This is a genomic window from Pseudomonas sp. FG35, from assembly GCF_057809295.1.
Genome location: NZ_JBMDJR010000023.1, coordinates 1 through 49,965, shown reverse-complemented (window position 1 = coordinate 49,965; position 49,965 = coordinate 1). Strand labels below are relative to the sequence as shown.

The following is a 49,965-nucleotide window of genomic DNA, read 5'->3' as shown; positions in this document are numbered from 1 at the left end:
AGCCTTCCGATGGGGCCGGCACGTCAAGAGCGGTACTCGAGCTAACGCTCATTGTGTTGAGTGGTGGGAGGCAAAGCCAAAGCCAAGCCAAAGCAGGGGGAGTTTTGTGTTTTTAACCTGAGTTCACCTCGGTGTCTCAAGTCGGCGTATCCCTCCCATACACCTCGGTCGGTCCCCTCTCCCTTCGGGAGAGGGCTAGGGTGAGGGCAGCGTCCTGACTGACCTACCACATACCGTTCTCCCGCAGAGATTTCATCAGCATTTATGCCGGATATCGACTGACCTCGACGTTATCCAGTACTCGATTCACCGCCAGTTCGGCGAGCATGATGACTTGTTGTATCCCCAGAATCCGGTGCCGTTGCGGTGAGTCGACATAGGCCGCCACATCACTGGCCATGACGCTGGCCGAGGCCAGGGATTCGCAGGCGTGGGCCAGCAGGCTTTCGTCGTCCATGTCCGGTGAGATCTGAAACATCTGGCTCGGTTTACGGCCGGGGCATTTTTTCGGGAGGGGATTGAAGTGGTGATCGAGGGCGCGTTCGGCGGCTTCGTGGAGTTTCCTGGAATCGGCGGATTCGTAGGGAGAGGTTTCGTCAGTTTCGGGTGGATTGGGCGTCGGTTTCTTCATGAAAACATTACTCGATGGCTGGTTGAGTTGAAGCTGCCATCTTTCGTTTTCCAGGCGAAAGGGTGGCAGCTGTGCACGGACTGGAAAAACCGGTCAACCATCCAACCCGGCAGGCCCAAGAGCCTCCCGCGCACAGCCGCCATAACACTGCGAGCTGAAAAGGGCCGCAGTATGCCACGAGTATGGTTGGTCGAAATCGGGTTTTCCAGACCCGGCCGCTGATGCGTCAGCGACCCCCAAAGCCTATCCACCCCGTTTCCGAGGGACAACCGACGCGACGCGTCGGAAACATCCCCCAAAATCACGCCATCTGTAGGACGACAAACACGTTTGGAAATGTGTGCTTGCGCCGCGTTTATCCTCCCGACCCACTGTCCACAGTCCCACCCTGCTTCTGATCAAAGAATTCCGGAATCTCGTGTGTGTAGCTCTTCAGCCAGCGTTGCATGCTCAGTTCGCGTTCGTTGGGGGTGCTAGTCTGGGGTTTCGTGGAGGCGGCTTTGTTGCGGCTTTGCAGGAGCAGCCAGCCTTCGGTTTCCTGTTGTTGCGCCGAGGCGGGGCCGGGGTCGATGGCGTGGGTGGTCAGGGGCAGGGCGAGGAGGGTGAGGCAGAGCGCGGTGGCTTTCATGGCGGGGCTCCTTATTTGAGCATCGCGGTGGCGGCTGCGGTGACGGGGCTTGGGGTCTTGAGTTTCTGGGCGCGGGTCTGGGCCTCGTTGAATTGCTCAGGGCTCAGGTTCAGGCGGCTGACCAGTTCGGCGGCGCGGGTCCAGTCGTCCTGGTAGAGCAGCAGCGTCACCAGATTCAGGGCGGCCAGCGAATCGCTCTGCTTGAGTTCCATGGCGGTGAGGAATTCGAAGCGGGCGTCTTCTATGCGCAGTTGGTTGAGGTACACCACGCCCAGGTCGTTGCGGATTTTTTCGTCGGTGGGGGCCAGGCGGGCGGCGCGTTGCAGGTGAGCCTGGGCCTGGCCGTAGTCGGCGCGGGCGGCGGCGAGCTGGCCGAGGCCGTGTTCGGCTTCGGCGGCCAGGCAACTGCCGAGCAGGCCGCGATACAACGGTTCGGCTTCGCTGCGTCCCAGCAGGCGATAGACCTTGGCCTTGCGCAGGCGGACGTCGGCGAGGTTGTCCGGCAAGCTTTGCAGGTTGGCCAGGCTGGCGTGCAGTTTGCCGTCCTTGGCCATGTCGTCGGCCAGGGTCATCGACAGCTGTTGTTCCTGGCTCAACGGGCCGCAACCGGCGTTCGGGTTCAGGGCGCTCCACGGCGTCTGGCCGTTGCTGGCGCAGCCGCCGAGCATCAGCAGGGTCAAACTGGCAATCATTGCTTTCATGGCGATTCCTTCTATGAGCCCAGTGCCCGCGCCAGGGCACTGAAGCCCGGGCCTGCGAGGACGATCAACAGCGCCGGGAAGAGAAACATCATCATCACGACGGACATTTTGGCGGACATTTTCGAGATGTATTCCTGCAGCCTGGTCAGGCGTCGGTCATCGAGCAGTTGCTTGAGCGCCAGCAGCGATTTCATCGCGCCCCCACCCTGTTGCAGCAGTTGCTGAAGGATCACGCAGGTGTCGGTGAATTCGTCCACCGCCAGCAGGCGCGTGGCCTTGTTCAGTTCCTCGCCCAGTTCCAGGCCCGAGTCGACCCGGGCCAGCACCAGGCGCAATTCCTGGGTCAGCACCGGCAGCAACGTCTGGCCTTCGTGGCTGAGCACGCGCAACGCCTGCTCGACGGCCATGCCGGCTTCGAACAGGATGCGCAGCAAAGGAATGAAGGTCGAGATTTCCGTGGCCAGTTGTTTTTGCCGGCGGCCGGCGGCCATCGCCAGCAGGCGTTTGGGCAACAGGTAGCCGATGCCGAGGGCAAACAGCGGGGCGATCCATTGACGCTCGATGTGAGGAAACAGCACCCCTTGCAGCAAGACCGCCACGCTCAGCAACAGCAGCGGCGTACCGATCTGGCAGGCGGCGAACAGCGAGCGCTGGCGGGCGCTGCGCCAGCCGAGGCGGTTGAGCAGGGTCTGGGTTTCGTTGTCGAGCTTGACTGCGCGCTGGCCGAGGGCGCTGCCGCCAAGTACTTGCAGCAGGTTGCCGAAACGATTGTCGCGCAGCAGCGCACCTTCCAGCCGCCGCGTGACCTGTCGCGAGCGACGGCGGCGGTCGAGCAGGCCGCTGATCAGCAACAGTGCAGCGCCCAGCATCAACAGGGCGCTGATCATCAGAGGCATGGTCATAGGCTGCGCAACATCCGCCAGAGCAGCAGGCTGCCGATCACCTGCAGGCCGAAGGCGCTGGCGAGCATCATCTGGCCGGAATGGTCGTTCCACATGGCGATCAGGTATTTGGGATTGGACAGCAGAAAGTACCCGGCCAGCCCCACCGGCAGCAGGCCGAGCACCCAGGCGGTGATGCGGGTTTCGCCGGTCATGGCGCGCAACTGGCGCGATGCCTGGTCGCGTTCGCGGATCATCCGGATCAGGTTTTCCAGCAGTTCGCTGGCGTTGCCGCCGTAGCGGTGATTGACCTTGAGGCCGACGGCGAACAGGCGCAATTCGTCCTTTTCATACAGCTCGGCCACATCGCCCACGGCCTCCGGCAGGCTCACCCCCAATTGCACGTTGCGTTGTACCCGGCCCATGGCGTGTTTCAGCGGGTCCTCGCTGGCGTCGATCGCGCCCAGTACCGCGTCGGCCAGGGTGCGTCCGGATTTCAGGCTGCGCACCGTGTGGTCGAGCAGTTGCGGCAGTTGTTCGATCATCCGTCGCAACCGTCGCTGATAGCGCCAAATGACGTAAACGCGCAGCGCCAGCGGTGGCAGCATCAGCAGCAACAAAAAGCCGATCCAGCCGCCGATGACCAGGCCGATCACGCTGCCGAAGGCCCACAGCAGCAACCACAATTCGAGACGATCCGGGTGACCGAGACCCGCCCGCAAAAAGGCGCGCTCCAGTCCCGCCCAGCGCGGTTTCTCCGCCAGCAGTCGCGGTTGTCCCTGATTCAAGCGGTCCAGTACCCGTTCGGTGCCGCTCTGGCGCCAGCCGTTGTAGAACAGGCGCAGCGACAGACCGAGCAACGCCATACAGATCAGGATCAGCAACAGCGGTTTGAGCATGTCGTGGTCCTCACGGTGACAGCGCCGGTTCGCGGCGCAACTTGTCACCGGCCGGGTTGACTGCTTCACGCAGAAAACCGAAACCGGTGCGGCGGTCGAGACGGAACAGGGTGTTGGTGACGTAGACGTCGTCGCGTACCCCGACCACTTCCACCACTTCGCTGACGCAGCGGCGGCCGTCGGGCATGCGCGTCAGTTGAATGATCACGTCGAGTGCCGCGCAGATCATCTGGCGCAGGGTGCGTTCGGCAATGGTGCGGCCGGTCAGGCCCACCAGGGTTTCCAGGCGCAGCAGCGCGTCCTGGGCATTGTTGGCGTGGACCGTGCTCATCGAACCGTCGTGGCCGGTGTTCATTGCGGTCAGCACGTCGACCACTTCGACCCCGCGAATCTCGCCGAGGATGATCCGGTCGGGGCGCATCCGCAGGGCGTTGCGGATCAGGTCGCTGGCCTTCACTTCGCCGTGGCCCTCGGCGTTCGGCGGGCGGGTTTCCAGGCGCACCACATGCGGATGGCAGAGTTGCAGTTCGGCGACATCTTCGATGGTCACCAGCCGTTCGTGGGGGTTGATCAACTGGCTGAGAATGTTCAGCAGGGTGGTCTTGCCGGTGCCGGTGCCGCCGCTGATGAGGATGTTGCAGCGCTTGCCGACGGCCTCGGCGATGAAATCGAAAATCGCTTGGTCGATGGTCTGCATCGCCAACAGGTCGGTGCTTTTGAGCATATCCTTGCGAAACTTGCGGATCGACAGGCACGGGCCGTCGAGGGCGATCGGCGGGATGATCGCGTTGACCCGGCTGCCATCGGGCAGGCGCGCATCGACCATTGGCGACGACTCGTCGAGGCGTCGGCCGAGCGGGGCGAGGATGCGCTGCATCACCCGTTCGACGTGGTGCGCATCGATGAAGCGCAGGTCGCTCAGGTGCAGCACGCCCTCTCGTTCGATGAACACCCGGTGTGGGCCGTTGACCAGAATCTCGGTCACGGCGCTGTCGCGCAGCAGCACTTCCAGCGGGCCGAAACCGGTCAGCTCGTCGACGATTTCTTCAGCCAGACGCTCCATTTCGTAGCGGGAAATCGCCAGGTGCAGGCGGGCGATGTATTCGCCGACCTTGTCGATGACGAACTGCGACAACACTTGCCGCGAGCCTTCCAGCAGGTTTTTCCCCGATTCTTCGATGGCGTCGATGATGTAGCGGTGCAGCACCAGTTTCAGGCCGTCGTGGTCGGTGTTGCCGGTGGCGTTGCGCTGCGGCCCGCCAAACAATTGCTCGCTGCTCATGAGCTGCCTCGCAAGCGATCGAACCAGGTGACTTTGGGTTTGGCCAGGCCTTCGGAGCGCTTGGCCAGTCGTTCGCCGAGGGTGCGCAGACTCTGGCTGATGGCTTCGCGCGGGGCGAGTTCGAACAGGGTCACGCCCTGGTTCTTGGCATTCAGGCGCACTTCCGGGCTGTAGGCCAGCACTGCGATGACTTCCAGGCCGAAGGTCCTGCCGAGGGTGTCGGAGTCCGGCGCGACATTGCGCAGGTAGCGATCCACCAGCAGCCGGCCGTGATCAAGCTTCATGCCTTTTTCGCGCCACAGATTGAGCACTGCGAGGTTGCGTCGGCAGTCGAGGACGTTCTGGTCGGTGTACCACAGCAGCTTGTCGCAATGGCTGACGAAGGTGCGCAGCGCTTCGCTGTCGGGCTGGCCGGTGAGGTTCACCACGATGTGCTGGAAGTGCTGGCGCAGGGCGCTGAGCAACATGTACAGCTCGGCAGCGCTGGTGCGTTCCAGCGGTTCGTCGCCGGGGGCATAGGCGAGAATGCGCAACCCGGCCTCGGCACTGGTGAAGGCGCTGTCGATCAGCGTTGCGTCGAGGCGACGCAAATGACGTAACGCATCGCCGAAATGAAACGAACTCTCCAGCCCCAGCAGGGCCAGGCTGTCGCCGCGCGGCAGGCCAAGGTCAAGCAGCAAGGTCTGCTGGCCGCTCTTCTGCACCACCAGCGCCATGTGATTGGCCAGCAGCGCACCGTCGGCGTTGTTCTGAATGCTGTACAGAACCGTCAATCCGCCGAGCTGGGCGTTCGGCGTCACCGCCGGCAGGCGTTTGCTCAGCCGTCGCACCAGCCCGGCGACTTCGCTGGAGCGCGAGCCGTAGGCCACGAAATCCCGGGCACCGGCGCGCATCGCGTTGAGCACCAATTGATTGTCCATGCCGTCACCGAGGGCGACGATCGCCAGCATCGGCTTGGCTTCGAGCACGCCTTCGATCAACGCACTCTGGGCCACCAGATGTTCACGGTCGAGGCCGACGAACACCAGGCTGGCGAAGGTCACGTCGACCAGCGCCAGCAGTTCGTCGAGGCTGCCGCCACCGGCGCTGACCACCTGGCCCAGCGGCGCCAGCGCGCCTTGCAGCCACTCGAGATCGGTGGTGTTGCGGGTGATGGCGAGAAAGGTCTGGCTCAGGCTCTGGCTCATTGCGATAACCCGCTGCGTTTATCGAAGTTGCCGTTTTCCAGGAAGTACAGGCGATACCAGTTCGGGTCGTAATTGCGCAGTTTCTCGCCGGGCAACGACGGCAATGGCGCGTTGACGGCCAGCGGCTGCACCAGGTGCGGGGTGACGATCATCAGCAGCTCGCGTTCTTCGCGGTTGATCGACGAGTTGCGGAAAAACGCGCCGAGTACCGGAATGTCGCCCAGCCCCGGAAACTTGTTCACCTCCGAGGCATTGCGGGTACTGATCAGGCCGCTGATGACGAAGCTTTCGCCGTCTGCCAGGGAGATGCTGGTGTCGGTGCGGCGAATGGTGAAGGCCGGCACTTTGGTGCCGCCGATGGTCACGCCGTTGTTGTAGTCCAGCTCACTGACTTCCGGGGCGACCTTGAGGGCGATCCGGTCGTTGCTGACCACGGTCGGGGTCAGGGTCAGGCGGATACCGAATTCCTTGTACTCGATGGAGTAGCTGTTGCTGTTGGCGCTGGGCACCGGGATCGGCACCTCGCCACCGGCGAGGAAACTCGCACTCTGTCCGCTCAAGGCAACCAGGCTTGGCCGCGCGAGGGTGTAGGCGAAACCGCTGCCTTCCAGCGCGTTGACGATGCCGAGGAACTTGCTGCTGCCACCGCCCCAGACGATGTTGAACATGTCGTTGGCCAGCGGAATGCTCGGCGCGGCGATGCGTGGGTCGATGTTGAGCAACGGAACCACACCCGGCGTGACCCCGGTGTTCGGCACGGTGCCCGGGGCGCCGAACAGAAAATTGTTGGAGCCTTTGCCATAGATCGACGTACCCGCTTCCTTGAGTTTGGTGCGGCTGACTTCGACGAAGCGGATGTCTGTCTGCACTTGCGAGGGCAGGTTCGGTTCGCTGCTGGACGGCAGCGCCGCCGCAGTCATCGCCGCACTGGCCTTGCCCTGCACGAACACCATGCTTTGACGCGGTGTGCTGGCGCAGGCGGTCCAGATCATCAACGTGGTGGCGCCGGGGCCGACGCCGGTGAGCAACACACCCTGATCGCCGGTCACGCGCACATCGGCGATCTTCGGATCGCCCACGGCCACCCGAGTGATCGCCACCGGCGATTGCACGGCCTGTTGCAGGCCTTCACCGACTTCCAGCACGGCCGGTAGCGGCGCAAGCGCAGCGCAGTTGCCGGTGGCGGCGGCCGCGCTGCCGATCGAAGCCACGCTCAGCAAGGAAAACTGCAGCCAGTGGAACAGGGGCGTAAAGCGTTTGCGCATGGAGGTGCATCCTTGCTCGATTCAGTGCGTGGGTTCGGCGGATTCGGTGCCGCGAATCACTTCCACGGCCGGTTTTCCTGGAACGGTCTGACTGGCGACCGCCATGGGTTTGGGTGGCGGTGTCAACGACAGTTGGCTGAACTCGATCAACTCGCGTCGAGGGCTGTCGAGGCCGGCGGCGACGTTGTTGTCGCCGGCCCAGTAGCGGGCCAGTTGTTGTTCGTCGGCGCTGCGCACGGCCAGCCGCAATACGCCGGCGCTGGAGGCCAGCATCAGGCGGTTGAGCAACGGCTCAGGCACCGCGAGCACCACGCTGCGGGCGGCGGCGCGCAGTTGTTCCTGCTTGAGTTTTTCTTCTTCGCTGTGGGCGGGACTGGCGGGCTGGCCGCTGTTGGTCAGGCCCATCTGACTGCCCACGCCCAGCACCCGCACGGCAGGCACCACCAGTTGGGCGGTCGGCTGCGGGTTGTTCTCATCCTTGCGCAAGAACAGCAGCACATCGACATAATCCCCCGGTGCCAGTTGGCCGCCGGCATTGATCACTTCATCCACCGCGACCGCCAGTGCGCGTTCGCCGGGACGGATCATCCGCGCCAGCGGGCTGCCGGCCTCGAAGCTTTCCTGGGTCAGCCAGGTGCCGGCGGACAGGGCGCGCCAGGGTGTGCGGCCGATCACCTGATCGACGCTGGCCAGGCTGCCGGCGGGGGCGGTGCGCAGTTTTTCCACGGCGACATCGGCGGCGGTGATGGTCACGAACGGTGCGATATCGCGCACCAGCACCACCACCGGCTGGCGAGTCGGATCTTCTACCGGTGGCGGGGGGGCGATCGGGTTGGCAGGAGCGGCAACCACGGGTTCGGCAGCCGGGGCCTGGCGACTCAAACTGAGCCCCCAGTAACCGGCGATGACGGCACCCAGCAACAAAATGCCGGCCAGACCCAGAGTGACGCGACTGTTCATGACGGCTCTCCCTTTCCCGCTGCGCTCTGTCTCTTGCAACAACCCGTGACGTCCAACGAGATAACTTCGCAATCAGGCAGCTATGAACGAGTAACTATTTCGCTATTTGACGGTAGCGCAGCCCGAACAAAATGCCATTACGCGGGCCGAAATATCCGCCGAAAGCAGGGGACTAAAGCGCCAAACATGGTTTTTTGCCGTTGTATGGGTCGCTAATACTTTGGTGTTAATCCGTTCTTACAGTTGTAGGTCCGGACATTGCCGACAATGCTGATGCTGGCACGGGGAAATCATGTTGCGAACGCATAACACCCGGTGCCTTCAAGGAGAATCAGTCATGTCCTTCGCAAAAAAAACCGTGCAGACAATCAAGTCCCAGATCACTTTTTACAAAGGCCTGGTCAAGGACACCGAAGGGGCGTCGGGTATCGAGTACGCGATCATCGCCGGTATGGTGGCGGTGGCGCTGGCCGCATTCGTGACACCGATCTCGACCGCCATTACCACGATGTTCAACACCATTCAGGCCGCACTCTGATCGGGTAGGCAGCCATGGCCGGCAACTTGCGAATGCGCCCAAGGGGTTCTAACGTCAGCGCTTAGTCCATCGCAGGAATCGCCCTATGTCTTTCTCCCATACGCCCCGCCAACAGTTGCTTCTGGTCGATGACGAGGAGGACGCACTGCTGGAACTGGCGGAGTTGCTGGAGGGGGAGGGCTTTGTCTGTCATACCGCGACCTCGGTGAAACTGGCCCTGCATCATTTGACCCGGCATCCCGATATCGCGCTGGTGATTACCGATCTGCGCATGCCGGAGGAAAGCGGCATGTCGCTGATAAAGCGATTGCGCGAACACACCTCGCGCCAGCATTTACCGGTGATTGTGACTTCCGGGCATGCGGACATGGAGGATGTGAGCGACATGCTGCGGTTGCAGGTACTGGATCTGTTTCGCAAGCCGATTTATCACGTTCGGTTGCTTGAGACGCTGGATAATCTGTTTCCCAAGCCTCGGGTGAATGTTTCTTGAGGGTTTGACTTGGCGGCCTTTGGGCCGACCATGTTGTTGGGGTTTTGGGTGAATATCCGTTTCTGCGGGTGCGCCTGCTGGCGGTTTCGCCCTTACGGCGACTCACTTTTTTGACAAACGCCCGGAGTGCCGGCCCAGTCAAAAAGTAAGCAAAAAAACGCTTGCTCCTGCGTTCGGCCCGCTCGCTGGGGCTCGGGGTTCCTTCGTTCCGGGTTTCATCCGGGGGCATCGCCTACGGTTTGCTTCGCTGCACCTCCTCTCGATGTGTTTGGCTTCGCCAAACGGTCGCTGCGCTCCCCCCCCCGGATGAATCCCTCCACTCAGCCTTCCGACGTCGCCCGTAGATCAAAAGCGGTACTCGAGCTAACGCTCATTGTGTTGAGTGGTGAGGAGCGATAAGCGATAAGCGAAAGCGGACTGCTTTTGTTTGATCGTTCCCACGCTCTGCGTGGGAATGCAGCCTGGGACGCTCTGCGTTCCGATCTGGGATTCGCCGGCGATCAAGCGGCTTACAACTGGTAACTGAAACTGATGCTGTAGCGTGGTCTGCGGTTGAACGTATCCAGCGCTTCATCGGACATCGCCTTGGCGGCTTCCAGGGCGATGTTGTAGTACTTGGCGTCACCGAATCTCAGGCCGAACGCCGCTGATGACAGGTTGTTGGCCTGCACCGGCAATTCATTGAACCAGCTGCGGGAGCGGTCGAGCACGAAGTACGGTTGCAGGATGCGCACCCAGTTGCCATCGCGGTTGAAGCTGTAGTTGATTTCGTAAGCCACGCCCCAGCCCTTGTCGCCGGACGCCTGGTCGTCGGGATAGCCGCGGCCGAAGTTCTGGCCGCCGAATACGGCGCGCTCGCTGTCGGGCAGGGTGTCGTCACTCCAATACAACGCGGCTGACAGTACGCCTTGCCAGTTATCAAAGAACTTGTCGCTCTGCACCCCCGACAGACGCACCCGGAAAAAATCCAGGTCGATGGCGCTGTTGTTGGTGTGCGCTCCAAGGCTGTCGAAGCCTTGATACACCCCGCCACTGAGAATTCGCAGTTGCCGGGCATCGGCCTTGCGCCAGTCGCTTTCGAAGGCAAGTGCGCGGATGTCGGTGCGTTCTTCGACGCTCAGCGGGTAGCCGATGACGTTGTAACGGGTCTTGTCGTTGACCGCGTACAGGCGCGATCCGGCTGTCAGCAACTCATCCGAAGCGGCAATCAACGGCAGGCTGAAGCCGAGGGAGTAACGATCATTTTCGCGATGCGGCTTGAGTTCCAGACCGTTATTCAGCAGTACGTTGGTGCCGGGATCGGCCCGGTAGCGTGAGGCCGACAGGCTCAGTTGCGCACCTTCGTCGTTGATGAACTGGTTGTAGTCCAGCCGGTAGTAACGCTCATGGTCATCCCCCGGTGGAAACAGGCCGCTGAGGCTCAGCTGTTCGCCCATCGAGGTTTTTGAATTGCTGCTGATACCGAGCAAAGCCTGGGTGCCGTTGCGGTTGTCTTCGGTGGTGCTCAGGGTGCTGGTGAACGGTTTGCGGCTGGCCTGGGCGATCAGCGTGGTTGCGCCATCGGTGGTGCCGGGCGGTGGCACCTGGGCCTGAATCGTCACGCCGGGAATGCGGGTCATCAGTGTGGTGTAGCGCTCGAACGTCTTGCGTGTGAGAGGGCGCTCGGCCTGGAGCTTGGCGGCCAGTCGGTCGAGCAGGGCTTTGACCCGCCCCACGTCGCCCGCGATCTGCACGTCCCGGACATAGCCTTCCACCAGTACGACGCGCGCCACGCCGTCATTGAAGGTCTGCTGTGGCAGGAAGGCGTAGGACAGCAGATAGCCGTCCTGTTGATAACGTCGAGTGATCGTGCGGGTGGCTTCGATCAGGTCGGCGAGGCTGCTTTCACGACCGATCAGGGGTTTGTAGATTTCTGCCAGTTCATTCAGCGGATAAAGCGTGCCGCCCTCGATCTGCACGGTATTGAGTCGGATCTTCGTGCTCGTCATCAACGGCTCGGAGGCGCCGGGCTCCGGCACTTGCAGTGGCGCAGCACCCGGTCGATAGGCATCGGCGGGCAGGTTCGGCACCGGCAGGTTGCGGATCGTTTCGTTGCTGTTGAGAAAGCTCGGCAGGGTGTCGGCAAGGGCAGAGGAACTGAGACTGAGAAACAGCAGGGATGCCATAACGCGCATAGGACACTCCATGTTCAACCCCCGGCACCGGGCGGGTGTTCTCCTAAGAAAAAAGCGGAAGACTCGTGGGAATCTTCCGCCCTCAACCAAGCGTAGGCGCTGTAGGTTCGGCCGTCGAATCGGCCAGGTGCAATTTAGCGTTTGTTACCTCCCAATGCGCCGGTGAGACCACCGAGTACGCCGCCCAGACCTGCGCCGCTGCCGCCGCTGCCGCCGTTGGTGGCGCCTGTGAGCGCTCCGCCGACGGTATTGACAGTGTTGCTGACGACGGTTGTTACAGGGTTCGTGGCCGGTGTACCCGCACCGCCGTTGAGCAGACCGCCGACGGCGGTTACCGTGCTGCCCACCGTGCCGACGGTACCACCGACTGCAGCGACTACCGGATTGGTTGTGGTGCCGGCGAGAGTGCCACCCAGATTGCTCACGGCGCCACCCACTTGCGCTGTGAGACCGGCTACAGGTCCGCCAAGCCCGGTTGTATTACCGACGTTTTGCGTCAGGCTGGTCACTGCACTGGTCACAGGGCTCAGGCCTGCGCCGACGGCGTTGCCGACACTGGCCAGTGCCGTGGTGGGTGTGGTGATGGGGGTGCCGGAGCCACCCAGTGCGGTGTTGAGCGAAGCCACGGTGTTGCCTGTCGATACCAGCACATTGCCGGGTGCGCTCAGCGTAGTGTTGCCGGCTCCCAGACCGGCACCGACATTGGCCACGGCGCCACCGACCGTTTGCAGCAGACCGGTGCCGCCGAGACTGCCACCGATACCGCCCGAATTGCCACCCGTGCCGTTGGCTACCAGCCCGCCGGCCTTGCCGACTGTGGTGCCGACGTTGCTCAGCGCACCGCCGAGGGTGTTGGTAAGGGCATTGCCCTTGCCGGCCGCTGTCACGTTGTCACCGAGACCGTCCACGGTACCGCCGACTTTCTGGAGAACGCCGTTGAGGGGGGCACCAAGACCGGTGGTGCTCCCGAGTTTGTCGGTGGTGCTTTCAACCATGGCAATCACCGGCACCAGTTTCTGACTGACCTGGGTGGTGAGTCCGCCGAGCGGTCCGGTGGTCGTGGCGGTGCTGAGCGTGTCGCCAAGCATCGTGACTTTTTCGCCAACGCCGTCGAGTACCGGTGCCACTTTGGTCACCACCCCGCCGACTACCGGAATACTGCCGGTGGCGGTCGCCAGTTTGCCACTGACATCCGAAACACCGTTGCCAACATCCTGCACCACTCCGCCGACCGCCGAGGCGGTTACACCCACGCCATTCGGGGTGCTGGCCAGTTTGCCGATGCCATTGGACACACCATCACCCAGCGTGCCGACCACATTGCCAGCGGTATTGGCAACGCTCTGCACCACCCCTCCAACGACCGGGACCGTGCTGAGAGAGTCGCCCACCTGGCCGACACCATCGCCCACACCACTGACGGTGTTGCCGACATCCTGTACCAGGGTGGTCGTCACCAGCGTAGGGGTGGTGGGGTTGGTCGGGTTCGTTGGGTCAGTCGGATCAGTTGGATTGGTCGGATCGGTACCGCCCGTGCCACCGGTTCCTCCGGTACCACCAGTGCCAGCCGTGCCACCAGTCCCGGTCCCGCCGGTTCCACCCGTACCACCGGTGTTGCCCGTTCCACCTGTTCCGCCAGTCCCGGCTGTGTCCCCCGTGCCTCCGGTTGCGCCCGTACCACCACTGCCCGCGGCGGCGCTGTCCGGGGAGGAGCTGCCGGAACTGCTGTGATGACCGCCACCGCCGCTGCTGCAGCCGGCCAGGCTCAGGGAAAGAATCAATGTCAGCGCTGTTGCCGATTTGCACCACTCTTGAGTTTTCATGTTGGGTATTCCTTGCACCTGTCACAACGTTCGTTGACTTCGATGGCCCGCCGATTCTGTTGCCGGCAATGCCTTCGTCCGTTGTGCTCATATCAGTCGCAAGGCCGGATCCACGCCATTCTCAAGTTGGTATTAACGCCTTTATGCAGGGGGCTGCGAGTGCCGCCTAACGACTAATACCGAGGATATAGGCGCGCAAAAAAAAGCCTTGAAAATCAAGGCTGGTTATTGGCGAAGAAGATGTACGCGGCGCGGGAAAACTTTAGTGATATATACACAATTGAGCAGGTTTTCCCGGCCTCGATGTCAGGCTACCGGCTGCCAGTTGCCCACCATGTGCTCCAGATCCCCGGCGCCGATCAGGCGTAACTCACCGCTGGAACCGGCCGCGCTGGCGAACAGACTCACCTCGCTCGGCAGCCGCACCGGTTTGCGAAAGTGCACGGTGACCTCAAGGTTGGCCTTGGGCAGATGATCCGCCAGTGCCGCCAGTGTGCGGGCCTTGTTCCACAAACCGTGGGCGATGGCTGTAGGGAAACCGAACAACTTGGCGCTGGCGGCACTCAGGTGGATCGGGTTGTAGTCGCCGGAGACTTTCGCGTACTGCCGGCCGATGTCCGCCGGCGCCTTCCACTGCGCCACTTGCGCGAGGGGCAGCGTCGGCTCCCAGGCCCGTTCGACCGGTTCACCTTCAAGCTTCACGCCGCGACAGAGCATTTGGCTTTCGGCTTCCCACAACGGCCCGAGTTGATCGTCGAGGGTGGTCAGCAGATCGAAGGTCGCGCCCTTCGGATGCGGTTGCAGGTTATGCACCCGGACGCTGACTTGCGCGCGACTGATCCCGCCCATTGGCCGCAATATGCGGATGCGGTTGCTCAGATGAATCAGCCCCAGCAGCGGGAACGGAAACTCTTTGGCGGTCAGCAATTGCATCTGCAGGGCGAACGCCAGGATATGCGGATAGGTCGGCGGCAGCAGACCGTCATCGGCGAAACCGCAGACCTTGCGATACGCCGCCAGACGTTTGCCCTCCACCTCGACGGCGCAACGCAAACCGCTGTCGGGCAGGGTGGTGCCGGTGATTTTGCGTCGGGTCGCCGCCCGGGCATACAGCCCCGGCAGACTCGGCTCGTGGTGCAGCGTATGCCATTCGATGGTCATGGTCAGGCTCCCAGAACGCTTTGGCCGCACACCCGCAGCGCTTGTCCGGTGAACGCGCCGGTGCCCGGTTGGGCCAGCCAGGCCACGGCTTCGGCGACGTCTTGCGGCAGGCCGCCCTGGCCCAGCGAACTCATGCGCCGCCCGGCTTCACGCAGGCCGAACGGAATGTGCGCAGTCATCTGGGTCTCGATGAACCCCGGCGCCACGGCGTTGATGCTGATGCCACGTTCCAGCAACGTCGGCGCCCAGGCCTGGGCCAGCCCGATCAGTCCGGCCTTGCTCGCCGCGTAATTGGTCTGCCCGCGATTGCCGGCGATGCCGCTGATCGACGCCAGCAGAATCACCCGGGCGTTATCGCGCAAGGTGCCGCTGTCGAGCAGGGCCTTGGTCAGTACTTGCGGGGCGTTGAGATTGACCGCCAGCACCGCGTCCCAGAATTCCGGGGTCATGTTGGCAAGGGTCTTGTCGCGGGTGATGCCGGCGTTGTGCACCAGAATGTCGAGGCCGTCCGGCAGCTGTTCGATCAGTTGCGCAGCGGCGTCTTCGGCGCAGATGTCGAGGGTAATGGCGCGACCGCCGAGGCGAGCCGCCAGGGCTTCGAGATCGGTCTTGGCTGGCGGTACGTCGAGCAGGATCACCTCGGCGCCGTCGCGAGCCAGAGTTTCGGCAATCGAGGCGCCGATGCCGCGCGCCGCACCGGTGACCAGCGCCTTGCGCCCGGCCAGTGGGCGCGTCCAGTCGGTCACTGGCGTGGCGCAAGGGTTCAGGCGAATCACTTGCCCGGAGACGAAGGCGCTTTTCGGCGAGAGGAAAAACCGCAGCGGCCCTTCGAGCTGATCCTCTGCACCTTCGCCGACGTAGATCAGTTGCAGCGTGCCGCCGCTGCGCAGCTCCTTGGCCAGCGAGCGGGAGAAACCTTCGAGTGCCCGTTGTGCGCTGGCGGCGAACGGTTCGCGCAGGTTTTCCGGGGCGCGACCGAGGATTACCAGATGCGCGCTGCTGTCGAGGTTCTTCATCAGTGGCTGGAAGAATTCGCGCAGTTGCTTGAGCTGGTCGGTGTGCTGCAGATCGCTGGCGTCGAACACCACGGCCTTGAGTTTCGGGCCATGTCCGGGAATCCATTGAGTGGCAGACGCAGGCTGATCGCCGTAGCGATAAATGGCATCGGTCAGCCGATTGGCGAATGCACTGACCCGCTCGGCCAGCGGCCCGCCGCCGATCAGCAGCGCACCCTCCACTGGCCGCAGGCGCCCGGCCTGCCAGCGTTCCAGCCGCACCGGCGACGGCAGGCCCAGAGCTCCGACCAGACGGTGGCCGATGGACGAGTTGGCGAAGTCGATATAGCGGTCAGACATGGAACGCTCTCCAGAAGATGGGGTTCAAAGTGTGGACTGCGAAGGGCAATCAATCGTTCGATCCACGCAATAAGGCCTACGCTAGAACAGCAGAGTAGTTTGCCCTCGGCGCTTTTGTGGCCCGACCGGGTTTTCAGCGCTCGATTTTCAGACCGGATATTTCACAAGGAGCATTTCATGAGTCAGCTGCGCCGCGTCGCGATCATTGGTGGCAACCGTATTCCGTTCGCCCGCTCCAACGGGCCGTATGCCACCGCGAGCAATCAGGTGATGCTCACCGCCGCCCTCGAAGGCCTGATCGAACGCTACAACCTGCACGGCCAGCGCATCGGCGAAGTGGTCGCAGGGGCGGTGCTGAAATTGTCACGGGATATGAACCTGACCCGCGAGTGCGTGCTTGGCTCACGCCTGTCACCGGCCACCCCGGCCTACGACATTCAGCAGGCCTGCGGAACCGGCCTGGAAGCGGCGTTGCTGGTGGCGAACAAGATTGCCCTCGGCCAGATTGATTGCGGTATTGCCGGCGGCGTCGACACCACGTCGGACGCGCCGATCAGCGTCAGCGAAGGCCTGCGCAAGATCCTGCTGCAAGCCAACCGCGCCAAGACCACCGGCGACAAGCTCAAGACCTTTCTGCAATTGCGCCCGAAACACCTGATCCCCGAATTCCCGCGCAACGGCGAACCGCGCACCGGCCTGTCGATGGGCGAGCACTGCGAGTTGATGGCGCAGACCTGGAACATTCCCCGCGAAGAACAGGATCAACTGGCCTTCGAAAGCCACCACAAACTGGCGGCGTCCTACAGCGAAGGCTGGCACAACGACCTGATGACCCCGTTCCTCGGCCTGACCCGCGACAACAACCTGCGCCCGGACCTGACCCTGGAAAAACTCGCGACCCTGAAGCCGGCCTTCGAGAAAAGCGCCAAGGGCACGCTGACCGCCGGCAACTCCACGCCGCTGACCGATGGCGCCTCGGTGGTGTTGCTGGGTAGTGAAGAGTGGGCGAAGGAGCGTGGTCTGCCAATCCTTGCGTATCTGCGCGACGGCGAAGCAGCGGCGGTGGATTTCGTCAACGGCGCCGAAGGGCTGCTGATGGCTCCGGTGTATGCGGTGCCGCGGTTGCTGGCACGCAATGGCCTGACCTTGCAGGACTTCGACTACTACGAAATCCACGAAGCATTTGCCGCGCAAGTGTTGTGCACGTTGAAGGCCTGGGAAGATCCGGAGTACTGCAAGACCCGGCTGGGGCTGGACGCGCCGTTGGGCTCGATTGACCGCAGCCGCTTGAACGTCAAGGGCAGCTCGCTGGCGGCGGGGCATCCGTTTGCCGCAACCGGCGGGCGGATTGTGGCGAACCTGGCGAAGTTGCTGGATGCGGCGGGGCAGGGGCGGGGGTTGATTTCGATTTGTGCGGCGGGGGGGCAGGGGGTGACTGCCATCGTCGAGCGCTAAAAGCAGCCCTCACCCTAACCCTCTCCCGGAGGGAGAGGGGACTGACCGAGTTGTCTTGCGCTAAACGTCGACCTGAAAGACCGAATCGACTATGGATTCAAAGCAAATCTTTCAGGTCGGCGTACTTCTCCAATATCCCCCAATCGGTCCCCTCTCCCTCCGGGAGAGGGTTAGGGTGAGGGGGCTTTTCAGGGCTCCCCCCAATCTCAAGTCCGGAACCTGCGCACCAACCCATCCAGCTCATTCGACAACCCCGCCAGACTCTGCGAATCCAGCCGCGCCGAATTCGCCAGTTCCGCCACCAACTGCGCATCACCATGAATCTGGCTGATGTGCCGATTGATGTCCTCAGCCACCTGATGCTGCTCTTCCGCCGCCGTAGCAATCTGCGTGTTCATATCGCGAATCACATCCACCGACTCACGAATCTGACCAAAGCTCTCCCGCGCTTCGCCGATGCGTGCCACCGATTGCTGCGACACATCGAGGCTGGCGCGCATTTGCTGGGTCACCGCGCTGGTGCGCTTGGCCAGGTTGCCCAGCAGCCCGTCGATTTCCGCCGTCGAATCCGCCGTGCGTTTGGCCAGTGCGCGAACCTCGTCGGCCACTACCGCAAAACCACGCCCCTGCTCACCGGCCCGCGCTGCTTCGATGGCCGCGTTGAGCGCCAGCAGGTTGGTCTGTTCGGCGATGGAGCGGATGGTGCCGAGGATCGACTGGATGTCGTTGCTGTCGCGCTCGAGTTGCTGCATCGACTGCGCCGATTGCTCCAGCTCCTGGCTCAGTTGATCGACGCTGTGCACCGCCGCATCGATCTGCTGCTGACCTTCGCGGGCCTGGCGCTGGCCGCTGTCGGCCGACTCCGCCGCCTGGCTGCACGAGCGGGCGACTTCGTTGGCGGTGGCGACCATTTCGTGGAACGCGGTCGAGACCATGTCCACCGCTTCGCGCTGGCGCCCGGCCGCTTCGGCCATGTCGCCGGAGACCCGGGTCGAGCTCTGCGAAGTGGCGAGGATTTTTCCCGCTGCGCCGCCGATGTGCTGGATCAGACTGCGGATCGCGGTAAGGAACTGGTTGAACCAGTTGGCCAGTTGCGCGGTTTCGTCGCTGCCACGGATGTCGAGGTTCTTGGTCAGGTCGCCTTCGCCCTGGGCGATGCCTTCCAGACCGCTGGCCACGCTGCGGATCGGCCGCACGATCAGGCTGGCGAAACTGGCGCCGACCACCGCGAAGATCACCGCCAGCACGGCAGCAATGATTGCGATCAGCCAGGTCAGTTGAGTGGCCGAGCTCATCACGTCGTTCTGTTTGATCAGGCCGATGAAGGTCCAGCCCAGTTGTTCCGACGGCCAGACGTTGGCCATGTAGCGTTCGCCGTTGAGCTCGACTTCCACCAGCCCTTTGCCGGCCTTGGCCAGTTGCGCGTAGCCGTCGCCGAGGCTGTCGAGTCGTTTGAAGTTGTGCTCCGGTTGCTTCGGATCGACCAGCACCGTGCCGGTGTTTTCCATCAGCATCAGATAACCGCTTTCGCCGAGCTTGATCTGTTTGACGATCTCGGTCAGCTGCTTGAGCGACACGTCAATGTTGACCACGCCACCTTGGGCACCCAACTGGTTGGCGACCGCGCGCACGGTGCTGACCAGTACCGCGTCATCGCCGGCCCAGTAGTAGGCTTCGGTGCGCAGGGTCTTGCCCGGGTTGGCCATGGCGGTCTTGTACCAGGGGCGGGTGCGCGGGTCGTAGTTGGCCATCTTCGGATCGCCCGGCCAGAAGGCATAGCCGCCGCTGTTCAATCCATAGGACACGTAGGAGTAGGCCGGGTGGGATTTGGCCAGCCCCTCGAACAGTGCAAACAGTTGTTTGTCGATCTCGCCATCCGAGGTGTCGGAAGCGTTGGCGCTCATGCGGCTGCGCACGCTGCCGTCGGCGTTTTTGACCAATGGTTGCGCCGCCAGGTAATCGACGTTCTGGCTGATGCCGTCGAAAAACAGCTGCATGGCATTGCTGACCTGACGGATCTCGCGCCCGCTGCTGTCGACAAAATCGTCCCGGGCATCGCTGCGCAGGTTCAGTACCACCAGCGTGGCGACCAGCACCACGGGCAAGCAGGCGATGATTGCAAACGCCCAGGTCAACTTCTGTTTGATGTTCATCCGCGCTCCAGATTTTCTTGTAGGCCCACGCAGTGCAGATGACTCGCGGTTATTGGCAGCCGAAAAACCTATTTCTCACCCGTTTCCTTGGGTGCGACATCGACATTTTTTTTGGGAACGATTGTCGGACAAATTCCTCTGTCACAGAGGAATTCGGCCGCACGAGAGGGAAATTGAGGCCGGCAGAGAAAATTCTTACGAGCTGTGTGCAGCGGGATGTCAGATTCTGTCGCAAATGCCCTCAAGTCCTGTCGCCAACAACTTCGGCAGCCTCGGCTATGATTCGCAGCGGTCGATAAAGAGGCGGATCGGCCCGGTTTATCCGGCACAGTGTGTGCATCTTCAGGTTCACAGGTCGGCAACCCCTCCCCGCGATGCGAGGATTGCCGTATAACGAGTGACATTCGCGTGTTTGGTAATAAAGGACCCACAATAAAAGCTGATGAAGACTCCAAAACGCATTGAACCCCTGATCGAGGACGGTCTGGTCGACGAAGTGCTGCGTCCACTCATGAGTGGCAAAGAAGCAGCTGTTTATGTGGTGCGCTGCGGCAATCAGTTACGTTGCGCAAAGGTCTACAAGGAGGCGAACAAACGCAGTTTCCGCCAGGCGGCCGAGTATCAGGAAGGCCGCAAGGTTCGCAACAGCCGACAGGCCCGGGCCATGGCCAAGGGTTCCAAGTTCGGGCGCAAGGAAGCCGAAGACGCCTGGCAGAACGCCGAAGTCGCGGCGCTGTTCCGCCTCGCCAACGCCGGAGTGCGTGTGCCCAAGCCGTACGACTTCCTCGAAGGCGTGCTGCTGATGGAGCTGGTGGCCGACGAATACGGCGATGCCGCGCCGCGTCTGAACGACGTGGTGCTGGAGCCGGATCAGGCCCGCGAATATCACGCGTTCCTGATTTCGCAGATCGTGCTGATGTTGTGTACCGGTCTGGTGCACGGTGACCTCTCGGAGTTCAACGTGCTGCTGACACCGACCGGCCCGGTCATCATCGACCTGCCGCAAGCGGTGGACGCCGCCGGCAACAACCACGCGTTCAGCATGCTCGAGCGTGACGTCGGCAACATGGCTTCGTACTTCGGTCGCTTCGCCCCGGAGTTGAAGAAGACCAAATACGCCAAGGAAATGTGGGCGTTGTACGAAGCGGGTACGTTGCACCCGGCCAGCGTGCTGACCGGCGAGTTCGACGATCCCGAGGACCTGGCCGATGTCGGCGGGGTGCTGCGCGAGATCGAAGCGGCGCGTCTGGATGAGGAGCGCAAGCAAGCCATTCGCGCGGCGGACGACGAGCCCAAGGGCAAGTCCGACGAACCGCCTCCGCCACCGTGGATGCAGTGAGCATCTGAAAAAGAAAACCCGGCTTCGGCCGGGTTTTACACATTCAAGGATTGATTGTGACCACCACCTCCCGCAATGCCCGGCTGATCATCACGGCCCGGCTGATTTCCGATTTCGGCGCGTTCCTGAACATGGTTGCGCTGGCCACTTATGTCTACCTGCTGAGCAACAGCGCGATGAGCGTGGGGATTTTTCTCGCCAGTCGCGTGGGCGGCGGAATCTTTGCGAGTCTGATCGGCACCGCGTTCTATCGTCGATGCAGTGGCCGTCTGCCGTTGATGGCCTTCGATCTGCTGCGCGCCGCTGTGCTCGGGCTGTTGCTCATCGTGCCGGTCAGTCAGCAGGCGTTGTTGCTGCCGCTGATCGCGTTCGGCCTGGGCTTTGGCAATTCGATGTTCGCCATCGGCCTCAACAGCCAGTTGCCGCGCTTGATCGAGCCGGCGCAGTTGCTCAAGACCAATGCCTGGATCACGTCCGCCTCGTCCATGGCGATGGTCGGCGGCAGTCTGGTGTCCGGGTTGTTGGTTGCGGGGTTTGGTTTTGAAACCGTGTTCGCGCTGAACGCGGTGACCTATCTGCTGGCGGCAGTGTTGATTGCGCCGCTGCGGTTCAGTGCACCGGAGCCGGTGGCCGAATCCAGCGCTAGACAGGGTGAATGGTCGGCATTGTTGCAAGGCCTGCGCAGCGCTCCGGTGGTGGCGGCGATGCTGGCGGTGACCATGGCCGACACCCTTGGCAGCGCTGCGCACAACGTCGGTTTTCCGATCATCTCCAAACTGCTGACGCCGGACTCGGCCAGCACCACGCTGGGCCTGATGCTCGCGGTGTGGGCCGCCGGCAAGCTGCTCGGCGCGCGGATCGCCAGTCGTTTGAACGGCTCGGAAAACGTTCATCTCGAGCGCCGCTATTTCGGTGGCGTGCTGCTGATGTCCTGCGGCTTCATCCTGATGTTCCAGCAGCACAGCGTTGTCGGTCTGTTGCTGTTTTCGCTGCCGGCCGGATTGGGTGACGGATTCTCGGAGGTCGGCCTGATGTCACGCCTGCAACGGGAGCCGGAGCCCTTGCGCCTGCCGATCTTCAGTTTCCTGACGCTGTTGCAGATGACCGGGTTCGGCGTCGGCATGCTGATCGCCGCACCGTTCTATGAGTGGTGGGCGCCGGGTGCCGTGGTGCTGCTGTTCCACGGCATTCCCCTCGCCACAGTGCTGTCGATGAAAATCCTGCTGCTCAGGCGCGCGCGGGTTGCGCGCAGCAGCCCGACGCCAGTTCCTTGAGGATCGGACAGTCCGGGCGATGGTCGCCGTGGCAGTGCTCGACCAGATCCTGCAGGGTGTCGCGCAGTTCGCCGAGTTCGCGGATCTTCTGATTCAGCTCGTCGATGTGCTGGCGGGCCAGGGCCTTCACATCGGCGCTGGCGCGCTGGCGATCCTGCCAGAGGGTCAGCAGCTTGCCGACTTCCTCCAGCGAAAAGCCCAGGTCCCGCGAACGCTTGATGAATGCCAGCGTATGCAGGTCGTCATCGCCGTAGATGCGATAGCCGCTGTCGGTGCGATGGGCAGCCTTGAGCAGACCGATCGACTCGTAATAACGGATCATCTTCGCGCTCAGGCCACTGTGGCGGGCCGCTTGGCCGATGTTCATCGGTTGTCCTCCAGATCCTCGGGTTTCCAGGTTTTCAACAGTAGCGCATTGCTCACCACGCTGACGCTCGACAAGGCCATCGCCGCACCGGCCAGCACCGGATTGAGGAAGCCGAACGCCGCCAGCGGAATGCCGATCAGGTTGTAGACGAAGGCCCAGAACAGGTTCTGGCGGATCTTCGCATAGGTCTTGCGGCTGATCTCCAGCGCGGCCGGCACCAGCCGCGGATCGCCGCGCATCAGGGTGATGCCGGCGGCGTGCATCGCCACGTCGGTGCCGCCGCCCATGGCGATGCCGATGTCGGCAGCGGCCAGTGCCGGGGCGTCGTTGATGCCGTCGCCGACCATGGCCACGACGCCGGTTTTTTTCAGCTCGGCGACGGTGGCGGCTTTCTCCGCTGGCAGCACTTCGGCATGGACGTTTTCGATGCCCAGCGCTTCGGCGACCACCCTGGCGCTGCCGCGGTTGTCGCCGGTCAGCAGGTGGCTGTGGATGTGCTGGGCGGCCAGTTGTTGCACCGCGTGCAGCGCGCCTGGCTTGAGGGTGTCGCCGAAGGCGAACAGGCCGAGTACGCGGGGCGCCGGACTTTGCTCGATCAGCCAGGACAGCGTTCGACCCTCGGTTTCCCAAGCCTTTGCGGACTCGCTCAGGTCTCCGGCATTCAGACCGCTTTCTTCCAGCAAGCGCCGGTTGCCCAGGGCCAGGCGCCGACCATCGAGGCTGCCGGCGATGCCGCGCCCGGGCAGGGACTGGCTGTCGCTGACATCGGGCACCGTCAGATTGCGCTCGCTACAGGCATCCAGTACAGCTTTGGCCAGCGGATGTTCGCTGCCGCGTTGCAGCGCGCCGGCGGCTGTCAGCAGGGCGTTTTCGTCACCGTCGACTACACTGAAATGTGCGATGCGTGGCGTGCCGGAGGTCAGGGTGCCGGTCTTGTCGAACACCACGGCGCTGACTTCATGGGCACGTTCCAGTGCTTCGGCGTCCTTGATCAGAATTCCGTGCCGCGCGGCCACGCCAGTGCCGGCCATGATCGCGGTGGGTGTCGCCAGACCGAGGGCACAAGGGCAGGCGATCACCAGCACCGCGACGGCGTTGATCAGCGCGGTTTCCAGCGGCGCGCCGTACAGCCACCAGCCGATCAGCGTGGCCAGGGCCAGCAGCAGAACCGTCGGCACGAACACCTGACTGACTTTATCCACCAGTTTCTGGATCGGTGCTTTCGCGGCCTGGGCGTCCTCCACCAGACGGATGATCCGCGCCAGCACGCTTTCCGCGCCGAGCGCCGTGGTGCTCACCAGCAAGCGGCCTTCGCCGTTGATCGCCCCGCCGGTGACCTTGTCGCCCGGTTGTTTGGGCACCGGCAGGCTTTCGCCGCTGATCAACGCTTCGTCGGCATGGCTCTGGCCTTCCAGCACTTCGCCGTCCACCGGGAAACGTTCGCCGGGTTTGACCAGTACGAGGTCACCGAGGCGCAGGGCGCTGATAGCGACGTCCTGTTCGCGGCCATCGATGACTTGAATTGCCCGCTCTGGCCGCAACGCTTCCAGAGCACGGATGGCGCTGGCGGTCTGGCGTTTGGCACGGCTTTCCAGGTATTTGCCAAGCAGCACCAGCGCGATGACCACTGCCGAGGCCTCGAAATACAGGTGCGGCATGCGCCCGGCGGCGGTGGCCCACTCATAGAGACTCAGGCCGTATCCGGCGCTGGTTCCCAGCGCTACCAGCAAGTCCATGTTGCCGGCCCCGGCGCGTACGGCTTTCCAAGCGGCGACGTAGAAGCGTGCGCCGAAGATGAATTGCACCGGGGTGGCGAGGGCGAACTGCACCCAGGCCGGGAGCATCCAGTGAATGCCGAACGGTTGCAGCAGCATCGGCAGCACCAACGGCAAGGCGAGGGCGATGGCGCAGATCAACGCCCAGCGCTCATGGTTCAGGCGTTGCTGGCGATTGTCTGTTTGCGGGTGTTCGAGTTCGAAGAGACTGGCCGAATAGCCGGCCTTGCTCACGGCGGCGATCAGGGTTTGCGGGTCGACCGCGCCGAGCAATTCGAGGTGGGCGCGTTCATTGGCGAGATTGACGCTGACGCTTTTCACCCCCGCAACCTTGTTCAGGGCGCGTTCGACGCGACCGACGCAGGAGGCGCAGGTCATGCCGTCGATGTTCAATTCCACGGTTTGCTGCGGCACGCTGTAACCGGCGCGTTCGACCGCCTCCATCAACGCCGGCAGGCTGTCGCCGGGGGCCTGCACCCGGGCCTGTTCGGTGGCGAGGTTGACGCTGACGGCACTGGCGCCGCTGACTTTGCTCAACGCCCGCTCGACACGGCCGGCGCAACTGGCGCAGGTCATGCCGCTGATGGGCAGATCGAACGTGATGGAATCGGACATCGGTCTTACTCCCTGTAGAAGAGGTCTACAGGATCAACCTTGCCATGCTGGCAAGGTCAAGCGCCAATCCGAAAGTGTCAGTAACCGAGGCCGGTCGGCTTGAGGTACATGCCTTCCTGGTTCATCGCGATGCGGAATTTCAGGATGTCACCGGCATGCAGTTTTATCTCCTGCGAGCCCGGCGCGAGCATGCCCGGGTTGCAGCCCGGCATTTGCCCCGGCAGCAGCTTCAGGCGCAGCGACACATTGCCCGGCGGCAGGTTGAACGAGGTGCTTTGCTCCTGGAACAGGCGCGCCGACAGTTGATCCTGAATGTAAACGCCGATTTCGCAGGAAGTCGCGACTTCCAGGCGCTCGCGGGAAATGATCAGCACCCCGTAATCTTCCCCGGCGGCCTGCACCGAAGGGATTGCGGCAAAAAGGCTGAGTACGCCAAACAGGCTGAAAGCTGACCAGCGCATGGCTGAATCTCCTGAATTCAAGTCATTGATGCACGCAGCTTGGCCGAGCGCGGCGCCGATTGCCAGCCCGGCAGTTTTTTGCAGAACTTGACCTTGCCATCGTGGCAAGCCCGAAACTGCCGGCAACCTCACTCAAAGGAGTCATTCCATGCAAGTGTTCACTGTTGAAGGCATGTCCTGCGGTCACTGTGTCAAAGCCGTCACTCAGGCGGTGCAGAGCAAGGATCCGGCCGCCAGCGTGCGGGTCGATCTGGCGGGGAAGGAGGTCGGCGTCGAAAGTGCGCTGAGTGCCGAGCAGGTGATCGAGGCGATCAGCGAAGAAGGCTACGCCATCAAACTCGCCTGATCTTTTTAATAGTTAGCGAGCTACCGGAATGTTCAAGGCGTCCTCGCGCGGCTAGACTGTCGGGCTGCATAGTCAGTCCGACTGCCCAACCAACCGCCGCCCGAACTGGACGCCTGATGAACTTCCGTACCCTTCTGATTCTCGGTGCCCTGACCGCTTTTGGTCCGTTGGCGATCGACTTCTATCTACCCGCCTTTCCCACCATGGCGCTGGCGTTCGGCACCGATGAGAAAGACGTTCAGCTGACGCTGTCGGCTTACTTCTTTGGTCTGTCCATTGGTCAACTGGCTTACGGGCCGGTGGCGGATCGTTTCGGACGGCGGATTCCGTTGCTGATCGGTCTGACGCTGTTCACGCTGGCGTCAGTGGCCTGCGCCTACGCGCCGAACCTGGAGTGGCTGATCGGAGCGCGGCTTGTGCAGGCGCTGGGCGGTTGCGCGGGGATGGTGATTGCCCGGGCGGTGGTCAGCGACAAGTGCGATGCGGTGGGTTCGGCAAAAGTCTTCTCGCAACTGATGCTGGTGATGGGGCTGGCACCGATTCTGGCGCCGATGCTCGGCGGTCTGCTGGTCAACACCACGGGCTGGCAGTCGATCTTCCTGGTGCTGACAGCGTTCAGTGCCCTCGCCGGGCTGGCGGTGGCCCTCGGCCTGCCGGAAAGTCTGCCGGCGCATGTTCCGCGTCAGCCGTTGTCTGGTGCCCTGCGTCAGTACGGCCGGCTGCTGGCCGATCCGGTCTACATGGGGCATGCCCTGACCGGCGGCATCGCCATTGCCGGGATGTTTGCCTACATCGCCGGCTCCCCGTTCATTTTCATCAAGCTGTATGGCGTACCGGCCGAGCATTTCGGCTGGCTGTTCGGCACCAACGCGGCCGGGTTCATTCTGGTCGCACAGGTCAATGCGCGCCTGCTGGCCAAGCGCGGTCCGGCCTTTCTGCTGTCACGGGCGGTCTGGGTTTACCTGGCCGCCGGGCTGACGCTGCTCGCGGTCAGCGCCTTGCACACCGAGGCCCTGTGGCCACTGCTGATTCCGCTGTTCATCTGCGTGGCCAGCCTTGGCTGCATCAGCCCCAATGCGGCGGCGTGTGCGATGAACGGGCAGGGCGGTCGCGCCGGCAGTGCTTCAGCGTTGCTCGGCAGCATGCAATTCAGCGTCGCCGCCGGGGCTTCGGCGCTGGTGGGCATCCTGCACGATGGCAGCGCCGTGCCGATGGCCATGGTCATCAGCCTGTGCGGTCTGTTGGTCGTCTGCGCGGCGACACTCACCCGGCGCATGCAGAATGCCCGGGCGCTGGCAAAGGCGCAGGCCGAAATCCAGTAACGAAAGCCTCAGCCGACAGCGCGTTGCTGGCCGAGGTCGGGAATCTGATGGGGCGCGCAAATACGCGCTTCGAGGGTGCGAGTGAAGGCGCGGGCCTCGGCCTCACTGCGGAAGGTCACGGCGTGCTGGTCGAGACGAACTTGCCATTGGGACTTTGCCACTTCTTTTATCAGGATCTTCATTGCTGACCTCCCGGACGTAAAAGATTGCATCGCAGAGGACTCGATTGTAGTCCTGAATACGATCGCAATTGTGACAAGGGTCAAGCATCTGACTGACGGCAAAACGCGACCGCAGCCCCCGAGCCAGCCACATCGGAGGCTGGAGAAGGCTGCGGTCTCGCGAGTTTTAGAAACCTTCTAAAACAATTTTCCCCTTGGCCTTGCCGCTTTCCAGCAATTCATGGGCACGGCGCAGGTTGCTTGCGTTGATTGTGCCGAAGTGTTCGCCGACTGTGGTTTTCAACGTTCCGCTGTCGATCAGCCCGGCCACCCGGTTGAGCAGTTTGTGCTGCTCGATCATGTCCGGCGTTTCGAACAGCGAGCGGGTGTACATGAACTCCCAGTGCAGCGACAGGCTCTTGCGCTTGAGCTTGGTCACGTCCAGCGCCTTCGGATCGTCGATCAGCGCCAGTTTGCCTTGCGGCGCCAGGGCCTCGACCAGTTGATCCAGATGTTGTTCGGTCTGGGTCAGGCTGGCGACATGGGTCACGTGAGTGACACCGGTGCGTTTCAGTTCCTCGCTCAGCGGCTGACTGTGATCGATCACCAGATCAGCGCCCAGCTCCGTCACCCAGTCACGGGTCTCCGGGCGGGAGGCGGTGCCGATCACCTTGAGTCCGGTCAACTGGCTGGCCAGTTGGGTGAGGATCGAACCGACGCCGCCGGCCGCGCCGACGATCAGCAGGCTCTGGTCTTCATCGGTGTTGCCTTCGCGAATCTGTAGCCGTTCAAACAACAGCTCCCAGGCCGTGATCGCAGTCAGCGGCAGGGCGGCGGCTTCGGCGAAGCCGAGGGTTTTCGGCATGTGGCCGACAATCCGCTCATCCACCACGTGCAATTCGCTGTTGCCACCGGCCCGGGCGATGGAGCCGGCGTAGAACACCTTGTCGCCGGCCTTGAACAGGGTCACTTCACTGCCGACCGACTTGACCACACCAGCCACGTCCCAACCCAGCACCTTGGCGGCGCCGCCTTCCGGCGCGACGTTCTGGCGAACCTTGGTGTCGACCGGGTTGACCGAAATCGCTTTGACTTCGACGAGCAAGTCGCGCGGGCCGGCAACCGGCTCCGGCAGTTCGATGTCTTGCAGGGATTTTTCGTCGCTGATCGGGAGCGAGGCGTAATAGGCGATAGCTTTCATGGAGAACTCCGAAAGTGAATAAAGGAAGGCTTCAGGCGATGACGCGCAGACGCTTGAGTTCGAAGTGTTCGAGGAACGCCTCGGCCTGGCTGCGGAAATGCTGGATATGGGCGCTGGCATCGTGGGCTTGCAGGGCTTCGTCGCTGGCCCACTGCTCAATCATGTAGAAGGCCAGCGGATTGGCCAGATCCTGGTGCAGTTCGTACTGACCGCAACCGGCTTCGGCGCGGGTCGGTTCGATCAGGGCACGCAGGTGCTGTTCGAGGGCGTCTTGCTGGCCAGGTCGGGCAATCAGGGTGGCGATGGCGGTGAAAGGCTGGGACATGTTCGACTCCGGGACGGGATGAATTCGATGGATGGCATGATTGGCTATTTCTGCCGGAGATAAAACCGGCTAAAAGAGCAGTCTCTTTCAATATTTTTTTGATAATCGGGGCTAGGAATGCTGCGTTTCGATGACTTGCAGTTGTTTGTCCGGGCGGCGGATCTGGGCAGTCTGTCGGCGGCGGCGCGGGTGATGGACATGTCCGCCGCCGTGGCCAGTGCCGCGCTCAAACGTATAGAACAGCAACTGGGCGCGCGGCTGTTGGCACGCTCCACTCGCAGTTTGCGGCTGACGGCCGAAGGCGAGGGGTTTCTCGAGTACGCCCGGGCGGCGCTGAGCAACCTTGATGAGGGTCGGCGTCTGCTGGCCAGCGGGCAGGATCAGGTCAGCGGGATTCTGCAGCTGTCGGCGCCTTCGGATTTCGGTCGCAACCTGCTGTTGCCGTGGCTCGATGATTTTCAGCACGAACACCCGAAGCTGACGGTACGTCTGCTGCTGGGTGACCGCATCGCTGATCTGTTTCGCCAGCCGGTAGACATCGCCTTGCGCTACGGCGAGCCGGAGGATTCGAGCCTGGTGGCGTTGCCGATTGCCCCGCACAACCGACGGGTACTGTGCGCATCCCCCGCCTACCTGGCCAGGCACGGCGAGCCGCTGCATCTGGAACAACTCGCGCAGCACAACTGCCTGCTGTACATGCTCGGCGGCCGGGTACATGACCATTGGAGTTTTCATGACGGCAGGCGCGAGGTCGGCCTGACCGTCAGTGGCGACCGCTTCAGTGACGACGCCGATGTGGTTCGCCTGTGGGCGGTGGCGGGAGCCGGCATCGCTTACAAGTCCTGGCTCGATGTGGCCGGTGATGTGCTGGCGGGACGGCTGAAAGTGCTGTTGCCGGAGTTGCTCTGCGAACGCGCTCCGCTGAATCTGCTGTGCGCCCATCGCGCACAATTGAGTAAGCCGGTGAACCTTCTGAGGGAAATGCTCGCCAGTCGTTGCGCCGAATTGAGTAGCCGATTTCCCGTTTTCACGGAGACTGATCATTAGTCGCAGGTAAATAGCGAAATTTCTCTCAGGAACAATCACCAGCCACGGGCGCTCCGGCAGAGGACGCAGCGAGCAACCCGCTTATACTAGCGGCCGCCTGATGCCCGTACCAAAAGGCCGATGCGAGAACGATCAGACCGCAACCGTCCGGGTAGGGACGAGGGTTGCGACATTGCTGCGGTTTTCTCGCTGCGGCGCGCTGCCTCGCTTCGGCTCAAGGTCTTTTGCGCGCCTTGGCCGACGACTGATTACTGGTCAAGATGTCTATGAGCTGTAGACGATACGATTCAACAGGGAGTGAATAGATGGAACATGCACCTTGCATCAGCCAGATCGCCACGTTGCTGGCCGATCCCAAACGCAGCGCAATGATGTGGGCGCTCATGGATGGCTCGGCGCGGCAGACCGAGGAACTGGCGTTGCTGGCGGGGCTTTCTCCGTCGTCAGCCAGTGCGCATCTGGGGCGCTTGTCCGCTGGCGGTCTGTTGAAGGTCGAGGCGCGCGGCCGCAAACGCTTCTTCCGCCTGGCGGCGCCCGAAATCGGTGCGGCCATCGAAGCCCTGGCCAGCGCCACTCTGGCCAGCGCTCCGCGAGAAATCCCTGCCGTGTTCAAGCGTGCCTCGCCGGCCGTCAGACCCCAGGCCGCCCCCTCGTCACTGCTGCGCGCCCGGTTTTGCGACGACCATCTGGGGGGAACGCTGGCCGCCGACCTGTACCAGCGACTGCTCGACGCCGGCTGGATCGAGCAGCTTGAAAACCGGGTGGTCGTGACGCACAAAGGCTCGACACAATTGGCTGGGCGCGGTGTGTACATCCAGGCGCTGGCCCATCGCAACGTCCAGGTGGCGTGTGCCTGCCCGGACTGGAGCGAGCGTCGCCCGCACATGGGCGGATCACTGGGGGCGGCATTGCTGCAGTTGTTCATGCAGTCGGGGTGGCTGGTGCTGCCCAACGATTCCCGTGCCCTGCAATTGACGGCGGCGGGCCAGCGGGAAATTCATCGATTTGCCTGTGAAACCGAGCTGGAAATGGCGTTGTAGAGCGTTCTCTTCCACTGATGTGCTACTGGCGTCGCCAACGGCTGCGAACACGTCGCATCTGGCACAGGCGCGCAACCGCTATCGCGCACACTCGATCCGGGGACTTTTCGGATTGAGGAGGTGGTATGGACACGGGAAACTTCAGCGCGGCAGATCGACTGGAGCGCCTGCCAGTCAGCGGTTATCACCGGATCATCTTCATCATCATCGCCCTGGCGTTTTTCTTCGACTCCATGGATCTGGCGATGATGACTTTCCTGCTCGGCTCGATCAAAGCCGAGTTCGGCCTGAGCAGTGCGCAGGCCGGCCTGCTGGCCAGTTCGAGTTTTTTCGGCATGGTGCTGGGGGCGTCGCTGTCCGGTCTGTTGGCTGATCGGTTCGGTCGCAAACCGGTGTTCCAGTGGAGCATCGTCCTGTGGGGGCTGGCCAGTTACCTGTGTTCCACGGCGCAGACGGTCGAGAGCCTGACGCTGTTTCGCATTCTGCTGGGAATCGGCATGGGCATGGAGTTTCCGATTGCCCAGTCGATGCTGTCGGAGTTGATCCCCGCCCAGCGTCGGGGTCGTTATATCGCGTTGATGGACGGTTTCTGGCCGCTGGGTTTTGTGGCTGCCGGGGTGCTGTCGTATTTCCTGCTGCCATTGATTGGCTGGCGCGACATCTTTCTGGTGCTGGCGGTGCCGGCGGTGTTCGTCCTGGCGATCCGCTTTTTCATTCCCGAGTCGCCGCGCTGGCTGGAACAGGCCGGCAAGCATGACGAGGCGGACAAGGTTTTACGCGGCATCGAGGCGCGGGTACAGGCCTCACTCGGTGGTGCCGCATTGCCGGAGCCGGTTCGCCTGCCGCGAAGCGTGACACCTCCGGGCCATTTCCTTTCGGCGCTCAAACAGATCTGGTCGCCGCTGTATCGCCAGCGCACGACGATGATCTGGAGCCTGTGGTTCTTCGCGTTGCTCGGTTTTTACGGCCTGACCTCGTGGCTCAGCGCGTTGCTGCAACAATCGGGTTTTGCCGTGACTCAGTCGGTGTATTACACCGTGCTGATTTCCCTCGGCGGGATTCCCGGCTTCCTGATGGCGGCCTGGCTGGTGGAGCGTTGGGGCCGCAAGCCGGTGTGCATCGTCACGTTGCTTGGCGGCGGGGTGATGGCGTTTCTGTACGGACAAAGCGCTGTGTTTGGCGGCAACGTGGCGCTGCTGATCGGTACTGGGCTGTTGATGCAGTTTTTCCTGTTCGGCATGTGGGCGGTGCTCTACACCTATACGCCGGAGCTGTATCCGACCTCGGCGCGAGCGACGGGCTCGGGGTTCGCCTCGGCCATTGGACGCGTAGGTTCTCTGCTCGGGCCATTGGTCACCGGGCTGGTGTTCCCGATCACCGGGCAGGGCGGGGTTTTTGCGCTGGGGGCATTGTGCTTTGCGATTGCGGCGGGGGTGGTGTGGCTGTTCGGGATGGAGACCCGGGGCAAGACGCTGGAAGAGTTGACTGAAGCGGTTGTGCGCTGAGAACTGAAAAGCCGTTCGAACACGGGTGTGTTCGAACGGCCTTGTGCTGTTACGGTTTCACCAACTGCGCATCCAGGCTGTTCTGCGCCAGGCGTTTGGCCTGATCCTGGGTCATGCCCAGATGTTCGTGCAGCGCATGGAAGTTCTCGGTGACATAACCGCCGAAGTACGCCGGGTCATCGGAGTTCACCGTGACCTTCACGCCACGCTCGAGCATGTCGAGGATATTGTGCTGGGACATGTGATCGAACACGCAGAGCTTGGTATTCGACAGCGGGCACACGGTCAGCGGGATCTGCTCGTCGATGATCCGCTGCATCAGACGCTCGTCTTCGATGGCGCGTACGCCATGGTCGATGCGCTGGATTTTCAGCAGGTCGATGGCTTCCCAGATGTACTCCGGCGGACCTTCTTCGCCAGCGTGAGCCACGGTCAGGAAACCTTCATGACGGGCACGGTCGAACACGCGCTGGAACTTGCTCGGCGGGTGGCCCATTTCGGAACTGTCCAGACCTACCGCAACAAACGCATCACGGAACGGCAGCGCCTGGTCGAGGGTTTTCTGTGCTTCTTCCTCGCTCAGATGGCGCAGGAAGCTCAGGATCAAACCGCTGGTGATGCCCAGTTGCTGCTCGCCATCCTTCAGCGCGGCGGCGATGCCGTTGAGCACCACTTCAAACGGGATGCCACGGTCGGTGTGGGTCTGCGGATCGAAGAACGGCTCGGTGTGAATCACGTTCTGTTCTTTGCAGCGCAGCAGATAGGCCCAGGTCAGGTCGTAGAAATCCTGGGAGGTGCGCAGCACGTCGGCGCCCTGGTAATACAGGTCGAGGAATTCCTGCAGGTTGTTGAAGGCGTAAGCCTTGCGCAGGGTTTCGACGTCGCTCCACGGCAGGGCGATCTTGTTGCGTTCGGCCAGGGCGAACAGCAGCTCGGGCTCCAGCGAGCCTTCGAGGTGCAGGTGCAGTTCGGCCTTGGGCAGGGCGTTGAGCCAGTCGTACATATTCTTTTCTCATCAGGTGCAATGGCGAGCATTCTACAGATGCCCGCCGAAACAATTGGCAAAACCTGACCAACCGATCCATCACACCGCTTCCTGCTCCCGTCGATAGGCGTAGGTATCGGCGAAGCGCGACAGCAGGAATTCGGCGCAGGTGGTGGTCGGATATTTCGCCGGATGCTGTGCGTCCTGGCAACCGGGCAGGCACTCGATACGGGTGTCCGGGTGCGGTTCGGCGAAGAACGGCATCGAGTAGCGATCCACCCCGAGCGGGCTGATCACCCGGTGCGGGGTCGAGCGATAACGGTCGTTGCTCCAGCGCGCCATCATGTCGCCGAGGTTGACCACGAAGGTGCCGTCGATGGGCGGTGCGTCGATCCACTGGCCTTTGACGTTTTTCACCTGCAAGCCGCCGGCCGCGTCCTGATACAGCAGCGTGATGCAGCCGTAATCGGTGTGCGCGCCCGCACCTTGCTGTTCGGCGGAACTGGCGGTGTGGCGCGGCGGGTAGTGGATCATCCGCAGCACGCTGACCGGCTCGTTGAAGCGCGTGTCGAAGAAGTCGCGTTCGATGCCCAGCGCTAACGTCATGGCGCGCAGCAGGGTTTGCGCGAGCGCTTGCATGTCGAGGTAGTGCTGTTCCATCAACGTTTCCCAGCCGGGAATGGCAGGATGACGGTTGGGGCCACGCAAGGGTTTTGCTGCCAGCACCTCGGGATGATCGGCCGGCAGATGCAGGCCCATGTCGAAGGTTTCCTTGAGGTCGCTGGGTTTGTCCGGGTCGAGCTGTTCGGTGGCGATGGCCCCGTAGCCGCGGTGATGACGGGTCTGGGTGATGTCGATCCTGAGCTTTTCTGCTTCCGGCAGCGCGAAGAAGCGTTGCGCGTGATCGAGCAGGGATGCAATGCGCTGCGCAGAAATCGGATGCCCCTTGATGTAGAAGAAGCCCCATTCGCGGCAGGCGTGGTCGATCTGTTCGGCGACGGCCGGCCAGGCGTTCTGGTCGTCGGAGTAGAGCGGCGAGATGTCGATGATCGGAAGTTGGTTCATTTCGAATGCTCGTTAGCGACCGCTCCGATGCAGAGGGAGCGGTCAGGGGCAGGTGGATTACTTCGGCATCTCGGCCTTCATGCCTTCGACGTAGTAATTCATCGACGCCAGTTCGGCGTTGGTGGCGCTGACCCCCGCCGGGATTTTCTCGGCCCCGGCCTGATCCTTGATCGGCCCGGTGAACGGTTGCAGGGTGCCGCTCTTGATGTCAGCGATGATCTGCTCGGCTTCGGCCTTCACCGGTGCCGGCACCAGATCGCTGATCGGCAGTTCGACTGTGCCTTCCTTCAACCCGCCCCAGTAGTCCTGGGATTTCCAGTTGTGGTCGATCACGCTCTGGGTCGCCTGAATGTAGTGCGGCGCCCAGTCGTTGACGATCGAAGTCAGCACCGCTTTCGGGCCGAAGTGCGCCATGTCCGAAGCGTAGCCCACGGCATACACACCGCGTCGCTCGGCAGCCTGGATCGGCGCCGGGCTGTCGGTGTGCTGGAACACCACGTCCACGCCCTGATCAATCAGCGCGTTGGCCGCGTCGGCCTCTTTGCCCGGGTCGAACCACGAGTTGACCCACACCACTTTGATTTCGGTGCCGGGGTTGTACTTGTTCAAGGCCAGTTGAATGGCGTTGATGTCACGGATCACTTCCGGGATCGGGAACGAGGCGACGTAGCCGATTTTTTTGCTCTTGGTCATCTTCGCCGCGAGGAAACCACCGACGTAACGGCCCTCGTAGGTACGCGCGAGATAGGTGCCGAGGTTCTTGTCCTGCTTGTAGCCGGTGGCGTGTTCGAAGGTCACCTTGGGAAACTGTTTGGCGACTTTCACCGTCGGGTTCATGTAGCCGAACGAGGTGGTGAAGATCAGGTCGTAATTGTCCTTGGCCATGTTGCGGATCACCCGCTCGGCGTCGGCGCCTTCGGCGACGTTTTCCACGTAGTTGGTGGTGATCTGCGTGCCGAGTTTTTCCGCCAGCGCCTTGCGCCCCTGTTCATGCTGATACGTCCAGCCGTGGTCGCCGATGGGGCCGATGTAGACGAAGCCGACTTTCAGTGGATCGGCGGCACTGGCGCTCAGGCTGAGGCCAAGGCCCATGGCGATGCACAGCAGTGTTTGCAGTGGACGGTTTTGCATGAACGCGAACTCCCTTTTGTTGTGTGTGGGGAGGGCAATGCAAAAGGCTGACCAAGCGGACAACAATCTGGCTTGAAACCGAGGCGCGCCCATCGCGGGCAAGCCCGCTCCCACAAAAGCACCGCGATCCCTGTGGGAGCGGGCTTGCTCGCGAAGAGGCCGTAAAGTCCAATAAAAGTGCAGGCGTAGATAAAGCTGCCATCCACTGGTGCGCTAAGGTGTAACGAAACGTTAGCGCCACCCCGCAGTCAGTAGCTCATTCGCACTCTTCGGCAAAAAGGCCCGTCATGTTCACCATCCTCAAGCAAGAAAGCTTTCTGCTGTTGGCCGTCATCGCCACCTGTGTTGCGTATCCGCTGGAGCACTGGCTGCTGCACAGTGGCCAGTTTGTCGCGCTGACGGCCGGGCTGGTGCTGATCGCCTTCATCGTCGCCGCCTCGATGCGCGTTGCCCATCAGGCTGAACTGCTCGCGGAAAAAGTCGGCGATCCGTACGGCACGATGATCCTGACCCTCGCCGCCGTGCTGGTGGAAGTGGTGATCCTGGCGATCATGATGAGCAACGAAGCTTCGGCCACACTGGTGCGCGACACGATCTATTCGGCGGTGATGCTCGACATCAATGGCATCCTCGGCCTCGCCGCGCTGATGGGCGGGATCAAGCATGGCGAGCAGTCCTACAACGACGATTCGGCCCGCAGTTACAGCGTGATGATTCTCACCGCCATGGGCGTGTCGATGGTGGTGCCGGAGTTCATTCCCGAGGCCAACTGGAAAATCTATTCGGCCTTCACCATCGGCGCGATGGTGGTGCTTTATGCGTTGTTCCTGCGCATGCAGGTCGGGCCGCACAGCTACTTTTTCAGCTACAGCTACCCGGACAAACGCCGCAAGAAAGAGCCGGTGGAACAAGAGCCGAAACCGGTCAGCCTGGCGCTGTCGATCGGCATTCTGGTGTTCGGTGTGGTGGTGATCGGCGCACTGGCCGAGGTGATGTCCAAGACCCTCGATCTGGGCCTGGAAGGGACGGGCGCACCACCGGTGATCACGGCGATTCTGGTGGCAGCGATTTCCGCGGCGCCGGAGATTCTGACCGCGTTGCGCGCGGCGTTGGCCAACCGTATGCAGTCGGTGGTCAACATTGCGATGGGGGCTTCGTTGTCGACGGTGATCCTGACGGTGCCGGTGATGGAGGCGATGGCGCTCTACACCGGGCAGCCGTTTCAGATGGCGATGACGCCGGTGCAGACGGTGATGATCTTCATCACGCTGATCGTCAGCGCGATCAACCTCAATGACGGGGAGACCAATGCCATCGAGGGCATGACCCACTTTGTGCTGTTTGCGACGTTCATCATGTTGTCGCTGCTTGGGTTGTAATTGATCGTTGACCGATCGTTCCCACGCTCCGCGTGGGAATGCATACCGGGACGCTCTGCGTCCCAACGTCGGACGCAGAGCGTCCATGGCTGCATTCCCACGCAGAGCGTGGGAACGATCAGAGACTTCCGCTTGGATCAGGTACCGGCAATCAACTGCCGAGCCGCCTGGCTGTGATCGGCAATCAGGCCTTTGAGATCCAGACCTTCAACCTGCCCGTCAACCACACGCCACTTGCCGCCGACCATCACCCGATCCGCCCGGTCCGCGCCGCACAACAGCAGCGCCGAAATCGGGTCATGGCTGCCGGAGAAGCGCAGTTCATCGAGCTTGAACAACGCCAGATCCGCCTGCTTGCCGACCGCCAGTTCACCGATGTCGGTGCGACCCAGCAGGCTCGCCGAACCCTTGGTCGCCCAGCCCAGCACACGTTCCGGAGTGATCTTCTCGGCGCCGTAACGCAAGCGCTGGATGTACAGGGCCTGACGCGCTTCGAGGATCATGTTCGACGCATCGTTGGACGCCGAGCCATCCACACCGAGACCGAACAACGCGCCGGCATCGGTCAGTTCGATGCTCGGGCAGATGCCGGACGCCAGACGCATGTTCGAGCTCGGGCAATGACAGATACCGGTGCCCGCCGCGCCGAGACGGGCGATTTCGTCGGGGTTGAAATGGATGCCGTGGGCCAGCCACGTGCGCGGGCCGAGCCAGCCGACGCTGTCCAGATAATCCACCGTGCGCAGGCCGAAGCGTTGCAGGCAGAAGTCTTCTTCGTCGAGGGTTTCGGCGAGGTGAGTGTGCAGGCGCACATCGAGTTTGTTCGCCAGTTCGGCGCTGGCGGACATGATTTCCGGGGTCACCGAGAACGGCGAGCACGGCGCCAGAGCGATCTGGATCTGCGCGCCGTCGCCACGTTCGTGGTACTCGTGAATCAGACGCTGACTGTCGTCGAGAATTACTTGGCCTTCCTGCACGGTCTGTTGTGGCGGCAGACCGCCGTCCTTCTCGCCGAGGCTCATCGAACCACGGGTGAGCATGGCGCGCATGCCCAGTTCACGCACGGTTTCGACTTGCACGTCGATGGCGTTTTCCAGGCCATCCGGGAACAGGTAATGGTGATCGGCAGCGGTGGTGCACCCCGACAACAGCAACTCGGCCAGTGCGACTTTGCTGGCGAGGGCAAGTTTTTCAGGCGTCAGGCGCGCCCAAACCGGATACAGGGTTTTCAGCCACGGGAACAACGGCTGATTGACCACCGGCGCCCAGGCGCGGGTCAGGGTCTGATAGAAGTGGTGATGGGTATTGATCAGGCCCGGAAGGATCACGTGCTCACGGGCATCGAACACTTGATTGCATGGGGTCGATGGCTGCTGACCGGCGCCGAGCACTTCGGTGATCACACCGTCTTGCAGCACCAGACCGCCACGGGCATCGAGACCGTTGGCCGTGAAAATGGCGAGGGGATTTTTTAACCAGGTACGGGTCGCAGGCATTGTGGCCGGCTCCTCTGAAAGTGGGGTTCAGGGTTGCCAGCTCAGTGTTGCCCTGTCTGCTGATCCAGGGTCGCCGCGAGGGGCGAGGTGCGGAGTTTCGAACAAAATGTTGCGACGGGCAAGCCCAACCCGACCAGACACCGGCATAACCCTGCGGAGGCAAGCCCCCCACAGGGTCCAGTGATTACCAGGGAATGGTTTCACCCTTGTAGTTCACGAAGTGATGGCCGCCCTTGCCGGCGAACGCATCCACCTGATCCACCAGGCCACGGGTGCTGGTCTCCACGTCGATGTCGGCACCTTCACCGCCCATGTCGGTTTTCACCCAGCCCGGATGCAGCGACAGCACCGTAAGTTTCTGCTCGCCCAACTGCGTGACGAAGCTGTTGGTCATCGAGTTCAGCGCCGCTTTGCTTGCCTTGTACAGCGCCAGTTCCGGCGCGTCGGGCATGGTCACGCTGCCGAGCACCGAACTCATGAACGCCAGCACGCCACTGCCGTCGCGGATCTGCCCGACAAAGCGCTGGGCCAGATTGATCGGTGCCACCGCGTTGGTGAAGAACAACTGACCGACTTCCGCCAGCGTCGCGCCGCCCGGGGTCTGCACTTCGGGGCCTTTGACCCCGGCGTTGACGAACAGCAGGTCGAAGGTCTGGCCCTTGAGCTTCTGGCTCAGGGCGATCACCGCTTGCTGGTCGTCCATGTCGAGTTTTTCGATCTGCACGTTGCCCAGAGCTTCGAGAGCCTCGGCATTGGAAGGATTGCGAACCGTGGCGGTGACTTGCCAGCCGTCGGCCAGCAGGGTTTTCACCAGTCCCAGGCCCAGGCCCCGGGAGGCGCCGATGATCAGTGCGTGCTTGGCAGGATTAAGTGCGGACATGACGGGCTTTCCTTGAAAGTTGAAAGATCACGGGTTCAATGGACAGCGTTGACCGAGCCGATGCTGCAATTCGAGGCGCAGCTCGCCGAGTTCGGCCATGCGGGTTTCGACCAGCTTGAGTTTGTCTTGCAGCAGTTGCGTGACGGTGGTGTCAGGATTTGGCGATTGCCACAGCGCGCCAACGCTGCTGCCGATCTCGCCGAGAGTAAAGCCCAGACGCTGCGCCGTTTTGATGTAGAGCACCAATTGCACCATCTCCGGCGGATAGTCGCGATAACCGTTGGCGCTGCGTTGCGCCGCGATCAATCCGCGCTCCTCGTAAAAACGCAGCGTGTCACGGCTGACATCGCAGGCCTGGGCCAACTCACCGATGCGCATCTTGCAGGTCTCGAAAGTGTTTGACCCTGGAGCATACTCCAGGCTTTACCGTGGTTGCTCCCTGAATTTTCGGAGCAAGGATGATGTGGACTTCAACGCAGTATCGGCAGGTGGTGCGCGGCAGCGCCTGGTATGACTTGATCGTGACGGCGGCGTTTGTCACACCGTGGAGTTTTGCTGTGTTGCACGGGTTGCTGACGGCGCTGAGTCAGGCGCTGGAGCTGCCCGGCGAGCTGCCGCCGTTCGAACCTGCGCATCTGTTGATCGCCAATTTGTTCGGTTCGGTGGTGTGCATGTGGGCGGTGCTGCGGATTCGTGATCCGCAGCCGGTTTATGGGCGCTATGACGCGGTGACGCGATTTCTGTTCGCCGCGTGGATGACGTATGCCGTGGCCCACGGCGCCAGTTTGTTGGTGGTGGGATTCCTGGTTCTCGAAGTGGCATGGGGCATTGCTCAGGCGTTGCCGGTTCGGTCGCTGTCGCGAGCCGTAACGGCTTAGTGCCCGGCCTGCCACGGCTGCCCCAGTGATACCGGCGCATACAGCCGTGTACGCACTGCATCGCGCGACAACAGCACCAGCACCAGAATGGTCGCGACGTACGGCAACATCGCCAGCAGACTCGAAGGAATCGCCAGCCCCAACCCCTGCGCCACCAGGTGCAGGATGCTGGCGAGTCCGAACAGATACGCGCCGAGCAGCAACCTCCATACCCGCCAACTGGCGAACACCACCAGCGCCAGGGCAATCCAGCCGCGTCCGGCGGTCATGTTCTCGGCCCACATCGGCGTGTAAGCCAGCGACAGATATGCCCCGGCCAAACCGGCCATCGCCCCGCCGAACAATACCGCCAGTGTGCGCACGGTCAGCACCGGCAAACCCATGGCACTCGCCGCATCCGGGTTCTCGCCGACCGCTTGAATGATCAGCCCGACACGGCTTTTCACGATCACCCACGCCACCAGCGCAAACAGCGCGAATGACAGGTAAACCAGCAGGTCCTGGGCAAACAGCATGCGGCCGATCAGCGGGATTTCACTCAAGAATGGAATCGCCAACGGCTCGAATCCCGCCAGCGGTTTGCCGACCCACGCCGCGCCGACAAAGGTCGACAGGCCGACGCCGAAAATCGTCAGCGCCAGCCCGGTCGCCACCTGATTGGCGTTGAACACCAGCGCCACCAGAGCAAACAGCGACGACAACAGCATCCCGGCGAGCATCGCCAGCGCCACACCGAGCCACAGGTTGCCACTGTTGAACGCGACGATGAAACCGATCACCGCGCCAAACAGCATCATCCCTTCCTGGCCTAGGTTGAGTACGCCGCTCTTCTCGCAAATCAATTCACCCAGCGCCACCAATAGCAGTGGCGTACCGCAGCGCACCATGGCGTAGAAAATATTGCTCAACAGATCGATATCCATCACAGCGCTCCGGCGGTTACGGCGGTGGTAGAAGTGCGCCGCACCCAGCGCAGGTTAAGACGTGGCCGATAGAGGATCAGCACGTCACAGGCCAGCAGGAAAAACAGCATCATTCCCTGGAACAACTGAGTGATTGCCTGCGGCAGATTCAGCGTCATCTGCGCACTCTCGCCACCGATGTACAGCAGCGCCATCAACAGGCTGGAAAACAGAATGCCGATCGGATTGAGCCGCCCGAGAAACGCCACGGTGATCGCCGCGTAGCCGTAGCCCGGCGAGACCTGTGGCACCAGTTGACCGATCGGCCCGGTGACTTCGCAGACACCGGCAAGCCCGGCCAATCCACCGCTGATCAACAGTGCGAGCCAGATCAGCCGCTTCTCGCGAAACCCGACAAACCCTGCGGCTCGCTTGTCCAGGCCCAGCACCTTGATCTGGAAACCGACGAAGCTTTTCTGCAACAACACCCACACCGCGACCAGCGCGAGCAAGGCGAAATACACGCCGATGTGTGCCCGACCGTCCTCCATCAACAGTGGCAGGCGGCTGGCGTCGCTGAACATTGCCGACTCGGGAAAGTTGAATCCGGCCGGATCCTTCAGCGGCCCGTGTACGCAGAACAGCAACAGGTTCAGCGCGATGTAATTGAGCATGATGCTGGTAAGGATTTCGTTGGCGTTGAAGCATGTGCGCAACCAGGCGGTGAGCCCGGCCCACGCGGCGCCGGCGAAGGTACCGGTAAGCAGGATCAGCACCAGCGCCCAACGGCTTTGCAGATCGATGATGTTCACCGCCAGCGCACTGCCGGCCAACGCACCGAGCAGCAACTGGCCTTCGGCGCCGATGTTCCAGATCCGCGCCTGATAAGCCACTGCGAGGCCCAACGCACACAAGAGGATCGGCAGGGTTTTGACCAGCAGTTCGGAGACGCCATACAGGTCGCTGACCGGGGCGATCAACAACGTGTGCAGGGTTTTCAGCGGGTCGTGACCGAGGGCGACGAACAGCAAAGATCCGCAGACCAGCGTCAGCGCCGCCGCCAGCACCGGCGAGCACCAGAGCATCAGGCGCGATTGCCGGCCACGGGGTTCGAGGGAAAGCAACATGGAAAAACTCCGTTAAGCCGTGGCCGGTTGTGATTGAGGGGTGTCGAACTGGCCGGCCATCCAGCCGCCGACGTCGCTGAGGCGGGTTTGCGCCGTGTCCTGCAACGCCGACAGGCGCCCGCCGCACAGCGCGCCGAGGCGGTCGCTGATCTGGAACAGTTCGTCGAGGTCTTCAGAGATCACCAGAATCGCCGCCCCGGCATCGCGCAGGGCAATCAGCGCGCGGTGAATGGTGGCCGCCGCGCCGACATCCACGCCCCAGGTCGGGTGCGCGGCGATCAGCAGTTTCGGTTGTTGGAGGATTTCCCGGCCGAGGATGAATTTCTGCAGGTTGCCGCCGGACAGGCTGCGGGCGGCGGTCTGGGTGTCCGGGGTTTTCACGCCGAAGCGCTGGATGATCGTTTGTGCCAGGGCTTCGACCTTGCCGCGCTCGATCAAGCCGTGGCTGACCAGGCCTTGTTGAAAGGCGGTGAGCAGGGCGTTGTCCGCCAGGCTCATGTCCGGCACCGCGCCATGCCCGAGGCGTTCGGCGGGGACGAAGGCCAGGCCGAGTTTGCGTCGCGCATCCGGGCGCTGATCGGCGACGGCGTGTTCTCGGAAGCGGATGGTTTTCGCTGTGTCGCGATGCAGTGTCTGTTCGCCGCTGAGCAAAGCCAGTAATTCGTCCTGACCGTTGCCCGCCACGCCGGCAATGCCGACGATTTCACCGCTGCGCACCTGTAGATCGATGTCGCTCAGGGAGCAGCCGAAGGGGTCCGGGTTGTGCCAGTTCAGACCGTTGACCTGCAGAAACGCCGCGCCACCGGTGACCTTTGTAAAGTCGCCGATCAAGGTCGCGGCGTCACCCACCATCAATTGCGCCAGTTGCCGATCAGTGCAGTCGGCCGGTACGCAATGCCCGGCCACTCGCCCACCACGCAGCACCGTGGCGCTGTGGCACAAGGCGCGCACCTCGCCGAGTTTGTGGCTGATGAACAGAATGCTGCAGCCCTCGGCCGCGAGTCGGCGCAGGGTGATGAACAACTCGTCGGCTTCCTGCGGCGTGAGCACCGAGGTCGGCTCATCGAGAATCAGCAGGCGAATGTCCTGCATCAGGCAACGCACGATCTCGACCCGTTGCCGCTCGCCGATCGACAGGCTGTGGACAAGTCGCTGGGGTTCCAGCGCCATGCCATATCGGCGCGACACTTCACGGATTTTCGCCTCAAGCTGTTTCGGCGAACCGGCCGCTGCACCCATCGCCAATGCAATGTTCTGCGCCACGCTCAAGGTCTCGAACAGCGAGAAATGCTGGAACACCATGCCGATGCCCAACTGCCGCGCCTGGGCCGGGTTGCGCATGATCACCGGTTGACCCTGCCACAGCATCTCACCCGAATCGGCCTGGGTGACGCCGTAGATGATCTTCATCAACGTGCTTTTTCCTGCACCGTTTTCACCGAGCAGCGCGTGGATTTCACCGCGGCCGATGCTCAGGTCGATGGCGTCATTGGCAAGGCAACCGGGATAACGTTTGCTGATTTGGCGCAGTTGCAGCTGCGGTGTGGACGTGGGGTTTGGCATGACAGGCTCGGGTCGCTTGGAGTTGTGCCTGTGGATAAAGCAATTTCCTGGCCATTGAGTCAGGAACGCAGGTGGCTGCTGTTTGCCAGCCTGTGGCGTAGAGCCTGTGAATCGAATTCGGTTGCCTGCACGGCACCACTTGAGGGCAAAGCCTTTGATCAGGCTCCAGTTTTGCCCGCAACTGGCTGATCAAAAAACGAGCAACCGCGCCGAAGCCATGCAGAACCTGCGACTGCGCCAGCCATGAACGGCTTATCCACAGGTTGCTCCACAGTATTTGTGCGCAAGAAAAAATCCCGGGCATAAGCACTGGCGGGCTTTCTTCTAAAGGCGATAAACAACGCTAAGCGATTGTTTTTACGTGAAATTGTTCATTGTGATGGGCGATTGGACGAAAAGTGAGCAAATCCCGCAAAGCCACGTGACAGAAGGGTTACAGCCTCCTGTGCTCAGGTTATCCACAGCCGGGTGCACAGCGGATGTGGGCAAGTCTCGGGTATAAGCAAATCGGCTTGTGCCCTAAAACATGGCGGGGCTTCAACGCTGCAGCAGGATTCGCCCACGGCTCAGATCGGCCAACTGAGTTTGCAACAACTCGATGTGCGCTTCGCCCACGGCCAGTTGCAATTCGACGCCGTTGGCGGTGAAGTTTTCTTCCACCACCAGTCCGCCCAGGTCCGCGACCCGCAGCTTTACCAGCGCCAGTTCGCCAAAGGCGCAGGCGCAATGCACGGGCACGCGGCTGATCAACTCGATCTTCGGCGCGGCTTGCAGGCACTTGTTGGCGCCGCCGCCATAGGCCCGGGCCAGGCCGCCGGTGCCCAGCTGAATGCCGCCGTACCAGCGGATCACCAGCACCGCGACCTGATCGCAGTCCTGCGCTTCGATGGCTGCGAGGATCGGCCGCCCGGCACTGCCACCGGGTTCGCCGTCGTCGTTGCTGCGGTACTGATCGCCGAGTTTCCACGCCCAGCAATTGTGCGAAGCGTTCAAGTCGCTGTGCTGCTCGATGAAGGCTTGCGCCTCAGCGGGGCTGGTGATCGGCGCGGCGAAGGTGATGAAGCGGCTTTTGCGAATCTCTTCGCGGAATTCGCAAAAGCCGCTGAGGGTGAATGGCATAAAACGACTTATATAGAAGAAGTGAGGCCGCAGCCTTTGAGGATGATGCGGATCAGGTTGTTGCCGGCGTCTTCCATATCCTGTTTGGTCAACTTGCTGCGACCGGTCACCCGGCAGATCTGGGTGGCGAAGTCGGCGTAATGCTGGGTGCTGCCCCACAACAGGAAGATCAGGTGCACCGGGTCGACCGGGTCCATCTTGCCCGCGTCGATCCAGGCCTGGAACACGCCGGCGCGGCCCTGGAACCAGGCGCGGTAATCCTGATTGAAATATTCGGTCAGGCATTCGCCGCCGCTGATCACTTCCATCGCGAAGATCCGCGACGCTTGCGGCTGGCGACGGGAGAATTCCATTTTCGCGCGGATGTAGCGGGTCAGCGCTTCGGCCGGATCGTCCTCGGCCGTCAGGGTATTGAAGGTGCTGTCCCACAATTGAAGGATGTTGCTCAGCACCGCCACGTACAACCCGAGCTTGTTGGTGAAGTAGTAATGCAGGTTCGCCTTGGGCAGTCCGGCCTTGGTGGCGATGGTGTTCATGCTTGTGCCTTTGTACCCGTGACGGGCGAACTCGTCTTCGGCGGCTTTGATGATGGTCTCTTCGTTCTTCTGACGAATGCGGCTGGCGGGTTTGCCGCCGTGGGCTGGGACTTCAAAGGTCATAGGCACTTCCGGGTTTGTCTGTGGGGTGCAACCAGTTGCGTTGATAGCGCAACCACCGGCGCGGGACAAGCCCCGGGCGAATAAAACCCCGGTCGTCAGCGGGTGGCGGCGAGGCTTTCGAGAAAACTTTCCAGTACCAGATGAGGGCGACGGCCCTTGCGGGTAACCGAGGCAAGGCTCAAATCATAGAAGCGGGTACTGGCCTTGAGCGCGCGCAAGCGACCTTGTTGAACCCAGAGACTGGCATAGTGATCCGGCAAATAGCCGATGTAACGCCCGGTCAGAATCAGGAACGCCATGCCTTCACGGTCGGATGCGCTGGCGGTGCAATTGAGCGCCTGATAGTGCGCCTGGATCTCCGCTGGCAAACGGAAGGTCGGGGCGATGGCGTCCTGGCTGTTGAGGCGCTCGTCATCCAACTGTTTATCGTCAACGTAAAACAACGGATGACCAACTGCGCAGTAGAGCAACGAGCGCTCGCTGTACAACGGCTGATATTCCAGTCCCGACAATGCGCTGGCCTGCGGCACCACGCCGACATGCAGGCGGCCGTCGAGCACACCTTGTTCGACTTCGTTGGGGGCGATCATGCGGATCTGGATTTGCACGTCTGGCCCGCGTTCCTTCAATTGGGCCAATGCGTGGGTGATGCGCATGTGGGGCAGGGTGACGAGGTTGTCAGTCAGGCCGATGATCAACTCGCCGCGCAAGTGCTGGTGCAGGCCATTGACCTCGGTGCGGAAACTTTCCAGTGCACTTAGTAGCTGCAACGCCGATTGATAGACCTCGCGGCCTTCTTCGGTCAGGGAGAAACCGGCGCGCCCGCGTTGGCACAGACGCAGGCCGAGACGTTGTTCCAGATCACTCATCTGCTGGCTGATCGCCGAGCGACCGATGCCGAGTACGGTTTCCGCCGCCGAGAAGCCACCGCACTCCACCACGCTGCGAAAAATCCGCAGCAGGCGAATGTCAAAGTCACTGACCTGGGCCAGCGGATCGGGGCGGCGGCTGCTCATACTGTTGTTCTCATTGTTTAGCAGAGTTCTAACTGAAGGTTAGAAGAGTTGAATTTCAACGACTTTATCCCCGTGGCAATTTAGCTGCAACAACGCTTTCTATCGCTCTGAAGCTTATTGCCCTGCGAGGTTTTGCCCGATGAACATGCCTGAAAACGCGCCGTCGCCACTGGCCAGCCAACTGAAGCTGGACGCGCACTGGATGCCGTACACCGCCAACCGCAACTTCCAGCGCGACCCGCGTCTGATCGTCGGTGCCGAAGGCAGCTGGCTGATCGACGACAAGGGCCGCAAGGTGTACGACTCGCTGTCCGGTCTGTGGACCTGCGGCGCCGGGCATACCCGCAAGGAAATCCAGGAAGCGGTGGCCAAACAGTTGGGCACCCTCGATTACTCGCCGGGCTTCCAGTACGGCCACCCGCTGTCGTTCCAGCTGGCGGAGAAAATCACCGACCTGACGCCGGGCAACCTGAATCACGTGTTCTTCACCGACTCCGGTTCCGAGTGCGCCGATACCGCGGTGAAAATGGTCCGTGCTTACTGGCGCCTGAAAGGCCAGTCGACCAAGACCAAGATGATCGGCCGCGCCCGTGGCTATCACGGTGTGAACATCGCCGGCACCAGCCTTGGCGGCGTCAACGGCAACCGCAAGCTGTTCGGTCAGGCGATGATGGATGTCGATCACCTGCCGCACACTTTGCTGGCGAGCAATGCTTTCTCCCGTGGCATGCCGGAGCAGGGTGGTATCGCCCTGGCCGATGAGCTGCTGAAGCTGATCGAACTGCACGATGCGTCGAACATCGCAGCGGTGTTCGTTGAGCCTATGGCGGGTTCCGCTGGCGTGCTGGTTCCACCACAGGGCTACCTCAAGCGTCTGCGTGAAATCTGCGATCAACACAACATCCTGCTGGTGTTCGACGAAGTGATCACCGGCTTCGGCCGTACCGGCACCATGTTCGGCGCCACCACCTTCGGCGTGACCCCGGACCTGATGTGCATCGCCAAGCAAGTCACCAACGGCGCGATCCCTATGGGCGCGGTGATTGCCAGCTCCGAGATCTACCAGACCTTCATGAACCAGCCGACCCCGGAATACGCCGTTGAATTCCCGCACGGCTACACCTACTCGGCACACCCGGTGGCTTGCGCCGCGGGCCTGGCGGCACTCGACCTGCTGCAAAAGGAAAACCTGGTGCAGAGCGTGGCCGAAGTCGCACCGCATTTCGAAAATGCCCTGCATGGTCTGAAAGGCGCGAAGAACGTCATCGACATTCGTAACTTCGGCCTGGCCGGTGCGATCCAGATTGCGGGCCGTGACGGCGACGCCATCGTGCGTCCGTTCGAAGCCGGTATGGCGCTGTGGAAAGCCGGGTTCTACGTGCGCTTCGGTGGCGACACCCTGCAGTTCGGCCCAACCTTCAACAGCAAGCCGCAGGACCTTGATCGTCTGTTCGACGCGGTCGGCGAAGTGCTGAACAAGCTCGACTGATTTTCCTTCTATATAGATAAGCCAATGGCAGGCGCCCCTTGCGGGCGTCTGCGCACAAGAATTCAGGAGTTCCCCGATGAGCGTTATCCCGCATTTGATCAATGGCGAACTGGTGACCGAGAACGGTCGCGCGGTCGATGTGTTCAACCCGTCCACCGGTCAGGCTATCCACAAGCTGCCGCTGGCCAGCCGCGAAACCATCCAGCACGCCATCGATGCCGCCAAGGCTGCGTTCCCGGCCTGGCGCAATACGCCACCGGCCAAACGTGCCCAGGTGATGTTCCGTTTCAAGCAACTGCTGGAGCAGAACGAAGCACGCATCGCGCAGTTGATCAGCGAAGAACACGGCAAGACCCTGGAAGATGCTGCCGGTGAACTGAAGCGCGGTATCGAGAACGTCGAGTTCGCCTGCGCAGCGCCGGAAATCCTCAAGGGCGAGTACAGCCGCAACGTCGGCCCGAACATCGATGCGTGGTCGGACTTCCAGCCGCTGGGCGTGGTGGCCGGCATTACGCCGTTCAACTTCCCGGCGATGGTGCCGCTGTGGATGTATCCGTTGGCGATCGTCTGCGGCAACTGCTTCATCCTCAAACCCTCCGAGCGTGATCCGAGCTCGACCCTGCTGATCGCACAACTGTTGCTGGAAGCCGGTCTGCCGAAAGGCGTGCTGAGCGTCGTGCACGGTGACAAGACTGCGGTAGACGCGCTGATCGAAGCGCCGGAAGTCAAAGCGCTGAGCTTTGTGGGTTCGACACCGATTGCCGAGTACATCTATGCGGAAGGCACCAAACGCGGCAAGCGCGTGCAGGCCTTGGGCGGCGCGAAGAACCACGCGGTGCTGATGCCGGATGCGGATCTGGACAACGCAGTCAGCGCGCTGATGGGCGCGGCTTACGGTTCCTGCGGCGAACGCTGCATGGCGATTTCGGTGGCCGTGTGTGTGGGCGATCAGGTGGCGGACGCACTGGTGGCCAAACTGGTTCCTCAGATCAAGGCGCTGAAAATCGGTGCCGGCACTTCGTGTGGTCTGGACATGGGGCCTCTGGTGACCGGTCAGGCGCGCGACAAGGTCAGCGGTTATGTGGAGGACGGCGTGGCGGCGGGTGCGACCTTGGTGGTCGACGGTCGTGGTCTGAGCGTTGCCGGTCATGAAGAAGGTTTCTTCCTGGGTGGCTGCCTGTTCGACAACGTCACTCCTGAAATGCGCATCTATAAAGAAGAGATCTTCGGGCCGGTGCTGTGCGTCGTCCGGGTGAACAGCCTGGAAGAGGCGATGCAGCTGATCAACGATCACGAATACGGCAACGGCACCTGCATCTTTACCCGTGACGGTGAAGCGGCGCGTCTGTTCTGCGACGAGATCGAAGTCGGCATGGTCGGGGTCAACGTTCCATTGCCGGTGCCGGTGGCTTACCACAGCTTCGGCGGCTGGAAGCGTTCGTTGTTCGGCGACTTGCATGCCTACGGTCCGGATGGCGTGCGCTTTTACACCCGTCGCAAGGCGATCACCCAGCGCTGGCCGCAGCGTGCGAGCCATGAGGCTTCGCAGTTTGCATTCCCTAGCTTGTAAGTAGAAAGGCAGTGCAAAGAAGGCCGACCTTTCAAGGTCGGCCTTCGCGTTTCAGGGCTTTTTTGACCGATATGACAGAATTGTGAAAATAAGGGTTGACGGCAGATTCTGAGTCTCTATAATTCGCCCCACTTCCGGCGCAGTCGAAACGGAAAACTTCTTGAGATTCAATAAGTTAAGTAGGTTTCGAGCGTGGGTCGCTTCAGTTCATCGAAGCCTGGAAGGAGTTGGAAGTTCCGGTTTGTTGGGTGCTTTCAACGGTTCGATCTTCTCGGTCGAAAGCGGAGAAAAGAGGTGTTGACAGCAGCGTGTAACGCTGTAGAATTCGCCTCCCGCTAACGA

46 protein-coding genes and 1 pseudogene are annotated in these 49,965 nt (G+C 62.1%); 14 read left to right on the top strand and 33 right to left on the bottom strand.

What is annotated here, in order from left to right; translation table 11 throughout:
* Positions 1-262: 262 nt before the first annotated feature.
* The 9 genes from ACODTD_RS27705 to cpaB form a co-directional block, all read right to left on the bottom strand.
* The gene (locus ACODTD_RS27705; protein WP_011332283.1) at positions 263-631 is read right to left on the bottom strand and encodes a DUF6124 family protein; all 369 of its coding nucleotides are present in this window, start codon (positions 629-631) and stop codon (positions 263-265) included.
* Between the two features lie 355 nt (positions 632-986).
* Complete coding sequence (locus ACODTD_RS27700; RefSeq protein WP_011332284.1) at positions 987-1,259, bottom strand: DUF3613 domain-containing protein; 273 nt, start codon at positions 1,257-1,259, stop codon at positions 987-989.
* Positions 1,260-1,270: 11 nt separating this feature from the next.
* Complete coding sequence (locus tag ACODTD_RS27695) at positions 1,271-1,960, bottom strand: tetratricopeptide repeat protein (RefSeq protein WP_011332285.1); 690 nt, start codon at positions 1,958-1,960, stop codon at positions 1,271-1,273.
* Between the two features lie 11 nt (positions 1,961-1,971).
* Positions 1,972-2,862: a type II secretion system F family protein gene (locus ACODTD_RS27690; RefSeq protein ID WP_011332286.1), complete on the bottom strand. Its 891-nt coding sequence runs from the start codon at positions 2,860-2,862 to the stop codon at positions 1,972-1,974.
* Entirely contained in the window at positions 2,859-3,740 is an 882-nt protein-coding gene (locus tag ACODTD_RS27685; RefSeq protein ID WP_011332287.1) for a type II secretion system F family protein, read from the bottom strand. The genes ACODTD_RS27690 and ACODTD_RS27685 overlap by 4 nt, the downstream gene beginning before the upstream one ends.
* Positions 3,741-3,750: 10 nt before the next feature.
* Positions 3,751-5,022, bottom strand: coding sequence for a TadA family conjugal transfer-associated ATPase (locus ACODTD_RS27680; protein ID WP_489105398.1), 1,272 nt, complete (start codon positions 5,020-5,022; stop codon positions 3,751-3,753).
* Positions 5,019-6,209, bottom strand: a complete 1,191-nt coding sequence (locus ACODTD_RS27675) for a CpaE/TadZ family protein (RefSeq protein ID WP_011332289.1) — start codon at positions 6,207-6,209, stop codon at positions 5,019-5,021. The genes ACODTD_RS27680 and ACODTD_RS27675 overlap by 4 nt, the downstream gene beginning before the upstream one ends.
* Positions 6,206-7,474, bottom strand: a complete 1,269-nt coding sequence (locus tag ACODTD_RS27670) for a type II and III secretion system protein family protein (RefSeq protein WP_011332290.1) — start codon at positions 7,472-7,474, stop codon at positions 6,206-6,208. Before ACODTD_RS27670 ends, ACODTD_RS27675 begins: the two co-directional genes overlap by 4 nt.
* A 21-nt stretch (positions 7,475-7,495) precedes the next feature.
* Positions 7,496-8,434, bottom strand: coding sequence for a Flp pilus assembly protein CpaB (gene cpaB, locus ACODTD_RS27665; RefSeq protein ID WP_201817332.1), 939 nt, complete (start codon positions 8,432-8,434; stop codon positions 7,496-7,498).
* 337 nt (positions 8,435-8,771) lie between these two features.
* On the opposite strand from cpaB, the gene ACODTD_RS27660 reads away from it, so the two are divergent.
* Together ACODTD_RS27660 and ACODTD_RS27655 are read left to right on the top strand one after the other, a co-directional pair.
* On the top strand, positions 8,772-8,972 hold the full coding sequence (locus tag ACODTD_RS27660; protein ID WP_041475130.1) for a Flp family type IVb pilin: 201 nt from the start codon (positions 8,772-8,774) through the stop codon (positions 8,970-8,972).
* An 85-nt stretch (positions 8,973-9,057) separates the two neighbouring features.
* Complete coding sequence (locus tag ACODTD_RS27655) at positions 9,058-9,465, top strand: response regulator (RefSeq protein ID WP_011332293.1); 408 nt, start codon at positions 9,058-9,060, stop codon at positions 9,463-9,465.
* Between the two features lie 509 nt (positions 9,466-9,974).
* Here the strand turns inward: ACODTD_RS27655 and ACODTD_RS27650 are convergent.
* The 4 genes from ACODTD_RS27650 to ACODTD_RS27635 form a co-directional block, all read right to left on the bottom strand.
* Positions 9,975-11,639, bottom strand: coding sequence for a ShlB/FhaC/HecB family hemolysin secretion/activation protein (locus ACODTD_RS27650; protein ID WP_041475131.1), 1,665 nt, complete (start codon positions 11,637-11,639; stop codon positions 9,975-9,977).
* Between the two features lie 134 nt (positions 11,640-11,773).
* Positions 11,774-13,462: a collagen-like triple helix repeat-containing protein gene (locus tag ACODTD_RS27645; protein ID WP_489105397.1), complete on the bottom strand. Its 1,689-nt coding sequence runs from the start codon at positions 13,460-13,462 to the stop codon at positions 11,774-11,776.
* 306 nt (positions 13,463-13,768) lie between these two features.
* Positions 13,769-14,623, bottom strand: coding sequence for a MaoC family dehydratase (locus ACODTD_RS27640; protein WP_011332296.1), 855 nt, complete (start codon positions 14,621-14,623; stop codon positions 13,769-13,771).
* Positions 14,624-14,625: 2 nt separating this feature from the next.
* Entirely contained in the window at positions 14,626-15,978 is a 1,353-nt protein-coding gene (locus ACODTD_RS27635; RefSeq protein WP_489105396.1) for a 3-oxoacyl-ACP reductase, read from the bottom strand.
* A gap of 177 nt (positions 15,979-16,155) precedes the next feature.
* Here ACODTD_RS27635 and ACODTD_RS27630 point away from each other — a divergent pair, with 177 nt between their 5' ends.
* Positions 16,156-17,433 (top strand): acetyl-CoA C-acetyltransferase, encoded by a 1,278-nt coding sequence (locus tag ACODTD_RS27630; protein WP_134333955.1) that lies wholly within the window; start codon positions 16,156-16,158, stop codon positions 17,431-17,433.
* 206 nt (positions 17,434-17,639) lie between these two features.
* Here the strand turns inward: ACODTD_RS27630 and ACODTD_RS27625 are convergent, their stop codons facing one another.
* On the bottom strand, positions 17,640-18,368 hold the full coding sequence (locus ACODTD_RS27625; RefSeq protein WP_371320909.1) for a methyl-accepting chemotaxis protein: 729 nt from the start codon (positions 18,366-18,368) through the stop codon (positions 17,640-17,642).
* A 129-nt stretch (positions 18,369-18,497) separates the two neighbouring features.
* A pseudogene (locus tag ACODTD_RS27620) lies at positions 18,498-19,430 on the bottom strand (cache domain-containing protein); the annotation flags it as partial.
* Positions 19,431-20,028: 598 nt separating this feature from the next.
* Here ACODTD_RS27620 and ACODTD_RS27615 point away from each other — a divergent pair.
* Together ACODTD_RS27615 and ACODTD_RS27610 are read left to right on the top strand one after the other, a co-directional pair.
* Positions 20,029-20,925: a PA4780 family RIO1-like protein kinase gene (locus ACODTD_RS27615; protein ID WP_011332300.1), complete on the top strand. Its 897-nt coding sequence runs from the start codon at positions 20,029-20,031 to the stop codon at positions 20,923-20,925.
* Positions 20,926-20,981: 56 nt separating this feature from the next.
* Complete coding sequence (locus tag ACODTD_RS27610) at positions 20,982-22,199, top strand: MFS transporter (RefSeq protein ID WP_489105395.1); 1,218 nt, start codon at positions 20,982-20,984, stop codon at positions 22,197-22,199.
* Here ACODTD_RS27610 and cueR read toward each other — a convergent pair.
* The 3 genes from cueR to ACODTD_RS27595 form a co-directional block, all read right to left on the bottom strand.
* The gene (gene cueR, locus ACODTD_RS27605) at positions 22,153-22,566 is read right to left on the bottom strand and encodes a Cu(I)-responsive transcriptional regulator (RefSeq protein ID WP_011332302.1); all 414 of its coding nucleotides are present in this window, start codon (positions 22,564-22,566) and stop codon (positions 22,153-22,155) included. The genes ACODTD_RS27610 and cueR overlap by 47 nt on opposite strands.
* Complete coding sequence (locus tag ACODTD_RS27600) at positions 22,563-24,956, bottom strand: heavy metal translocating P-type ATPase (protein ID WP_489105394.1); 2,394 nt, start codon at positions 24,954-24,956, stop codon at positions 22,563-22,565. The genes cueR and ACODTD_RS27600 overlap by 4 nt, the downstream gene beginning before the upstream one ends.
* Positions 24,957-25,033: 77 nt before the next feature.
* A complete protein-coding gene (locus ACODTD_RS27595; protein WP_064379277.1) occupies positions 25,034-25,417 on the bottom strand; it encodes a hypothetical protein in 384 nt (127 codons plus the stop codon).
* Positions 25,418-25,565: 148 nt separating this feature from the next.
* Here ACODTD_RS27595 and ACODTD_RS27590 point away from each other — a divergent pair, with 148 nt between their 5' ends.
* Both ACODTD_RS27590 and ACODTD_RS27585 read left to right on the top strand, forming a co-directional pair.
* Entirely contained in the window at positions 25,566-25,763 is a 198-nt protein-coding gene (locus tag ACODTD_RS27590; RefSeq protein WP_285358625.1) for a heavy-metal-associated domain-containing protein, read from the top strand.
* Between the two features lie 116 nt (positions 25,764-25,879).
* Positions 25,880-27,085: a multidrug effflux MFS transporter gene (locus ACODTD_RS27585; RefSeq protein WP_108559457.1), complete on the top strand. Its 1,206-nt coding sequence runs from the start codon at positions 25,880-25,882 to the stop codon at positions 27,083-27,085.
* Positions 27,086-27,093: 8 nt separating this feature from the next.
* Here the strand turns inward: ACODTD_RS27585 and ACODTD_RS27580 are convergent, their stop codons facing one another.
* From ACODTD_RS27580 to ACODTD_RS27570, 3 genes are all read right to left on the bottom strand, one after another.
* Entirely contained in the window at positions 27,094-27,267 is a 174-nt protein-coding gene (locus ACODTD_RS27580; RefSeq protein ID WP_011332306.1) for a hypothetical protein, read from the bottom strand.
* A 166-nt stretch (positions 27,268-27,433) separates the two neighbouring features.
* Positions 27,434-28,447, bottom strand: a complete 1,014-nt coding sequence (locus tag ACODTD_RS27575) for a zinc-binding alcohol dehydrogenase family protein (protein ID WP_011332307.1) — start codon at positions 28,445-28,447, stop codon at positions 27,434-27,436.
* Positions 28,448-28,478: 31 nt separating this feature from the next.
* Entirely contained in the window at positions 28,479-28,772 is a 294-nt protein-coding gene (locus ACODTD_RS27570) for a putative quinol monooxygenase (protein ID WP_011332308.1), read from the bottom strand.
* A 117-nt stretch (positions 28,773-28,889) separates the two neighbouring features.
* Here ACODTD_RS27570 and ACODTD_RS27565 point away from each other — a divergent pair, with 117 nt between their 5' ends.
* The 3 genes from ACODTD_RS27565 (at position 28,890) to ACODTD_RS27555 (ending at position 32,364) form a co-directional block, all read left to right on the top strand.
* On the top strand, positions 28,890-29,819 hold the full coding sequence (locus ACODTD_RS27565) for a LysR family transcriptional regulator (protein ID WP_221615448.1): 930 nt from the start codon (positions 28,890-28,892) through the stop codon (positions 29,817-29,819).
* Positions 29,820-30,124: 305 nt separating this feature from the next.
* A complete protein-coding gene (locus ACODTD_RS27560) occupies positions 30,125-30,859 on the top strand; it encodes an ArsR/SmtB family transcription factor (RefSeq protein ID WP_011332310.1) in 735 nt (244 codons plus the stop codon).
* 125 nt (positions 30,860-30,984) lie between these two features.
* Entirely contained in the window at positions 30,985-32,364 is a 1,380-nt protein-coding gene (locus tag ACODTD_RS27555; protein ID WP_285358614.1) for an MFS transporter, read from the top strand.
* Between the two features lie 49 nt (positions 32,365-32,413).
* Here the strand turns inward: ACODTD_RS27555 and ACODTD_RS27550 are convergent, their stop codons facing one another.
* The 3 genes from ACODTD_RS27550 to ACODTD_RS27540 form a co-directional block, all read right to left on the bottom strand.
* Positions 32,414-33,367: an adenosine deaminase gene (locus tag ACODTD_RS27550; protein ID WP_285358612.1), complete on the bottom strand. Its 954-nt coding sequence runs from the start codon at positions 33,365-33,367 to the stop codon at positions 32,414-32,416.
* An 81-nt stretch (positions 33,368-33,448) separates the two neighbouring features.
* Positions 33,449-34,414, bottom strand: a complete 966-nt coding sequence (locus tag ACODTD_RS27545; RefSeq protein ID WP_236197481.1) for an isopenicillin N synthase family dioxygenase — start codon at positions 34,412-34,414, stop codon at positions 33,449-33,451.
* A gap of 57 nt (positions 34,415-34,471) precedes the next feature.
* Positions 34,472-35,545: a BMP family ABC transporter substrate-binding protein gene (locus ACODTD_RS27540; RefSeq protein ID WP_201817352.1), complete on the bottom strand. Its 1,074-nt coding sequence runs from the start codon at positions 35,543-35,545 to the stop codon at positions 34,472-34,474.
* A 287-nt stretch (positions 35,546-35,832) separates the two neighbouring features.
* On the opposite strand from ACODTD_RS27540, the gene ACODTD_RS27535 reads away from it, so the two are divergent.
* Complete coding sequence (locus ACODTD_RS27535) at positions 35,833-36,924, top strand: calcium:cation antiporter (protein WP_039773223.1); 1,092 nt, start codon at positions 35,833-35,835, stop codon at positions 36,922-36,924.
* A 137-nt stretch (positions 36,925-37,061) separates the two neighbouring features.
* Here the strand turns inward: ACODTD_RS27535 and ACODTD_RS27530 are convergent, their stop codons facing one another.
* From ACODTD_RS27530 to ACODTD_RS27520, 3 genes are all read right to left on the bottom strand, one after another.
* Complete coding sequence (locus tag ACODTD_RS27530; RefSeq protein ID WP_285358607.1) at positions 37,062-38,420, bottom strand: 8-oxoguanine deaminase; 1,359 nt, start codon at positions 38,418-38,420, stop codon at positions 37,062-37,064.
* A 184-nt stretch (positions 38,421-38,604) separates the two neighbouring features.
* Positions 38,605-39,300, bottom strand: coding sequence for an SDR family oxidoreductase (locus ACODTD_RS27525; RefSeq protein ID WP_074689711.1), 696 nt, complete (start codon positions 39,298-39,300; stop codon positions 38,605-38,607).
* A gap of 27 nt (positions 39,301-39,327) precedes the next feature.
* Complete coding sequence (locus tag ACODTD_RS27520) at positions 39,328-39,678, bottom strand: MerR family transcriptional regulator (protein ID WP_074689712.1); 351 nt, start codon at positions 39,676-39,678, stop codon at positions 39,328-39,330.
* An 83-nt stretch (positions 39,679-39,761) separates the two neighbouring features.
* Between ACODTD_RS27520 and ACODTD_RS27515 the strand changes: the two genes are divergently transcribed.
* Positions 39,762-40,178: a hypothetical protein gene (locus tag ACODTD_RS27515; protein ID WP_201817357.1), complete on the top strand. Its 417-nt coding sequence runs from the start codon at positions 39,762-39,764 to the stop codon at positions 40,176-40,178.
* Here the strand turns inward: ACODTD_RS27515 and ACODTD_RS27510 are convergent.
* From ACODTD_RS27510 to ACODTD_RS27485, 6 genes are all read right to left on the bottom strand, one after another.
* Complete coding sequence (locus tag ACODTD_RS27510) at positions 40,175-41,101, bottom strand: ABC transporter permease (RefSeq protein WP_201817359.1); 927 nt, start codon at positions 41,099-41,101, stop codon at positions 40,175-40,177. The two genes, ACODTD_RS27515 and ACODTD_RS27510, sit on opposite strands and share 4 nt — an antisense overlap.
* Positions 41,101-42,207 carry an ABC transporter permease gene (locus ACODTD_RS27505; protein WP_011332321.1) on the bottom strand — a complete coding sequence of 369 codons (1,107 nt, stop codon included), beginning with the start codon at positions 42,205-42,207 and terminating at the stop codon, positions 41,101-41,103. Before ACODTD_RS27505 ends, ACODTD_RS27510 begins: the two co-directional genes overlap by 1 nt.
* Positions 42,208-42,219: 12 nt before the next feature.
* Positions 42,220-43,770: an ABC transporter ATP-binding protein gene (locus ACODTD_RS27500; protein ID WP_489105393.1), complete on the bottom strand. Its 1,551-nt coding sequence runs from the start codon at positions 43,768-43,770 to the stop codon at positions 42,220-42,222.
* A 537-nt stretch (positions 43,771-44,307) separates the two neighbouring features.
* Positions 44,308-44,889, bottom strand: a complete 582-nt coding sequence (locus tag ACODTD_RS27495; protein WP_489105392.1) for an IMPACT family protein — start codon at positions 44,887-44,889, stop codon at positions 44,308-44,310.
* 8 nt (positions 44,890-44,897) lie between these two features.
* Positions 44,898-45,548, bottom strand: coding sequence for a TetR/AcrR family transcriptional regulator (locus tag ACODTD_RS27490; RefSeq protein WP_011332324.1), 651 nt, complete (start codon positions 45,546-45,548; stop codon positions 44,898-44,900).
* Positions 45,549-45,643: 95 nt separating this feature from the next.
* The gene (locus ACODTD_RS27485; RefSeq protein WP_007958517.1) at positions 45,644-46,564 is read right to left on the bottom strand and encodes a LysR family transcriptional regulator; all 921 of its coding nucleotides are present in this window, start codon (positions 46,562-46,564) and stop codon (positions 45,644-45,646) included.
* 139 nt (positions 46,565-46,703) lie between these two features.
* On the opposite strand from ACODTD_RS27485, the gene aptA reads away from it, so the two are divergent.
* Positions 46,704-48,053 carry an omega-aminotransferase AptA gene (gene aptA / locus ACODTD_RS27480; RefSeq protein WP_011332325.1) on the top strand — a complete coding sequence of 450 codons (1,350 nt, stop codon included), beginning with the start codon at positions 46,704-46,706 and terminating at the stop codon, positions 48,051-48,053.
* Between the two features lie 76 nt (positions 48,054-48,129).
* Complete coding sequence (locus ACODTD_RS27475) at positions 48,130-49,623, top strand: CoA-acylating methylmalonate-semialdehyde dehydrogenase (RefSeq protein ID WP_011332326.1); 1,494 nt, start codon at positions 48,130-48,132, stop codon at positions 49,621-49,623.
* The last annotated feature ends 342 nt before the right edge of the window (positions 49,624-49,965 follow it).

Coding starts and splice junctions, on each gene's coding strand:
- ACODTD_RS27705 (WP_011332283.1), bottom strand. CDS start 631: ATGAAGAAACCGACGCCCAATCCACCCGAAACTGACGAAACCTCTCCC.
- ACODTD_RS27700 (WP_011332284.1), bottom strand. CDS start 1,259: ATGAAAGCCACCGCGCTCTGCCTCACCCTCCTCGCCCTGCCCCTGACC.
- ACODTD_RS27695 (WP_011332285.1), bottom strand. CDS start 1,960: ATGAAAGCAATGATTGCCAGTTTGACCCTGCTGATGCTCGGCGGCTGC.
- ACODTD_RS27690 (WP_011332286.1), bottom strand. CDS start 2,862: ATGACCATGCCTCTGATGATCAGCGCCCTGTTGATGCTGGGCGCTGCA.
- ACODTD_RS27685 (WP_011332287.1), bottom strand. CDS start 3,740: ATGCTCAAACCGCTGTTGCTGATCCTGATCTGTATGGCGTTGCTCGGT.
- ACODTD_RS27680 (WP_489105398.1), bottom strand. CDS start 5,022: ATGAGCAGCGAGCAATTGTTTGGCGGGCCGCAGCGCAACGCCACCGGC.
- ACODTD_RS27675 (WP_011332289.1), bottom strand. CDS start 6,209: ATGAGCCAGAGCCTGAGCCAGACCTTTCTCGCCATCACCCGCAACACC.
- ACODTD_RS27670 (WP_011332290.1), bottom strand. CDS start 7,474: ATGCGCAAACGCTTTACGCCCCTGTTCCACTGGCTGCAGTTTTCCTTG.
- cpaB (WP_201817332.1), bottom strand. CDS start 8,434: ATGAACAGTCGCGTCACTCTGGGTCTGGCCGGCATTTTGTTGCTGGGT.
- ACODTD_RS27660 (WP_041475130.1), top strand. CDS start 8,772: ATGTCCTTCGCAAAAAAAACCGTGCAGACAATCAAGTCCCAGATCACT.
- ACODTD_RS27655 (WP_011332293.1), top strand. CDS start 9,058: ATGTCTTTCTCCCATACGCCCCGCCAACAGTTGCTTCTGGTCGATGAC.
- ACODTD_RS27650 (WP_041475131.1), bottom strand. CDS start 11,639: ATGCGCGTTATGGCATCCCTGCTGTTTCTCAGTCTCAGTTCCTCTGCC.
- ACODTD_RS27645 (WP_489105397.1), bottom strand. CDS start 13,462: ATGAAAACTCAAGAGTGGTGCAAATCGGCAACAGCGCTGACATTGATT.
- ACODTD_RS27640 (WP_011332296.1), bottom strand. CDS start 14,623: ATGACCATCGAATGGCATACGCTGCACCACGAGCCGAGTCTGCCGGGG.
- ACODTD_RS27635 (WP_489105396.1), bottom strand. CDS start 15,978: ATGTCTGACCGCTATATCGACTTCGCCAACTCGTCCATCGGCCACCGT.
- ACODTD_RS27630 (WP_134333955.1), top strand. CDS start 16,156: ATGAGTCAGCTGCGCCGCGTCGCGATCATTGGTGGCAACCGTATTCCG.
- ACODTD_RS27625 (WP_371320909.1), bottom strand. CDS start 18,368: ATGGTCTCGACCGCGTTCCACGAAATGGTCGCCACCGCCAACGAAGTC.
- ACODTD_RS27615 (WP_011332300.1), top strand. CDS start 20,029: ATGAAGACTCCAAAACGCATTGAACCCCTGATCGAGGACGGTCTGGTC.
- cueR (WP_011332302.1), bottom strand. CDS start 22,566: ATGAACATCGGCCAAGCGGCCCGCCACAGTGGCCTGAGCGCGAAGATG.
- ACODTD_RS27600 (WP_489105394.1), bottom strand. CDS start 24,956: ATGTCCGATTCCATCACGTTCGATCTGCCCATCAGCGGCATGACCTGC.
- ACODTD_RS27595 (WP_064379277.1), bottom strand. CDS start 25,417: ATGCGCTGGTCAGCTTTCAGCCTGTTTGGCGTACTCAGCCTTTTTGCC.
- ACODTD_RS27590 (WP_285358625.1), top strand. CDS start 25,566: ATGCAAGTGTTCACTGTTGAAGGCATGTCCTGCGGTCACTGTGTCAAA.
- ACODTD_RS27585 (WP_108559457.1), top strand. CDS start 25,880: ATGAACTTCCGTACCCTTCTGATTCTCGGTGCCCTGACCGCTTTTGGT.
- ACODTD_RS27580 (WP_011332306.1), bottom strand. CDS start 27,267: ATGAAGATCCTGATAAAAGAAGTGGCAAAGTCCCAATGGCAAGTTCGT.
- ACODTD_RS27575 (WP_011332307.1), bottom strand. CDS start 28,447: ATGAAAGCTATCGCCTATTACGCCTCGCTCCCGATCAGCGACGAAAAA.
- ACODTD_RS27570 (WP_011332308.1), bottom strand. CDS start 28,772: ATGTCCCAGCCTTTCACCGCCATCGCCACCCTGATTGCCCGACCTGGC.
- ACODTD_RS27565 (WP_221615448.1), top strand. CDS start 28,890: ATGCTGCGTTTCGATGACTTGCAGTTGTTTGTCCGGGCGGCGGATCTG.
- ACODTD_RS27560 (WP_011332310.1), top strand. CDS start 30,125: ATGGAACATGCACCTTGCATCAGCCAGATCGCCACGTTGCTGGCCGAT.
- ACODTD_RS27555 (WP_285358614.1), top strand. CDS start 30,985: ATGGACACGGGAAACTTCAGCGCGGCAGATCGACTGGAGCGCCTGCCA.
- ACODTD_RS27550 (WP_285358612.1), bottom strand. CDS start 33,367: ATGTACGACTGGCTCAACGCCCTGCCCAAGGCCGAACTGCACCTGCAC.
- ACODTD_RS27545 (WP_236197481.1), bottom strand. CDS start 34,414: ATGAACCAACTTCCGATCATCGACATCTCGCCGCTCTACTCCGACGAC.
- ACODTD_RS27540 (WP_201817352.1), bottom strand. CDS start 35,545: ATGCAAAACCGTCCACTGCAAACACTGCTGTGCATCGCCATGGGCCTT.
- ACODTD_RS27535 (WP_039773223.1), top strand. CDS start 35,833: ATGTTCACCATCCTCAAGCAAGAAAGCTTTCTGCTGTTGGCCGTCATC.
- ACODTD_RS27530 (WP_285358607.1), bottom strand. CDS start 38,420: ATGCCTGCGACCCGTACCTGGTTAAAAAATCCCCTCGCCATTTTCACG.
- ACODTD_RS27525 (WP_074689711.1), bottom strand. CDS start 39,300: ATGTCCGCACTTAATCCTGCCAAGCACGCACTGATCATCGGCGCCTCC.
- ACODTD_RS27520 (WP_074689712.1), bottom strand. CDS start 39,678: ATGCGCATCGGTGAGTTGGCCCAGGCCTGCGATGTCAGCCGTGACACG.
- ACODTD_RS27515 (WP_201817357.1), top strand. CDS start 39,762: ATGTGGACTTCAACGCAGTATCGGCAGGTGGTGCGCGGCAGCGCCTGG.
- ACODTD_RS27510 (WP_201817359.1), bottom strand. CDS start 41,101: ATGGATATCGATCTGTTGAGCAATATTTTCTACGCCATGGTGCGCTGC.
- ACODTD_RS27505 (WP_011332321.1), bottom strand. CDS start 42,207: ATGTTGCTTTCCCTCGAACCCCGTGGCCGGCAATCGCGCCTGATGCTC.
- ACODTD_RS27500 (WP_489105393.1), bottom strand. CDS start 43,770: ATGCCAAACCCCACGTCCACACCGCAGCTGCAACTGCGCCAAATCAGC.
- ACODTD_RS27495 (WP_489105392.1), bottom strand. CDS start 44,889: ATGCCATTCACCCTCAGCGGCTTTTGCGAATTCCGCGAAGAGATTCGC.
- ACODTD_RS27490 (WP_011332324.1), bottom strand. CDS start 45,548: ATGACCTTTGAAGTCCCAGCCCACGGCGGCAAACCCGCCAGCCGCATT.
- ACODTD_RS27485 (WP_007958517.1), bottom strand. CDS start 46,564: ATGAGCAGCCGCCGCCCCGATCCGCTGGCCCAGGTCAGTGACTTTGAC.
- aptA (WP_011332325.1), top strand. CDS start 46,704: ATGAACATGCCTGAAAACGCGCCGTCGCCACTGGCCAGCCAACTGAAG.
- ACODTD_RS27475 (WP_011332326.1), top strand. CDS start 48,130: ATGAGCGTTATCCCGCATTTGATCAATGGCGAACTGGTGACCGAGAAC.